Annotated in this window: 50 protein-coding genes and 1 pseudogene (2 of these 51 only partly in view); 21 read left to right on the forward strand and 30 right to left on the reverse strand. The window is 71.4% G+C overall.

All coding sequences use genetic code 11. The features are described from left to right. Positions 1-772, reverse strand: the 5' portion of a protein-coding gene (locus OG385_RS30950) for a dipeptidase (RefSeq protein WP_266859750.1). 596 nt of this gene lie to the left of the window's left edge; 772 of the gene's 1,368 nt are visible here — the first part of the coding sequence; it begins with the start codon at positions 770-772; its stop codon lies beyond the left edge, outside the window. Between the two features lie 166 nt (positions 773-938). On the opposite strand from OG385_RS30950, the gene OG385_RS30955 reads away from it, so the two are divergent. After that, the gene (locus OG385_RS30955) at positions 939-2,255 is read left to right on the forward strand and encodes a geranylgeranyl reductase family protein (RefSeq protein WP_266859752.1); all 1,317 of its coding nucleotides are present in this window, start codon (positions 939-941) and stop codon (positions 2,253-2,255) included. A gap of 123 nt (positions 2,256-2,378) precedes the next feature. Here OG385_RS30955 and OG385_RS30960 read toward each other — a convergent pair whose 3' ends face one another. Next, positions 2,379-2,828: a nitroreductase/quinone reductase family protein gene (locus OG385_RS30960; protein ID WP_266859754.1), complete on the reverse strand. Its 450-nt coding sequence runs from the start codon at positions 2,826-2,828 to the stop codon at positions 2,379-2,381. A gap of 133 nt (positions 2,829-2,961) precedes the next feature. Here OG385_RS30960 and OG385_RS30965 point away from each other — a divergent pair, with 133 nt between their 5' ends. The 3 genes from OG385_RS30965 (at position 2,962) to OG385_RS30975 (ending at position 5,836) form a co-directional block, all read left to right on the forward strand. Beyond that, complete coding sequence (locus tag OG385_RS30965; RefSeq protein ID WP_266859756.1) at positions 2,962-3,657, forward strand: TetR/AcrR family transcriptional regulator; 696 nt, start codon at positions 2,962-2,964, stop codon at positions 3,655-3,657. 308 nt (positions 3,658-3,965) lie between these two features. Next, positions 3,966-5,174 (forward strand): sensor histidine kinase, encoded by a 1,209-nt coding sequence (locus OG385_RS30970; protein ID WP_266859758.1) that lies wholly within the window; start codon positions 3,966-3,968, stop codon positions 5,172-5,174. Next, complete coding sequence (locus OG385_RS30975) at positions 5,171-5,836, forward strand: response regulator transcription factor (protein ID WP_266859760.1); 666 nt, start codon at positions 5,171-5,173, stop codon at positions 5,834-5,836. Before OG385_RS30970 ends, OG385_RS30975 begins: the two co-directional genes overlap by 4 nt. Positions 5,837-5,897: 61 nt before the next feature. On the opposite strand, the gene OG385_RS30980 is transcribed toward OG385_RS30975, so the two are convergent. Together OG385_RS30980 and OG385_RS30985 are read right to left on the reverse strand one after the other, a co-directional pair. Next, the gene (locus OG385_RS30980; protein WP_266859762.1) at positions 5,898-6,644 is read right to left on the reverse strand and encodes a maleylpyruvate isomerase family mycothiol-dependent enzyme; all 747 of its coding nucleotides are present in this window, start codon (positions 6,642-6,644) and stop codon (positions 5,898-5,900) included. 41 nt (positions 6,645-6,685) lie between these two features. Next, positions 6,686-7,909 carry an MFS transporter gene (locus OG385_RS30985; RefSeq protein WP_266859764.1) on the reverse strand — a complete coding sequence of 408 codons (1,224 nt, stop codon included), beginning with the start codon at positions 7,907-7,909 and terminating at the stop codon, positions 6,686-6,688. Between the two features lie 87 nt (positions 7,910-7,996). Here OG385_RS30985 and OG385_RS30990 point away from each other — a divergent pair, with 87 nt between their 5' ends. Continuing rightward, positions 7,997-9,211, forward strand: a complete 1,215-nt coding sequence (locus OG385_RS30990; RefSeq protein ID WP_266859766.1) for an ROK family protein — start codon at positions 7,997-7,999, stop codon at positions 9,209-9,211. A gap of 60 nt (positions 9,212-9,271) precedes the next feature. Here OG385_RS30990 and OG385_RS30995 read toward each other — a convergent pair whose 3' ends face one another. Beyond that, the gene (locus tag OG385_RS30995; RefSeq protein ID WP_266859768.1) at positions 9,272-10,057 is read right to left on the reverse strand and encodes a TetR/AcrR family transcriptional regulator; all 786 of its coding nucleotides are present in this window, start codon (positions 10,055-10,057) and stop codon (positions 9,272-9,274) included. 114 nt (positions 10,058-10,171) lie between these two features. Between OG385_RS30995 and OG385_RS31000 the strand changes: the two genes are divergently transcribed. The 3 genes from OG385_RS31000 (at position 10,172) to OG385_RS31010 (ending at position 13,923) form a co-directional block, all read left to right on the forward strand. Beyond that, a complete protein-coding gene (locus OG385_RS31000) occupies positions 10,172-11,650 on the forward strand; it encodes an APC family permease (protein ID WP_266859770.1) in 1,479 nt (492 codons plus the stop codon). A gap of 122 nt (positions 11,651-11,772) precedes the next feature. Next, positions 11,773-13,407 (forward strand): amidohydrolase, encoded by a 1,635-nt coding sequence (locus tag OG385_RS31005; RefSeq protein ID WP_266859772.1) that lies wholly within the window; start codon positions 11,773-11,775, stop codon positions 13,405-13,407. 225 nt (positions 13,408-13,632) lie between these two features. Then, entirely contained in the window at positions 13,633-13,923 is a 291-nt protein-coding gene (locus OG385_RS31010; RefSeq protein ID WP_266859773.1) for an SHOCT domain-containing protein, read from the forward strand. A 67-nt stretch (positions 13,924-13,990) separates the two neighbouring features. Here OG385_RS31010 and OG385_RS31015 read toward each other — a convergent pair whose 3' ends face one another. Together OG385_RS31015 and OG385_RS31020 are read right to left on the reverse strand one after the other, a co-directional pair. Then, complete coding sequence (locus tag OG385_RS31015) at positions 13,991-14,488, reverse strand: ATP-binding protein (RefSeq protein ID WP_266859775.1); 498 nt, start codon at positions 14,486-14,488, stop codon at positions 13,991-13,993. Between the two features lie 140 nt (positions 14,489-14,628). Further along, positions 14,629-14,940: a hypothetical protein gene (locus tag OG385_RS31020; protein WP_266859777.1), complete on the reverse strand. Its 312-nt coding sequence runs from the start codon at positions 14,938-14,940 to the stop codon at positions 14,629-14,631. A gap of 222 nt (positions 14,941-15,162) precedes the next feature. On the opposite strand from OG385_RS31020, the gene OG385_RS31025 reads away from it, so the two are divergent. Then, positions 15,163-16,296, forward strand: coding sequence for a PLP-dependent cysteine synthase family protein (locus OG385_RS31025; protein ID WP_323183914.1), 1,134 nt, complete (start codon positions 15,163-15,165; stop codon positions 16,294-16,296). Positions 16,297-16,305: 9 nt separating this feature from the next. Here the strand turns inward: OG385_RS31025 and OG385_RS31030 are convergent, their stop codons facing one another. After that, positions 16,306-16,779 carry an SRPBCC family protein gene (locus OG385_RS31030; RefSeq protein ID WP_266859779.1) on the reverse strand — a complete coding sequence of 158 codons (474 nt, stop codon included), beginning with the start codon at positions 16,777-16,779 and terminating at the stop codon, positions 16,306-16,308. 203 nt (positions 16,780-16,982) lie between these two features. Here OG385_RS31030 and OG385_RS31035 point away from each other — a divergent pair, with 203 nt between their 5' ends. Next, on the forward strand, positions 16,983-17,372 hold the full coding sequence (locus tag OG385_RS31035) for a hypothetical protein (protein ID WP_266859781.1): 390 nt from the start codon (positions 16,983-16,985) through the stop codon (positions 17,370-17,372). A 32-nt stretch (positions 17,373-17,404) separates the two neighbouring features. On the opposite strand, the gene OG385_RS31040 is transcribed toward OG385_RS31035, so the two are convergent. Together OG385_RS31040 and OG385_RS31045 are read right to left on the reverse strand one after the other, a co-directional pair. Further along, complete coding sequence (locus tag OG385_RS31040) at positions 17,405-18,106, reverse strand: dienelactone hydrolase family protein (RefSeq protein ID WP_266859783.1); 702 nt, start codon at positions 18,104-18,106, stop codon at positions 17,405-17,407. Between the two features lie 145 nt (positions 18,107-18,251). Then, positions 18,252-19,085 carry a DeoR/GlpR family DNA-binding transcription regulator gene (locus tag OG385_RS31045; RefSeq protein ID WP_266859785.1) on the reverse strand — a complete coding sequence of 278 codons (834 nt, stop codon included), beginning with the start codon at positions 19,083-19,085 and terminating at the stop codon, positions 18,252-18,254. A gap of 283 nt (positions 19,086-19,368) precedes the next feature. Here OG385_RS31045 and OG385_RS31050 point away from each other — a divergent pair, with 283 nt between their 5' ends. Next, positions 19,369-21,762: a hypothetical protein gene (locus OG385_RS31050; RefSeq protein ID WP_266859787.1), complete on the forward strand. Its 2,394-nt coding sequence runs from the start codon at positions 19,369-19,371 to the stop codon at positions 21,760-21,762. Here the strand turns inward: OG385_RS31050 and OG385_RS31055 are convergent. The 4 genes and pseudogenes from OG385_RS31055 to OG385_RS31070 all read right to left on the reverse strand — a co-directional run bounded on the left by OG385_RS31055 (position 21,722) and on the right by OG385_RS31070 (position 25,808). Next, on the reverse strand, positions 21,722-24,175 hold the full coding sequence (locus OG385_RS31055; RefSeq protein ID WP_266859789.1) for a right-handed parallel beta-helix repeat-containing protein: 2,454 nt from the start codon (positions 24,173-24,175) through the stop codon (positions 21,722-21,724). The two genes, OG385_RS31050 and OG385_RS31055, sit on opposite strands and share 41 nt — an antisense overlap. 89 nt (positions 24,176-24,264) lie before the next feature. Further along, complete coding sequence (locus tag OG385_RS31060) at positions 24,265-24,873, reverse strand: hypothetical protein (RefSeq protein ID WP_266859791.1); 609 nt, start codon at positions 24,871-24,873, stop codon at positions 24,265-24,267. Between the two features lie 128 nt (positions 24,874-25,001). After that, positions 25,002-25,136: pseudogene (locus OG385_RS31065) on the reverse strand (MOSC domain-containing protein); the annotation flags it as partial. Between the two features lie 228 nt (positions 25,137-25,364). Beyond that, positions 25,365-25,808 carry a DUF6643 family protein gene (locus OG385_RS31070; protein ID WP_266859793.1) on the reverse strand — a complete coding sequence of 148 codons (444 nt, stop codon included), beginning with the start codon at positions 25,806-25,808 and terminating at the stop codon, positions 25,365-25,367. Positions 25,809-26,091: 283 nt separating this feature from the next. Here OG385_RS31070 and OG385_RS31075 point away from each other — a divergent pair, with 283 nt between their 5' ends. Beyond that, complete coding sequence (locus OG385_RS31075; RefSeq protein ID WP_266859795.1) at positions 26,092-27,381, forward strand: TerD family protein; 1,290 nt, start codon at positions 26,092-26,094, stop codon at positions 27,379-27,381. 49 nt (positions 27,382-27,430) lie between these two features. Here the strand turns inward: OG385_RS31075 and OG385_RS31080 are convergent, their stop codons facing one another. Beyond that, a complete protein-coding gene (locus OG385_RS31080; RefSeq protein WP_266859797.1) occupies positions 27,431-28,681 on the reverse strand; it encodes a glycosyltransferase in 1,251 nt (416 codons plus the stop codon). Positions 28,682-28,739: 58 nt separating this feature from the next. Here OG385_RS31080 and OG385_RS31085 point away from each other — a divergent pair, with 58 nt between their 5' ends. From OG385_RS31085 to OG385_RS31105, 5 genes are all read left to right on the forward strand, one after another. Further along, positions 28,740-29,525 (forward strand): glutamate racemase, encoded by a 786-nt coding sequence (locus tag OG385_RS31085; RefSeq protein ID WP_266859799.1) that lies wholly within the window; start codon positions 28,740-28,742, stop codon positions 29,523-29,525. Between the two features lie 59 nt (positions 29,526-29,584). Next, on the forward strand, positions 29,585-30,106 hold the full coding sequence (locus OG385_RS31090; RefSeq protein ID WP_266859801.1) for a hypothetical protein: 522 nt from the start codon (positions 29,585-29,587) through the stop codon (positions 30,104-30,106). A gap of 118 nt (positions 30,107-30,224) precedes the next feature. Continuing rightward, complete coding sequence (gene lnt / locus OG385_RS31095; protein WP_266859803.1) at positions 30,225-31,826, forward strand: apolipoprotein N-acyltransferase; 1,602 nt, start codon at positions 30,225-30,227, stop codon at positions 31,824-31,826. A 34-nt stretch (positions 31,827-31,860) separates the two neighbouring features. After that, positions 31,861-32,355 (forward strand): NUDIX domain-containing protein, encoded by a 495-nt coding sequence (locus OG385_RS31100; RefSeq protein WP_266859805.1) that lies wholly within the window; start codon positions 31,861-31,863, stop codon positions 32,353-32,355. An 11-nt stretch (positions 32,356-32,366) separates the two neighbouring features. After that, the gene (locus tag OG385_RS31105; protein ID WP_266859807.1) at positions 32,367-33,170 is read left to right on the forward strand and encodes a 3-hydroxybutyrate dehydrogenase; all 804 of its coding nucleotides are present in this window, start codon (positions 32,367-32,369) and stop codon (positions 33,168-33,170) included. Positions 33,171-33,193: 23 nt separating this feature from the next. On the opposite strand, the gene OG385_RS31110 is transcribed toward OG385_RS31105, so the two are convergent. From OG385_RS31110 to OG385_RS31130, 5 genes are all read right to left on the reverse strand, one after another. Continuing rightward, entirely contained in the window at positions 33,194-34,231 is a 1,038-nt protein-coding gene (locus OG385_RS31110; RefSeq protein WP_323183915.1) for a beta-ketoacyl-ACP synthase III, read from the reverse strand. A gap of 165 nt (positions 34,232-34,396) precedes the next feature. Next, positions 34,397-36,022: a wax ester/triacylglycerol synthase domain-containing protein gene (locus OG385_RS31115; RefSeq protein ID WP_266859809.1), complete on the reverse strand. Its 1,626-nt coding sequence runs from the start codon at positions 36,020-36,022 to the stop codon at positions 34,397-34,399. Beyond that, the gene (locus tag OG385_RS31120) at positions 36,019-37,563 is read right to left on the reverse strand and encodes a prenyltransferase/squalene oxidase repeat-containing protein (protein WP_266859811.1); all 1,545 of its coding nucleotides are present in this window, start codon (positions 37,561-37,563) and stop codon (positions 36,019-36,021) included. The genes OG385_RS31115 and OG385_RS31120 overlap by 4 nt, the downstream gene beginning before the upstream one ends. A gap of 466 nt (positions 37,564-38,029) precedes the next feature. Next, the gene (locus tag OG385_RS31125) at positions 38,030-38,365 is read right to left on the reverse strand and encodes a hypothetical protein (protein ID WP_266859813.1); all 336 of its coding nucleotides are present in this window, start codon (positions 38,363-38,365) and stop codon (positions 38,030-38,032) included. Between the two features lie 464 nt (positions 38,366-38,829). Beyond that, the gene (locus OG385_RS31130) at positions 38,830-39,708 is read right to left on the reverse strand and encodes a PaaX family transcriptional regulator C-terminal domain-containing protein (protein WP_323183916.1); all 879 of its coding nucleotides are present in this window, start codon (positions 39,706-39,708) and stop codon (positions 38,830-38,832) included. A 146-nt stretch (positions 39,709-39,854) separates the two neighbouring features. On the opposite strand from OG385_RS31130, the gene OG385_RS31135 reads away from it, so the two are divergent. From OG385_RS31135 to OG385_RS31145, 3 genes are all read left to right on the forward strand, one after another. Next, positions 39,855-40,499: a helix-turn-helix domain-containing protein gene (locus OG385_RS31135; protein WP_266859815.1), complete on the forward strand. Its 645-nt coding sequence runs from the start codon at positions 39,855-39,857 to the stop codon at positions 40,497-40,499. 43 nt (positions 40,500-40,542) lie between these two features. Continuing rightward, on the forward strand, positions 40,543-41,802 hold the full coding sequence (locus tag OG385_RS31140; RefSeq protein WP_266859817.1) for an EfeM/EfeO family lipoprotein: 1,260 nt from the start codon (positions 40,543-40,545) through the stop codon (positions 41,800-41,802). Positions 41,803-41,998: 196 nt separating this feature from the next. Then, complete coding sequence (locus tag OG385_RS31145; protein ID WP_266859819.1) at positions 41,999-43,861, forward strand: phospholipase C; 1,863 nt, start codon at positions 41,999-42,001, stop codon at positions 43,859-43,861. A gap of 76 nt (positions 43,862-43,937) precedes the next feature. Here OG385_RS31145 and OG385_RS31150 read toward each other — a convergent pair whose 3' ends face one another. From OG385_RS31150 to OG385_RS31195, 10 genes are all read right to left on the reverse strand, one after another. Next, positions 43,938-44,690: a hypothetical protein gene (locus OG385_RS31150; protein WP_266859821.1), complete on the reverse strand. Its 753-nt coding sequence runs from the start codon at positions 44,688-44,690 to the stop codon at positions 43,938-43,940. A gap of 132 nt (positions 44,691-44,822) precedes the next feature. Then, positions 44,823-45,797 (reverse strand): acetylxylan esterase, encoded by a 975-nt coding sequence (locus tag OG385_RS31155; RefSeq protein WP_323183918.1) that lies wholly within the window; start codon positions 45,795-45,797, stop codon positions 44,823-44,825. Between the two features lie 4 nt (positions 45,798-45,801). Continuing rightward, entirely contained in the window at positions 45,802-48,255 is a 2,454-nt protein-coding gene (locus tag OG385_RS31160; protein ID WP_266859823.1) for a polysaccharide lyase 8 family protein, read from the reverse strand. Next, positions 48,249-48,884, reverse strand: coding sequence for a DUF624 domain-containing protein (locus OG385_RS31165; RefSeq protein WP_266859825.1), 636 nt, complete (start codon positions 48,882-48,884; stop codon positions 48,249-48,251). Before OG385_RS31165 ends, OG385_RS31160 begins: the two co-directional genes overlap by 7 nt. A 2-nt stretch (positions 48,885-48,886) precedes the next feature. After that, a complete protein-coding gene (locus OG385_RS31170) occupies positions 48,887-50,860 on the reverse strand; it encodes a hypothetical protein (protein ID WP_266859827.1) in 1,974 nt (657 codons plus the stop codon). Between the two features lie 2 nt (positions 50,861-50,862). After that, positions 50,863-52,650, reverse strand: coding sequence for a heparinase II/III family protein (locus tag OG385_RS31175; RefSeq protein ID WP_266859829.1), 1,788 nt, complete (start codon positions 52,648-52,650; stop codon positions 50,863-50,865). Continuing rightward, positions 52,638-53,402 (reverse strand): SDR family NAD(P)-dependent oxidoreductase, encoded by a 765-nt coding sequence (locus tag OG385_RS31180; RefSeq protein ID WP_266859831.1) that lies wholly within the window; start codon positions 53,400-53,402, stop codon positions 52,638-52,640. Before OG385_RS31180 ends, OG385_RS31175 begins: the two co-directional genes overlap by 13 nt. 24 nt (positions 53,403-53,426) lie before the next feature. Continuing rightward, positions 53,427-54,344 (reverse strand): carbohydrate ABC transporter permease, encoded by a 918-nt coding sequence (locus OG385_RS31185; RefSeq protein WP_266859833.1) that lies wholly within the window; start codon positions 54,342-54,344, stop codon positions 53,427-53,429. Beyond that, positions 54,331-55,296: a carbohydrate ABC transporter permease gene (locus OG385_RS31190; RefSeq protein WP_266859835.1), complete on the reverse strand. Its 966-nt coding sequence runs from the start codon at positions 55,294-55,296 to the stop codon at positions 54,331-54,333. The genes OG385_RS31185 and OG385_RS31190 overlap by 14 nt, the downstream gene beginning before the upstream one ends. A 12-nt stretch (positions 55,297-55,308) precedes the next feature. Beyond that, the gene (locus OG385_RS31195; protein WP_266859837.1) at positions 55,309-56,574 is read right to left on the reverse strand and encodes an extracellular solute-binding protein; all 1,266 of its coding nucleotides are present in this window, start codon (positions 56,572-56,574) and stop codon (positions 55,309-55,311) included. Positions 56,575-56,822: 248 nt separating this feature from the next. Here OG385_RS31195 and OG385_RS31200 point away from each other — a divergent pair, with 248 nt between their 5' ends. Then, positions 56,823-57,368: the 5' portion of a LacI family DNA-binding transcriptional regulator gene (locus tag OG385_RS31200; RefSeq protein WP_266859839.1), read on the forward strand. It continues 546 nt past the right edge of the window; only the first 546 of its 1,092 coding nucleotides appear in the window; it begins with the start codon at positions 56,823-56,825; its stop codon lies off the right edge, out of view.

Genomic DNA, 57,368 nt, shown 5'->3' on the forward strand with positions numbered 1-57,368 from the left:
CGTCCCACGCGGCGTCCGCGGCCAGCCCGTCGACCGTCGTCGAACCGTCCTCGGCGCGCAGCGAGTCGAGCAGCCGGATCAGTGCGGCGAGCGCGTCGGGCGCCGCACCGCCGAACTGGCCGGAGTGCAGGTTGCCTTCGAGGGTGTCCAGCTGGACCCGGAGCATCGTCATCCCGCGCAGTGTGGCGGTGACGGTCGGCAGACCGACGCGGAAGTTCCCGGTGTCGCCGATGACGACCGCGTCGGCCGTGAGCAGCTCGGGGTGTGCCTCGGCGTAGCGCTCAAGCCCGCCGGTGCCCTGTTCCTCCGAGCCCTCCGCGATCACCTTCACGGAGACCGGGACGCCCCCGTTCGCCTTGAGGGCGCGCAGCGCGAGCAGGTGCATGATGAACCCGCCCTTGCAGTCGGCGGCCCCGCGCCCGTACCAGCGGCCGTTCCGCTCGGTCAGCTCGAACGGCGGGGACAGCCAGGCGTCCTCGTCGAGCGGCGGCTGGACGTCGTAGTGCGCATAGAGCAGCACGGTCGGCGCGCCCTCGGGGCCGGGGAGGACACCGTAGACGGACTGGGAGCCGTCGGGGGTATCGAGGAGTGCGACGTCCTGGAAGCCCTCGGCGCGCAGTGCCCCGGCGACCCAGTCCGCGGCGCCCTCGCACTCGCTCCTGGGGAAGACCGCCGGATCCGCGACCGACTGGAAGGCCACCAGCTCGGTCAGCTCCGCCCGTGCGCGGGGCATCAGCGAGGCGACGGTCTCGGCAATCGGATTCGCGGTCATGGGCACGCTCCTCGTGGGTGCGACGTTGAAGTACGTGTACGTGTGTGCACACATGCGTTCGTTTGCGGGCTGACCGATCCTCCCACAGCGGGGTCGGCCGGCAGCGCGCCGTAGTATGCCGTCGACAAGCACGGGCCACTGGTCGGATCAGGAGCAGCAGCACATCGTGAGCAGCGAGAACGCAGACGCGGGCACGGAACACGACCAGCCGGTATGGGATGTGGTGGTGGTCGGCGCAGGTCCGGCCGGGGCCTCGGCGGCGTACGCCGCGGCGGTGGCGGGACGGAGAGTTCTCCTCCTGGAGAAGGCCGAGTTGCCGCGTTACAAGACGTGCGGCGGCGGCATCATCGGCCCGTCGCGCGACTCCCTGCCGCCGGGATTCGAACTGCCGCTGCGGGACCGGGTGTACGCGGTGACGTTCTCGATGAACGGCAGGCTGACCCGGACCCGAAGGTCCAAGCAGATGCTCTTCGGGCTCATCAACCGCCCCGAGTTCGACCAGGGGCTGGTCGAGGAGGCGCAGAAGGCGGGTGCCGAGATTCGCACCGGCACCGCCGTCTCCCGCGTGGAGCAGCACGGATCCGCCGTGCCCGACCGGCGCACGGTCGCAGTCGTCCTCGCCGACGGCGAGACGGTGCTGGCGCGCGCGGTCGTCGGCGCCGACGGCAGCGCCAGCCGGATAGGGGCTCATGTCGGGGTGAAGATGGACCAGGTGGACCTCGGTCTTGAGGCCGAGATCCCGGTCCCGCCGACTGTCGCCGAGGACTGGGCCGGACGGGTGCTCATCGACTGGGGCCCCATCCCGGGCAGTTACGCCTGGGTGTTCCCCAAGGGCGACACGCTCACCGTCGGCGTGATCTCGGCGCGCGGCGAGGGCGCGGCCACCAAGCGGTATCTGGAGGACTTCATCGCCCGGCAGGGGCTGGCCGGTTTCGAGCCGACCGTCTCGTCCGGCCACCTCACCCGGTGCCGCAGCGACGACTCGCCGCTGTCCCGCGGGCGGGTGCTGGTGTGCGGGGACGCGGCCGGACTGCTGGAGCCGTGGACGCGTGAGGGGATCTCGTTCGCGCTGCGTTCGGGGCGGCTGGCCGGTGAGTGGGCGGTCCGGGTCGCCGAGGCGCACGACGCGGTGGACGCCCGCCGCCAGGCGCTGAACTACGCCTTCGCGATCAAGGCCGGTCTCGGCGTGGAGATGGCGGTCGGGCGCCGGATGCTCAAGGTGTTCGAGCGCCGTCCGGTGGTGCTGCACGCGGCGATCACCGGATTCCGGCCGGCCTGGAAGGCGTTCGCCGGGATCACCCGCGGCTCGACGTCACTGGGCGAGCTGGTCCGTACGCATCCGCTGGCGCAGCGCGCACTCGGAGTGCTGGACCGCAAGGAGGCGGCCAGGACGGCGGGGAAGGCACCCGTCCCGGACGCGGAGGACGAGACCGCCGAGGGCAGCGGCGAGGACGCGGGCAGGGAAGTCAGCCCGGTCGACTAGCCCTTCGTCCGGATCAGGCCCGGATCCGCGACAAGAGGTACGGGGCGACGGCGCGGGGAACGAAGCGGCAGGAGACAACGGGGCAAGGGGCCTGGCCTCGGGGCCGGTGCCCCGGGCCGGATCTCACTCCGACGCCGTGATGCGGAAGACGGGATGGTCGGGGGCGATCCGGCTGAGTTCCTCGGCGGTCGAGTCGGCATCCACTCCGTCGAAGAAGGCCCCGACCTCCATCTTCCAGCGCTTCAGGTAGGCGCGAAGGATCTCCGGCTTCTCCTCGTCGGGCACCTCGACCGAGCGGAAGGGCTCCGATCTGCGGCCGAGCAGCAACTCACCGCCGCCGGCCGCGCGCATGTTGTGGGTCCACTGGACGTGCCCGCGCGCGGCGACCAGATACTGCCCCCCCGCCATTGTCAGCGGGTTGACCGGGGTGCGGCGCCACTGGCCGCTCTTGCGTCCGCGCACCGCCAGGACCCGCGATCCCCAGACGCTGACACCGCGCCGGGTCAGCCAGGCGACCATCCGGTTGAGCACCTTGACCGTGAACCAGCCGGGCTGCCTGACATAGGTGGTCATGGGGATCTCCTTGATTGAGTGAAGTGTGAGCAGTGCTCTCGTTCAAGAGCAGTCTGCCTCTGATTGGTGATCCAAAGCAAGAGCACTGCTCTCTTTATGGGGCGGTGATCTGGAATCTGGCAGACTGGCCACCATGAGCGCTGTCCGAGGAGCCAGAGAACGAGCCCGCACCGAGATCACCGCAGCCATCAAGGACGAGGCGCGCAGACAGCTCGCCGACCAGGGAGCCGCGAAACTCTCCCTGCGCGCTGTCGCCCGTGAACTGGGCATGGTCTCCTCCGCGCTCTACCGCTATTTCCCGAGCCGTGACGACCTCCTCACCGCTCTCATCGTCGACGCCTACGACGCGATCGGCGACACAGCGGAGACAGCCCTCGCCGGAGCCGGCGCGGTCTCCGCCCGTACCCGCTGGGTCACCGTCTGCATGGCGGTACGCGGCTGGGCCCTCGCCCGCCCGCACGAGTACGCCCTGATCTACGGCTCCCCGGTCCCCGGCTACACCGCGCCCAGCGCGACCATCGGCCCCGCGTCCAGGGTCGCCCTGGCCCTGATCGCCATCGCCGGCGACGCGTACCGCAGCGACGGCCTGGCGCTCCCGCCGGTGGCCCCCGCGCTGCGGCCCGAGGCGGAGCGCCTCGCGGCGGACATCACCCCGGACCTCCCGCCCGCCGCGGCCGTCGCGCTCGCCGCCGCCTGGGCGCAGCTCTTCGGGCTCATCTCCTTCGAGGTCTTCGGCCAGTTCAACCGGGTGGTGACGGACCGCGATGCCTTCTTCGAGCGGGCCGTGGAGAACCTCGCCGAATCCGTCGGGCTACTCCGCCGGGAGTAGACGTGACCGCCACGCCGGGCTGACGTCCCGGGTGCCCCCGCCGGTCTAGCGTTGCCTCCATGGACGAGCCCGGCACGGATGAGCGACACGGACCCCTGAGAGGCGGGGCGCCGTGGGTGCACAGCCGGTCGTCCGGCCGGGGCCGTACGGCGCGAGGCCGCGACGGGCGCGGCGGACCCGACCGCGCCGATCGCGCCAGCCGCGCCGGACGTGGCGGCCGTGGCGGGCGTGCCCGGCGGCATCCGGCCCGGGAGCGCGGCGGCCCGGGCCGGTGGCAGCCGCCATGGGAAGGGGCGCCCGCACACCGGGTGCCGTGGCGCTCCACCCTGGTCCTCACCGTGATCGTCCTGGTGGGGACCACCATCGCCGCCCACGGGCAGGCCGGCTACCGCGCCCCGCTCGACGTCTGGGCCAGGCTGCTGCTGCTGGCCGGGCAGGCGTTCCTGCTGCTCCGCCTCAAGTACCCGGTCCTCACCGCCTTCGCCACCGCGGCCTGCGCGATGGTCTACCTGGGCGCCGGATATCCGTACGGACCGGTCTTCCTCACCGTTGCCGTCGGCTGCTTCGGCGCCATCGTCGCGGGCCACCGCTACGCCGCCTGGTCCGCCGTCGCGATGCTCTGGGCCGGGCACGTCCTGGCCGCCCACTGGCTCTACCGCTGGCTCCCGCCCGCCGGTGACCATGCCGCCCCCTGGGGGCAGGAACTGGCGGTCACCGCCTGGGTGGTGGCGATCCTCGCCGCCTCCGAGCTCGCCCGGGTGCGGCGCGAGCAGTGGGCCCGCGAACGGGCCGAACGCCGGGCCGCCGAGAAGCGCCGCGCCGACGAGGAACGGCTGCGTATCGCCCGTGAACTCCACGACGTACTGGCCCACAGCATCTCCGTCATCAATGTCCAGTCCGGCGTCGGCCTCGCGCTCCTGGACTCCGACCCCGAGCAGGCGCGTACCGCACTGACCACCATCAAGGCCGCGAGCAAGGAGGCGCTGGGCGAGGTGCGCCAGGTGCTGGACACCCTGCGGGCGCCCGGTGCGGCCCCGAGGGCGCCGGCCCCCGGACTCGGCCGGCTCGCCGAACTCGTGGAACAGGCATCCGCCACGGGCCTCACGGTGGACACCGTGACCGAAGGTGTACGCAGGGACCTCCCGCCCGGCGCCGACCTCGCCGCCTTCCGCATCGTCCAGGAGGCGTTGACCAATGTGGTGCGCCACTCCGGGTCCCGTACCGCCCGGGTCACTCTCGCCTACGCCCCGCGGCAGTTGGTCCTGCGGATCGAGGACGAAGGGCCGGCCACCGGGGACGACGCCGGAGGCAGCGGCAACGGCCTGGTGGGGATGCGGGAGCGGGCGGCCGCGCTGGGTGGCACGATCGGCGCGGGCCCGCGCCCCGGCGGCGGATTCCGGGTCGAGGCAGTCATCCCGTTCACCGGCGGGGGCTCCGAGCCCCGTTCCGCGCCCCCCGCCGGCCCGTCGGCAGGTCCACCTGCCGCACCGCCCGCCGCACCGAAGGAGTCACCGTGATCCGTGTCCTGCTCGCCGACGACCAGTCCCTGGTCAGAGCCGGATTCCGGGCGCTGCTCGGGGCCCAGCCGGACATCGAGGTGACCGGCGAGGCCGCCGACGGCACCGAGGCGCTGGCACTGGTACGGGAACTGCGGCCGGACGTCGTGCTGATGGACATCCGGATGCCGTTGCTCGACGGCCTGGCCGCCACCAGGAAGATCACCGCGGACCCGGAGCTGGACGGGATCAAGGTGGTCATGCTCACCACCTTCGAGCTCGACGAGTACGTCTTCGAGGCGATCCGCTCCGGAGCCTCCGGCTTCCTGGTCAAGGACACCGAACCGGAAGAACTGCTGCGTGCGGTACGGGCGGTGGTCGACGGCGACGCGCTGCTCTCGCCGGGCGTGACGCGCAGGCTCATCGCCGAGTTCGCCGCGCGCTCCAAGGAACCGGCCACAGCCGTCGGCCTCGGCGGACTCACCGAACGCGAGCGGGAGGTGATGGCCCTGGTCGGTATCGGCCTCTCCAACGATGAGATCGCCCGCAGGCTCGTGGTCAGCCCGCTCACCGCCAAGACCCACGTCAGCCGCGCCATGGTGAAGCTCGGTGCCCGCGACCGGGCCCAGCTCGTGGTCCTGGCGTACGAGTCGGGGCTGGTGCGCCCCGGCTGGCTGGGCTGAACGCACGGGCCGCCACCGGGCACCGGTCGCGTTCCACCGCGCGGACCACCCGGCGCCCGGATCAGATCGCTGAGGTCTCCTGCCACAGCCGGGCCAGGGACGCGTCGCCCGTGACGGACACGGCGGAGAGCGGCCGGCGGTTCCACAGCGTCGCGTAGAGCAGCGCGGCGTCCCCGCTCAGCTCGCAGTCGGCGGGAGCGCCGTCGCCGGTGCGCTCGGCCCGTGGTGGTCCCGCCGAAAGCCGGACGGTCCACACGTCCCCGGTATCTGTGGCCCGTACCCGGAGCACCTTCGGCACCTCCGTGCGCACCCGGCTCCTGGACCTCGCGTGGAACGCGCACAGCAGTTCATCGATGCCGTCCGCCGCGAACTCCGGTGCCGGAGCGCCCGGTTCGGCGCCGAGCGCAGTGTCGGCGTCCATCCGGTGCACGGTGGTCTCGTGCGCCTGCCGCCGTGCCCAGAACGCCAGCGGGGACGCCGAGGGAAGAAAGGTCCAGCAGTCCAGATCCTCGGGTGCGGCAGTCAGCGCGGCCACCAGCGAACGGTGCCCTTCCCTGAACCACTCGACGAGTTCGTCCCCGTCGAGAGCGGGTCCGGCGCCGGCCCGGCGGAAGCCGGTGTGTCCCTCGGCGACGAAGGCCGTGGCCCAGCGGTGCACCGCGCCCGTGTGCCGGAGCAGGTCCCGTACGTGCCAGCCGGGGCAGGTGGGCACCGTGGCCCCGGTGCCCACCCGCGCGGCCGCCGTGGCGAGCAGCCGGCCTTCGCGGTCGAGGGCCGGGACGAGTACGTCGGTCGGCAGGGGTTCCATGCGGGCGATTGTGCCAGTGCCTCCGGGGACCTCGGGAGACCTCAGACGGCCTCAGGGGCCGAGGCGTTGCGGGTGGCGTATCCGATCAGGGCGGCGACAGCGGCGAGCAGCGCCACCGTCGTGAGGGCGATCGGCAGCGACAGCCAGTCCGCGACGAAGCCGATCACGGGCGGGCCGATGAGCATGCCCCCGTAGCCCAGGGTGGACGCCGTGGCGACCCCGCCGGGACCGGCCAGGGCGCCGGCCCGCGCCACCGCCACGGGAAAGCTGTTGGCGAGCCCCAGCCCGGCCAGCGCGAAGCCCGCGAGTGCCAGCCAGACCGTGGGTGCGAGCGCCCCCAGCAGCAGTCCTGCGGCCGCGACGGTCGCACCTCCGACGAGGGCGCGGGTCAGGCCGAGACGTTCCAGGAGCGCGGTGCCGGAGAGCCGGCCGACCGTCATGGCCAGTGCGAAGAAGGAGTACGCGGCGGCCGCGACCCCCGGATGCGCGTGGAGATCCTGTTTCAGGTGCAGGGCGCTCCAGTCGGCCATGGCCCCCTCCCCGTACGAGGTGCACAGGGCGATCGTCCCGAAGACCAGCACCAGCCGCCCGGTGTGGCTGGTGAGGCGCCGGGGCGCCGCGTCCCGTACCGCGGTCCGCGCTGTCTCCGGGACCGGGTGCCGGAGCAGCCCGGGCCCGGCGGCGCAGGTCACCAGCAGTCCGACGACGGTCAGGCCGAGCAGATGGGACGCCGGTGACAGCCGGCCCGCGACGAGTCCCCCCACCCCTGCCCCGACCATGCCGCCGAGGCTGAACGCGGCGTGGAAGCTGGACATCACCGGGCGGCGCAGCGCGGCGACCAGATCGACGGCGGCGCTGTTCATCGCGACGTTGAGCCCGCCGTACGCGGCGCCGAAGAGCAGCAGGACCAGGCCGAGAGCGAGCGCCGAGTGCGTCTGCGGCGGCAGCGCGATGCTCAGCGAGAGGAGGGCCGCGGAGGCGACGGTGACCGGGTGGTTGCCGAAGCGCCGGCACAACCGCCCCGTCAGCATCATCGTGATCACGCCCCCCGCGGACACCCCCAGCAACGCCAGGCCGAGTGCGCTCGCCGAGGCGCCGGTCTGCTGCTTGATCGCGGGAATGCGGACCACCCAGCCGGCGAACACGAAGCCGTCCAGGGCGAAGAAGACAGTGAGGATGACCCGCAGACGGAGCAGGGAGGGTACGGCGCTGTTTTCGCCGGGGCCTCCCGAGAGCGCCGTCCCGACTTTGTTTAGATTCGGCACAAAAGAAGGATAGGGGGAGCGGTGGCCGGGAACAAGGGCGGTACCGGATCGTCTTCCACCGCCCGGGATCATGGGAGACTCGCCCCCATGAACGGCAAGGTGACGACCAACCGGACCAGACTGGAGCGTGGCCGCAGCGCGCTGGGACCGGCGCTGGAGCTGGTCCACACGGGCCGCGCGCCCACCCGGGCGGTGCTCACGGCGGAGCTGGGCGTCACCCGCGCCACCGCCGGCGCGGTCGCGGCCGAACTCGAATCGCTCGGGCTGATCCAGGTCGACTCGCGCCCCGGCGCCGCCGCCGGCTCCCAGGGCAGGCCCTCGCACCGGCTGTCGGTCAACAACGGCGGGCCCGTCGTGCTGGCCGCCCAGGTGCACGCGGACGGTTTCCGCGCCGCGCTCGTCGGGCTCGGCGGCCGGGCGGTCGCCACCTCGCCCGGCTGCGTCACGGTCTCCGCCGACCCCGCGCAGGTCCTCGGCGCGGTCGTCGACGAGGGGGCCGCGCTGCTGCGCGACAGCGGTCTGCGCTGCGTCGGAGCAGGACTCGCGGTGCCGTCGGCCGTCGCCGAACCGGAGGGCACCGCGCTCAACCCGCTGCACCTGGCGTGGCCCGCGGGGGCCCCGGTCCGCGACATCTTCGCCGACCGGGTCCGCGCGGCAGGCATCACCGGGCCCGCCTTCACCGGCAACGACGTCAACCTCGCGGCGCTCGCCGAACACCGGCACGGAGCGGGCCGCAGCGCGCAGCACCTGCTCTGCGTGGCCACCGGGCACCGCGGGGTCGGCGGCGCCCTGGTACTCGACGGCCGTCTGCACACCGGGAGTTCGGGGCTGGCCCTGGAGGTCGGGCACGTCACCGTCAACCCCGAGGGCCGCGCCTGCTACTGCGGAAGCCGGGGCTGTCTCGACGTCGAGACCGACCCGCTCGCCTTCCTGACAGCGGCCGGACGTACCCCCGGCCCCGAGGGTTCGCTGCTCCAGCAGTCCCGCGACATTCTCCGTACGGAGTTCGACGACCCGGGGGTACGGATCGCCGCACAGGAGATCGTCGACCGCCTCGGGCTCGGCCTGGCCGGACTGGTCAACATCCTCAACCCGGACCGCATCATCCTCGGCGGGCTCCACCGCGAACTGCTCGACGCGGACCCGGAGCGGCTGCGCGCGGTCGTCGCCGACCGGAGCCTGTGGGGGCGCAGCGGCGGGGTGCCGATCCTGCCGTGCACGCTGGAGCACAACAGCCTGGTGGGAGCCGCCGAGTTGGCCTGGCAGCCGGTCCTCGACGACCCGCTCTCGATCATCGGCTGAGGGCGGGGGAGTCCCGGCCCGGCCCGGCTCAGGTCCCACCGCGCCTCAGGCTCGCGTGGATCACTCCGGCTTACGTGGACCACTCGGGCTGTGGGTCCTGGCCTCCGGGGCGTTCGCTCCCCGTTCCGGCTGAGCGGCTCCGCGCAGGACGACGAGCCGCGCGGACGCCGCCTCCAGCAGCAGGTCGAGGCTCTGCGTGTAGGCGGTGCGCCGCATCTCCGCGAGCAGCAGCGTCGACGTCGCCGCGATATGGGGATGGCTGCCCGCCGGCAGCGCAGCGTAGGTGCGGTGCCAGACCTGCCGCTCCGCCTCCCGTGCCTGCGGTGGCAGGGCCATGGTGCTCGCGTCCAGTGCCGCGAAGGCGAGGCTGGTGTCGACGAAGCTGTGGTAGATCCGCACCGCCTCCGGGTCCGGGAAGCCGCCACCGCGCAGCGCCCCCAGGATCGACTCGACCGCGTACACCTCGTGCGGCCGCCCCGTGACCCGGTGCGCCGCCAGCATCGCGGCCTGCGGATGCTCCTGATAGGCGGCGTGCATCCGGAGCCCCAGCTCGCGCAGGTCCTTCCGCCAGTCCCCGGTCGGCGCCCACCCGGCGAAGGACTGGCCGATCAGCTCGTCGGCGACGGCCAGCAGCAGCCCGTCGGTGTTCGGGAAGTAGCGGTACAGCGCGCTGGGGTCCGCCCCCAGTGCCGCGCCCAGCCTCCGTACGGTCAGCGCCTCCCCGCCGTGCTGCCGGATCAGCCGCAGCGCGGTCTCCACAATCAGCTTCTCCGAGAGCACTGTGCCCTGCTTGGTGCGCCGCCTCCGCGCTCCGGTCGTGACCTGCCGTCCGCTTCCGTCCGTCATGGCCGAGACCTTATGACAACAGCGTTGACTTGGTAAGAGCCGGCGCGCTTCCATGTGGCTCCGGCAGGCGAAGGCAGTGCCTGCCGAGGCGCTAGCGAGAGCAGTGGTGGTCCGATGACAGCAGACCTGAGAAAGTCCCTCGGCGTGGTGGACGGCGTGGTGATCGCCGCGTCCAGCACCGCCGCCACATCGAGTATCGGCATCGGTATGGGCCTGATCGCCGGAGTGGTCGGGCTCCATCTGCCCATCATCATGCTGCTGGGCTTCCTGCCGGTCCTGGGCATCGCGGCGGCCTTCGCCCGTCTCAACAGGGTCGAGCCCAACTGCGGCAACAGCTATGTCTGGGTGGGGCGTTCACTCAGCCCGTGGCTGGGCTTCCTGTCCGGCTGGGTGAACATCGTCGGCACCGTGGTCTTCCTCGCGTACACCACCACCGTCACCGGCTCGGTGCTGCTGCAACTGGCGGGCGAGGCCGGACTGCACTCCGCTGCCGGACTCGTCCTGGACCCCGGGAACACCCTGCAGACCACCCTGATCGGGATGGTGGTCCTGGCCTGTGTCACCGCCGCCGCGGTCACCGGCATCGATGTCGCCGCCCGCATCCAGCGCTATCTGCTGGCGTTCGAGTACCTGGTACTGCTGGGCTTCTGCGGGTACGGGCTCTTCGCGGGCACCCATGCCTTCACCCTCGACTGGTTCAACCCCCTCACCATCCCCTCCCTCTCGGGGCTCGCCCAGGGGATGGTGCTGTCGGTCTTCTGCTACTGGGGATTCGACGCCGCGTTCAGCGTCTCGGAGGAGGTCCGCGACCCGCGCGACGCCTCCCGGGGCGGGATGATCGCACTGGTCACCATGCTGGTCCTGTTCCTGCTCGGCGGGACGGCCTTCCAACGGGTGCTCTCGCCCCGGCAGTTGGCCGACCACGGCGCCGAGGGGCTGACCTTCTTCGGCAACCAGCTGGCCCACCAGCCGCTGGCGGCGCTCCCTCTGGTCGCGCTGATGTTCTCCGCCGTGGCCTCACTGCAGTCCGGCGTCATCCCGACCGTGCGCGGGATGTTCGCCATGGGCCGCGACCGCACTCTGGGCCGGGTCTGGACCCGGATCGACCCGAAGTACGGCACTCCCGCCGCGGGTACCCTCCTGGTCGGTGCGATCGCCGCGCTGGTCGCCGTGCTGTCGCTGGTCATCCCCAGGGTCAGTGATCTGATCAGCGCGGCGGTCAACGCCATAGGCATCGTCGTCGCCCTGTACTACGGTCTCACCGCACTCGCGGCAGCCGTACGCTTCCGCGGTCTGCTGCGCAGCGCCCGCCGGGAGGCGCTGGGCTCCGTCGTCGTCCCCACGCTGAGCGCGACCGTGCTGTTCGCGCTGGGCGGCTATATGTGCTGGGGGTACGCCACATCCACCGACCACTTCGCGCTCCGCGCCGACAACGGCTGGTTCGCCCTGATGGTGCCGGTCCTGATGGTCGCGTCCGGTGTGCTGGCGGCCGCCTGGGCCAAGTGGGGCCGCAAGTCCGCGTACTTCAGCACCGGCCTGGCCACCGATGCCGACGCCCTCGACCTGCTCGGCCCCGGACCCACCACCGTCTGACCTCACCGCGTCCGGCCGCACGGCGTCCGGCCTCACCGTCCGCCCGCGCTTCAGCCGTATCAGTCGCATTACTGCACCTGGCGCACCAACTGCATCAGCCGTACCAGTCCAAGGAGTACCGCATGACCACCCACGCCGATCTCGTCTTCACCGGCGGCCCCGCCTTCACCACTGACCCGGCCCACCGTGGTGCCGACACGGTGGCTGTCCGCGGCGAACGGATCGTCGCCGTCGGAGGAAGCGAGGTGCGCGAGCTGGTCGGACCCCGTACGGAGGTGGTCGACCTGGCCGGGCGGCTGCTGGTCCCCGGCTTCACCGACGCCCATGTCCATGCCGTCTTCGCGGGCGTCGAGCTGGGCGAGTGCGACCTCACCGGCACCACCGATCTCAAGGAGTACCTGAGCCGGATCGCCGCCTATGCCGCGGCCCACCCCGAGCGGGAGTGGATCACGGGCAGCGGCTGGTCGATGGAGTCCTTCGCCGGCGGTGTGCCCACCCGGCAGCTCATCGACGCCGTCGTCGCCGACCGCCCGGTACTGCTGTTCAACCGGGACCACCACGGCGCCTGGGCCAACACCCGCGCCCTGGAACTCGCCGGCCTCACCGCAGGATCCGCCGACCCGGCCGACGGCCGGATCGAGCGCGAGCCCGACGGCACGCCCGGCGGAATGCTCCAGGAGGGCGCCACCGGCCTGGTCGCACGCCTCGTCCCGCAGACGACCACCGCCGATCGCGTCGCCGGGCTGCTGCGCGCCCAGGCCGTACTGCACTCGCTGGGGATCACCGGCTGGCAGGACGCCATCCTCGGCGTCTTCAACGGCGGCCCCGATGTCTCGGACGCCTACCTCACCGCCGCCCGCGACGGACGCCTCACCGCCCGCGTCAACGGGGCGCTGTGGTGGGACCGTTCGCGGGGCGCCGAGCAGATCCCCGAACTCGTGGAACGACGTACGAAGCTGCGCGCCGGGCGCTTCCGGGCCGACTCCGTCAAGATCATGCAGGACGGCATCACGGAGAACTTCACCGCCGCCATGACCACCCCCTACCTGGACTCCTGCGGCTGCGCCACCGCCAACAGCGGTCTGAGCTTCGTCGACCCGGCCGCGCTGCGGGACCATGTCACCGCACTGGACGCACTGGACTTCCAGGTCCATTTCCACGCGCTCGGCGACCGCGCCGTCCGCGAGGCGCTGGACGCCGTCGAAGCCGCTCTGACCGCCAACGGCCCCCGCGGCAACCGGCACCACCTCGCCCACCTCCAGGTCGTCCACCCGGACGACGTGCCGCGCTTCGCCCAACTGGACGCGATCGCCAACCTGCAGCCGCTGTGGGCGACCCACGAGCCGCAGATGGACGACCTCACCATCCCGTTCCTGGGCGGCGAACTCGCCTCCCGGCAGTACCCGTTCGCCGATCTGCTGCGTGCCGGGACCACGTTGGCGGCGGGCAGCGACTGGCCGGTGAGCAGTCCCGACCCGCTCCAGGGCATCCATGTCGCGGTCAACCGGACCGCTCACGGTGAGGACCGGCCGCCGTTCCTGCCCGAGCAGCGCCTCGACCTGGGCACCGCGCTGGCCGCCTACACGGCGGGCTCGGCGTATGTGAACGGCCTCGACGACGGCGGCACGATCCGCGTCGGAGCCCTCGCCGACCTGGCCGTGCTCGACCGCGACCCGTTCGCCGGACCGCCGGAGGAGATCGGCGGCACGGGCGTGGCGCTGACGTACGTCGGCGGCGAGCGCGTCCACGAGAGCTGAGCCCGGACAGGCTCACCGGCCGGTCGCGCGCAGCCACCTCGTAATCCCGCGGAGCCGTCCTGTACTCCCGCGGAGCCTTCTCGTACGCCCGTCGGGTCCCCTCGTACTCCCGTCGGCGCAGACGCACAGCCGCTGGCCGTACGACGCCGTGGGCCGCTCGTCGCGAGAGGCTCGAAGGCAGTAGGGAACCAGTAGGGAACCTTCCCACCGAGGAGCTGAACCGACATGAACACGCTGGCCTTCGCGGGACCCGGGCCGTGGATCCTGCTCTTCCCGTTCCTCTGGGCGGCGGTCATTTTCACGGTCGTCACCGTTCTGCGCCGTACCGTGTGGCGCGGCAGGCGGGGCCCGTGGCAGGGCCCCGGCCGGATGAGCTCCGCCCAGGGCGAGCACGCGCCGATCGCGATTCTCGGCCGCAGGTTCGCCTCCGGAGAGATCGACGAGGAGGAGTACTGGCGCCGGCTGTCCGTCCTGGACGAGCAGTTCGGTCCCCTGTCCAAGGGCGGGTCCCGCTGACCCGTCGCCTCGTCCCGCCGTGGGGCCCGCAGCGACGCTGCGGGCCCCACGGCCGTGCGGTCTCCGGTCAGCTCACCAGGGCCGGCCGGGTTGCCGGGCAGCCGTCGGCGAACGGCCCGGATGTCGTCGCTCCGTACACCGCAGTGCGGCGCGCGAGCGGTGTGGCGGGCGGCGCGGCCGGCAGCGTGAACCACACGACCTTCCCCGTCGCCCCGTGCGGCCGTACGCCCCAGCACTCGCTGACAGCGGCGATCATCGAAAGCCCGCGCCCGCAGGTCGCGAACTGCTCGGCGTCGCGCACCATGGGCATCCGGGGGTCGTGGTCGTGGACGGAGACCGTGAGCCGGTCGAGGAGCAGATCCATCTCGACGGTGCACAGCTTGTCCGGCTGGGCGTGCCGGTGGACGTTGGTCAGTAACTCGGTGACGCCCAGCGCTGCTTGGTCGATCAGAGGATCGAGATGCCAGTAGCGCAGCTGCGCCGATACGATTCTGCGGACTTGCCCGATGCGGGACGGCAGCGCTTGAAGTTCCACCGCGCAATGCCTGGTTGGCTGGGTGATCACGGCAGCGACTCCCCGAATGAGGTCCGGAAGAAGACGAAGTGGCCCGGCGGAGAGCTGCTCCCAGCGTGACTGCCGGTAAACCGTTAGTGATGTGACACCAGAGTCACCCAGGGGGTGCGGCTTCGCAACTCGCGCCGGGCTCAGCGCCTGCTGCCCCTGTGCACCGCGTCGAGGAACGTGGAGACCGACCTGGAGCTGTCGAGCGGCATGTTCCGCTGGCCCATGGTGAGCCGGTAGCGGGTGCCGTTGACGGTCGCCACCATCCGTCCGACCTTGGCGAACCACGGCTTTGCCGCGCTGACAGTGGTCAGCGGGGCGCTGTCGATCTCGCGTCCGCTGCTCGTGAGCAGAGCCAGCCTGCCGTCCTTGATCAGTACCTGCCCGGCCCGGGTGAGCGAACGGGTCCACCGCTCGATCCGTACACCCGTCGCAGTGAATTCGGCCTCCGACATCGCGCTCCCCGCCCTCTTCCGTTCGTCTCCCTCCGGGAAGTGTGCCGGGGCGCGGGCCCGCGCACCAGTGCACCGGGGGTAACCGGCCGGCTTTGGCATGTGCCGGTATGTCCCGCAGTTCCGCAAGTCAGCCCTATGGGTGGTCAAAGTGAACGTTTGTGCAGGTGGGGCGGGTATGGTCACGGATGGAGACCGGAGCGGACACCATGAGGGGCGGCACGCGTGACGACGAGCGCACAGGGACCGGAGGGCGGGGCTGCGGCGACCGCCGATGTGGACCGCAGCGACCCGGAGTACCGGGCCTGGCTCAAGGAGGCCGTCCGCAAGGTCCAGGCCGATGCCAACCGGTCGGCCGACACTCATCTGCTGCGGTTTCCGCTGCCGGAGGAGTGGGGCATCGACCTCTATCTCAAGGACGAGTCCACCCACCCCACGGGCAGCCTGAAGCACCGGCTCGCCCGTTCGCTCTTCCTGTACGGGCTCTGCAACGGGTGGATCCGTCCCGGGAAGCCGGTCATCGAGGCGTCCAGCGGTTCGACGGCGGTCTCCGAGGCGTATTTCGCCAAGCTCATCGGCGTCCCCTTCATCGCCGTCATGCCGCGCACGACCAGCCAGGAGAAGTGCCGGCTGATCGAATTCCACGGCGGGCAGTGCCACTTCGTGGACGACTCCCGGAAGATGTACGAGGAAGCCGCCTCGCTCGCCACGTCGACCGGCGGCCACTACATCGACCAGTTCACGTACGCGGAACGGGCCACCGACTGGCGCGGCAACAACAACATCGCCGAGTCCATCTACCAGCAGCTGAGGCTGGAGCGGTACCCCGAGCCCGCGTGGATCGTGGCGACCGCGGGGACGGGCGGCACATCCGCGACGATCGCCCGCTATGTGCACTACATGCAGCACGACACCCGGATCTGCGTCCCCGATCCGGAGAACTCCTGTTTCTTCGACGGCTGGACCCGGAACGACCCGACCGCGACCAGTGACTGCGGCTCACGCATCGAGGGCATCGGCAGGCCCCGGATGGAGCCGAGCTTCGTGCCCGGTGCCATCGACCGGATGATGAAGGTGCCGGACGCGGCCAGCGTCGCCGCGGTCCGCGCACTCGACCGGGTCATGGGACGCAAGGCGGGCGGATCGACCGGTACGGGGCTGTGGAGCGCGCTGAAGATCGTCGCCGAGATGGTGGCCGACGGGCGTAAGGGCAGCGTGGTCACCCTGCTCTGCGACCCGGGCGACCGCTACCTGGACAAGTACTACTCCGACAGCTGGCTCGAAGAGCAGGGCCTCGACATCACGCCGTACGCCACGGCCATCGAACGGCTGCTGGTCACCGGCGTCTGGGCGGGCTGAGGGCCAGGTCTACGGGGCGGCCGCGGCGATCCGGCCGTCCAGCTTGCGCGTCGCGTCGCGGAAGGCCCGCCCCAGGCCGGACCTGCCGAACCGGATCCCGGCGAGCAGCGGTGCGGGCCCGTCCACCGCGAACGTCCACTGGACGCGGGTCCCGGAGTCCGTCGGGGTGAGCCGCCACTCCTCCAGCAGGGCCCGCAGGCCCGGGGTGTTGGTCTCGTCGACGCGGTAGACGTACCGGCTGGAGGGGTCGGCGGCGAGCACCGACTCCCGGAGGCGGGCGCCGCCCTTGAGCCGCACCTCGCGGCCGCCCTGGGTGGCGCGGGCCATGGTGACCGCCGTGAACCAGCACGGCCAGTCCGCGACGTCCTCGGCCAGCGCCCGGTAGACGGCCCCGGGGGCGGCGGACACCCCTGCGGCGAAGACCAGGCGCAGCGGGGCGGTCTCGACGAAGTCGAGGCCGACGGGGTGGAGTCGGCGAGCCATCGGGCCGCACCTCCGGAGGTCGGTGGGGACAGGCCCGCACACCATAGCTGACGGCTTATCAGCTGTCTGTACCGGGGGAAGCGGTCGTCCGCGCGGACGAGGCGACGCCGGGCTTCCCAAGGAAGCTACCGGCAAGTAAGAATCACTCCGTACGCGTACCTGTGCGATGTGTACGCCGCAGCGCACCGAACTCTGGAGGCCCCATGCCGGCCGCTGACCGTCCGACGAAGTATCTGGTCGCCCTCCTGGCCGGTGCGGGAGCGGCCCACTTCCTGGCTCCGCGCCCGTTCGACACCACGGTGCCGCCCTGGCTGCCCGGCAGGGCCCGGACCTACACCCAGGTCAGCGGAGTGGTCGAGCTGCTGCTCGCGGCGGGTGTGGCGGTGCCCGCCACCCGGAGGGTCAGCGCTCGCGCCGCCGCCGGCTTCTTCGTGGCGGTCTTCCCCGCGAACGTGCAGATGGCGTACGACTGGCGGCACCGGCCCGCGCCGCTCAAAGCGGCGGCGCTCGCCCGGCTGCCGCTCCAACTGCCGCTGCTCGCCTGGGCGTCGAAGGTGAGCCGGACCGCGCGCCGCGACGGCGCCGCGCGCTGACACCGTCGCGGCGCGCGGTCCGGCGGCCGGTCTCACTCCGTCCGGGCCGCCCCGGATTCCAGCGCCCGGTCCACCATCCGGGGCAGCGGCGCCAGTTCCAGCAGGCCCGTGACCGTACCGGCCGTGAGGGCGTGCCAGAGCCCCGGCCTGCGGAGCATCGCGTGATCCCCGCCGGTGACCGTCAGCGCGCACGCCCGGGCACCGGATTCCCGGGCCCGGTGCACGAACGCGGCGCTTTCCCCGGGATCGGTCGTACGGTCCCGGTCCCCGTGCAGCAGCACGACCGTGCGGCCGCGCAGATGACCGGTCGCCTCGTCCGGCGGGCACCAGGGGGCCAGGCCGACCACCGCGCGTACCGACGGGTGCGCGGCGGCGCTCAGCGCCGCACGGCCGCCCATGGAGTGCCCGACGAGCACCACCGGGATGTCGCCTGCGGTTGCGGCGAGTTCACCGAGGGCGCGCCGCGCGTCCTGCGCGGCGTCCGCGCGGGTGCCGTTCCAGCCGCGGTACCGGTAGCGGACCCGCCCCAGCAGCACCGAGTGCCCCGCCGTGGCCCCGGCGATCCGCGAGGCGATGGGCCGCATCCGGACCTCCGGCAGATTCCACGGCGGCGGCGGACGCAGACCGTCGGCCCGGCCGCCGTGCAGCAGCAGCACCGCGGCCTTCGGGGCCGTGCAGGGCCTGGTGAGTATCAGGGCGGGCTGCTGCACGCCGTCATTGCGCCGTTCGGACACGCGCGGGACTTCCTTTCCTGGCCGGTGGGTTCGCGGGCCCGTACGGCTGCGCCGTCCGCCCCCCCCCCCCGCAGGGTTCTTCGTGGCCGCCGGGGGTTCGGATTGCCCCACCGCGGAGCGTGGAGCGCGTGGCCGGGTCCGGCTGTCAGCCGGTGTCCTCGCGGTCACCCGCCACGACAAGCCCCGGCAGATACTCGGTGATCTCCTCACGTGCCCCTTCGGACAGCCCGGAGTCGGTGACGAACGCGTCCACATCCTCCAGCGTCGCGAACGAACTCAGCCCGACGGTGCCCCACTTGGTGTGGTCGGCGACCACCACCACCCGCCGCGCGGACTGCACGAACCTGCGGTTCGTCTCCGCCTCCGCGAGATTGGGCGTGGAGAGCCCCGCCTCGGCCGATATGCCGTGCACACCGAGGAACAGCACATCGAAGTGGAGCGACCTGATCGCCTGGTCGGCCACCGGGCCCACCAGCGAGTCCGACGGCGTACGCACCCCGCCGGTCAGCACCACCGTCGCGGCGCCCGGCCGCTGCCCGCCCCCGCCCATGACCCGCTGGGCGGCGTGGAAGACATCGGCGACGCGCACCGAGTTCGTCACCACGGTCAGATCCGGCACGTCCAGCAGGTGCTGGGCGAGGGCGTAGGTCGTGGTCCCGCCGGACAGGGCGATGGCACTGCCCGGCGCGGCCATCGCCGCCGCGGCCCGCGCGATGTCCTCCTTGGCGCTCAGTTCGAGACCGGACTTGGCCTCGAACCCCGGCTCGTGCGTGGACGCCTCGACCACCGGCACCGCGCCGCCGTGCACCTTCTCGATCACACCCTGGCGCGCCAGCGCGTCCAGGTCCCGGCGGACCGTCATGTCCGAGACGTTGAGTTTGCGGGTGAGCTCGTTGACGCGGACACCGCCCCGTCGCCGTACCTCGTCGAGGATCAGGGCGCGACGCTGCTCCGCGAGCAGATTCTGATTGTCGCTCACCGCAGGGTCCGGTCCTTCCACGCGCCGATGCGGTGGCCGGAAGCCAGGGCCTCGTGTTCGGACCGTGCCGGGCTCGCGGGGGTACCGCACGGTCGAACGAAGACCCTCACCCCCTGGCCACCGGGGGATCCCTCATCCTCGCACGCAGAGTTCCCCGCCGCGCCACTGGTTGCCGGTCCTCTTCCGGGGGGAGATTCAGTGAGAGCCGTGCGGCGGGCCGCAGCCGTCCAGGATTCTGGACACACACCGCCGACCGTCCCCTCCACGAGAGCGAGCCACCGCAGTGTCCCCACCCCCGTCGCCCGCCGAGAGCGGTGCCCCCACGCTCGAACTCCTCGTTCACGGCGTCGGCGGAGCCACCCCGCAGGGGATGCTCGGTGACGCGCGCACCGTCCGGATCACCGGCGACGAGACCGCGGCCGTCTACCGCCGGGCCGCCGACCTCCACGCCGAGGCGCACCCGCAGGACGCCAGGGACCGGCCGGTCCCGGAGGCGTACGTCTGGTCCAACCTCACCTCCGGCAACAGCGCCCGCGCCCTGTGGCTGCTGTTGCTCCCCTTCATGGTCGTCAATCTCGCCCACTGGATGCTGCCGTCCGGCCGCGGCGGGGGCCGGGCAGTGCGGGTGTACGGCGTGCTGGTGCGGCTCGTCGCGCTCAGCCTCACCGTGCTGCTGGTCGCGGCGGCCTGCGAAGTGGCACTCGATCTGACGGCCTGGCAGTGCGCCGGATCGTCCGGCTGCTCCGACGGCAAGTCCTGGCTCGGATTCCTGGCCGCCGACCACGGCGGCTGGTGGGCGCAGCCCGGCCGGAGGCTGGCCGTGGCAGCGCTCGTCCCCTCGGCTCTGACGGCGCTGCTCTGGTACCTCTCCAACCGCACCTGGAGCGCGTACGAGTCCCAGCAGCCGCTGGGCGACGACGCGCGTGCGGCGGATGCCGGAGACCCCGCGGAAGGCGACGGAGAGGACGGCGCGGGGGCCGACCCCCGGCCGGCGCTCGGCAGGCCCGGGTTCTGGTACGGGCGCAGGCTCGTGGCCCGGCTCCGCGCGGCGCACACCGCCGCCGGATTCCTGACCGTCGCCGCCGCGCTCACCGTCGCGGCCGCCGCCTTCGACCGCCGCTCGTCGGGGACACTTCTGGAGGCCATCGGCTGGCTCCTGGAAGCAACAATCCTCGTGTCGGCCTCAGTTGTGGTCTGGGTGGTCTGCCGCAGAGGCCGTACCGAGACCCGGCTCGACGAGGAGCTCGACCGGGCCGTCGTCACCCTGCTGCCCGGCGGCGCGCTGACCCTGCTCGGACTCTCCGCCCTCTACGCCGCCTGGTCGCGGCCCGGCTGGCGGTCGAGCGGCACCCTTCCGGGCGACCGCAGCTTCGGCATCCTGACCCTCGCCCAACTCGCCCTCGTCGTCGTGCTGGCCGCTGTCGCCATGGCGATGTACCGCCGGGCTCCCCACATCCGTACCGCACTGCGCGGACTCGCCGGCCCCGCGGTCGCCCTGCTCGCCTGCGCGCTCGGCGGCGTGATGACCGGTGGCGTCGCCCAGCGCGTGGCCGACTGGCTCGACGGGCCGGGTACGCCCGGGATGGGCAGCAAGAGCTCCATCGCCGGACCACCGGTGCTGCTCAGCTGGCAGGCGTCCGTCATCCCGGTGCTGCTGCTCTTGCTGCTGCTCCCGGTCGCCTACTACGCCCTGCGCACCCTGCGCAGGGAACGCCGTATCGCAGCGACCCTCATGACGGACTACCCGCACGAGAGGCCGGACACCGTGCGTACCCGGCAGATCGCCGGGGTCCGCGCCCGCGCCCAGCTCACCGACGCCGCACCGCCGTTCGTCGGTATCGTCTCGGCGGCCACCCTGCTGCTCGGAGGGGGCGCGCTGATCGGCTCCTGGCTCAGCGACCAGGTGCCGGGCCGGGCGGCCGACGCGGCGCCCTCCGTCATCGCGTCCGCCACCGACGCCGCGCAGGCGGCAGGGTCCTGGCTGGTGGGCCTCGGCTTCATACTGTTCGTCACCCTGGGCAGGCGCGCGTACCGCGACGCGTCGGCCCGGCGCAGCATCGGCATCCTCTGGGACGTGGGCACCTTCTGGCCGCGCGCCGCGCACCCGTTCGCGCCGCCCTGTTACGCCGAGCGCGCGGTCCCCGACCTGACCTGGCGCATGTTCACCTGGACCGACCGCACCGGCGGCAGGCTGGTCATCTCGGGCCACTCACAGGGCAGCGTGCTGGCCGCGGCCGCCGTCTGGCAGCTGCCCGCCCGTACCCGCCGCAGGGTCGCGCTGCTCACCTACGGCTCACCGCTGGAGCGGCTGTACGGGCGGTGGTTCCCGGCGTACTTCGGGCCCGACTGCCTGGACGGGCTGCACCTGGAAGTGCCCTGCTGGCGCAATCTGTGGCGGGCCACGGACCCCATCGGGGGCTGGGTGCTGCGCGACGGGGACGTCGACCGGGGGCCGCTGCTCGATCCGGCCGCCTACGGCAGAACCCGCGAACACCCGCTGCCGGACCCGATCCTGGGCCACTCCGACTACCAGGCCGACCCGGCGTTCGCCGAGGAGCGCGCGGCACTGCTGGACCGGCTGGCGACGAAACTGCCACGCCAGGCCGGTCCGTCCGGAGAGGCCGATTCCGGTCAGGTCACGGCAGTTCCGGCAGATCCTCCGGGAACAGCAGACTGAGATCGTCGGTCGACATCTCGGAGAACTGGGCCACCCGGCCCGCGTGCCGCTCCACCATGGACTCGAACGTCTGCCGGGCGGTCCTGCCGTTGCCGAAGGCGGGGCCCTTGGGCAGCACCGTGAAGTACTTCAGCAGGGCTTCCGGCGCGCCGTCACCGAGCCGGTACTCGTGCTCGTCCGCCTGCTGCTCGACGATCCGCAGCAGCTCGTCGGGCGCGTAGTCGCCGAAGGTGATGGTCCGTGAGAAACGGGACGCGACACCGGGGTTGACGCCCAGGAAGCGCTCCATCTCCGCGGTGTAGCCGGCGACGATCACCACCACCGCGTCCCGGTGGTCCTCCATCAGCTTGACCAGCGTGTCGATGGCTTCCTTGCCGAAGTCCCGCCCCGAATCCTCGGGGGAGAGCGCATACGCCTCATCGATGAAGAGCACCCCGCCCCTGGCCCGGTCGAACGCCTCCTGGGTGCGGATGGCGGTCGAGCCGATGTGCTCGCCCACCAGGTCGACCCGGGAGACCTCGACGAGATGCCCGCGCTCCAGCACTCCGAGCGAGGCGAGGATCTCGCCGTACAGCCGGGCCACCGTGGTCTTGCCCGTGCCGGGGGAGCCGGTGAACACCAGATGGCGCCGGGCCGAGGCTGCCTTGAGGCCCGCGGCGGCGCGCCGCCTGCCGATCTCGATCATGTCGGTGAGGGCGCGCACCTCGCGCTTGACGCTCTCCAGGCCCACCAGGGTGTCGAGTTCACCCAGGACGTCCACCGAGGAGCGTATGGGCTCGTCCACGGGGGCGGGCGCGGCCGGCTGCGCGGGGGCCCCGGCCGGCCGCGGGCCGGGCAGTGCGCCGAGCAGACCCGCCGTCTGCGTCGCGGTCGCCACGGCGGGAGCGCCCACAGCAGGCGCCCCGTGCGGATCGGTCAGCAGGCCGCTCTCGTCGCTGGTGCAGTCCTCCACCACGGGGCCGCCTGCGCCGCCCTCACCCAGGGCGCCGTCGGCGAACTCGTAACCGCTGCGTGCGCACCGCTCGGTACGGCAGCGGGTCAAGGTGGTGCGGCAGCCGTCTATGACATGGAAGCCGTACCCGGCGCTGCCCGTCACCCGGCAGTTGTGGAACGTGCCGCGTCCCTCGGCCGAGACATAGAAGCCCGCCTCCGCGGGCGAGGTCACGGTGCACCGCTCGATCCTCGGGTCGGCGCCCTTGGTGACGATGACGCCGGTCTGCGCCGCGTCGATGGTGCAGCCGCTGAGCGTGCCGCCGCTGCCGTGGTCGCGGAACCAGGCGCCGGTGGACGCCTCCCGGATGCGGCAGTCGTCCAGCTGCGCGGTGGCGCCGTCGCTCACCGAGACCGCCGTGTTCCGCACCTGCGAGAGATCGCTGTCGACCACGTCGGCCCGTGAGCCTCGGTCCAGTACGAAGATCGCGTCCGGTACGTCGTGCACCCGGCAGGAGTCCAGCACCACCGTCGCCCCGTCGCTGACCCAGACGGCCGGGTAGTCGCCCGTACTGTCGTGGATCTCGCACTGGTTGGCATCCACCCGGGTGCCCGGATCCCAGACCGAAAGACCGTTGCGCCCGAAGCGCCGGACGGTCGAGCGCGTCAGCGTGAGCACCGAACGGGACCGGAGGTCGACCGCGTTCTCCGGGATGTCATGGATGTCGCAGTCCGACAGCGTCAGTACCGCGTCCGTGTCGAGCGTGACGCCGTCGGCCGATGTGCGGTGGACGGTGCAGTCGGTGAGATGGGCCGACGCGCGCGCGGCGACCTGCACACCGGTGCCCTTGACCTCGTAGATCTCGCAGCCGAAGGCCTCAAGGCCGCTGCCGTCGCCGGAGACGCTCAGTCCGGCGCCCGACGCGTGGTGGACCCGGCAGCCCTCGATCCTGGGGTGCGCACCGCCGTGCACCGAGATGCCCGACTGGCCGGCCGCGACCACCTCGCACTCCTCGAACACCCCGCCCGCGCCGTCCAGTACACCGATTCCGACGCCCGCCGGATTGTCGACCGTGCAGCGGCGCACGGTCGGCCGGGCCGCCCCGCGCACCTCGATGCCGACGGCCGAGCGGGTGACGATCCGCAGCCCCAGCAGCTCGGGGGTGCCCTCCTCGACGAGCAGCGCGGGCGCGGACGAGTCCTGCCCCTCGACCTGGAGGTCCTGGACGACCGCGGACGCCCGCACGGTGAGCGGGATGCCGTCGGCGGGCGCGATCCGCACCGAGCCGACCGCGCCGTCGGCGCCGCGCAGCGTGATCGCGTGCTGGACGACGAGATTCTCGCGGTACGTGCCGGGAGCGACCGTGAGGATGTCACCGTCGCCTGCGGCCTCCAGGGCTGCGGCGAGGGAGACGTACTCGCCTGTGCGGCGCCGCCACCTCGATGTTCCGGTGTACGTCACCTGGACCGTGCCCTGTGCCATGGCGCTGTTGTGCCCCCACCTCGTGTGCCCGACGGATGTGGCCCCACCGTAGCGCGCGCGGGAGGCGGGAGTTGACGCGAGAGCCGGTCTCAGCTGCCTGTGCCCGTGCGTCCCCAGTCAGGACCGGCTTTGCTCCAGGCGCGGTCGAGTCTCACATACCGCCGCTGCACCAGACGCCATACGACGAGACGCCGCCCGACCACGATGAGCCCCGCCATGCCGGCGGCCGCCCCGAACCCCGCGAGCACCGCGCGGGCCCGCACCGTGCGGGGCTTCATGGGGCTGTTGACGAAGTGTCCGCGGTCGTCGGTCCAGATGCGCAAGCGGACGCCTGGCCGGCTGTCGCTCTTGAATGTGGAGAGTGCCCCGCGGTGTCTGCTCCCGTCCACACCGGTCCAGACGACGGCGGCCCGGCCCCGCGGCACGGCGTCCGAGATCCCGTCGGGGTTGGCGGCCATCACCGACCGGTCGGGCAGCGCACGCACGACAGTGGCGGTCGTCGCGTGCCGGTGCCGGCGCTGGACCCGGGCGGTGTCCTGGAGGGCGCTGCCGGTGAGAGAGCCGCAGAGCCATCCCGCGAGCGGCGCCGCGACCGCGATGAGCAGCAGCGCGACGAGCGCCACCCATGCTTCGGCGAGATCCGTCCCACGGCGCAGGGGATTGTGACGCCAGCGCCACACACCGGCTGCTGCTCGCACCGTCCCGCACCCCCTTCCGCTTCCGTCCTGACCTCACTGGCACGGACTGCCCACGACGGGACGCAGCGAGATCAATCTCACTCCGTACAACGAGCGTGCCGTATCTGTGAGTTCCCTGGGAAACGGTCTCATCCGAGGATGTGCACAGGATCACCGACGTGCGGGACGCCGGTCGTCCCGGGGACGAGATTCTGGCCGAACAGCAGGTCATTGTCCACGCGGCGGTGCCGGGCGAGGGCACGCGGTGGCTGCCAACGCCGGCCGTGGATACCGACGTTGGGTGACGGTGTTGCGTGACGGTCTTCCCGTTCTCGTCCCCGGGTATCCACCGCCGGTCTCCGGCCGCCTCCCAGGGTTCGACCGCGGCCGAACCCGACGCACACCCCCGTGAAGGACGTGGCCGGATGGATGTGGAACCTGTGCAGAACTGCGGGAACCGGTTGCGACACGGCAGTCGACCTGCCACCGGTCCTGATGTGCCGGAAGGGCCGTCAGTATCCGCGGCCCTGGTAGGGGCGGTTGTACGGATCCTCGTACGGCGAGGGCGCGGGCCGCTGGGCCGCGGGACGCATCGCCTCGTAACCGGCGCCGCCGACGGGCCGCTGCGGCTGTTGCTGCGGTCCCGGGTACCCGCGCGGCGCCGTGGCCTGCTGCGGAATGTACGGCGCCGGCGCGTGCTGCATCGGCGCGGGCTGTCCCATGGGCTGCGGATAGCCGTAGGACGGCGCCTGCTGCGAAGGACCGGCCGGCAGCGCGGGAAGCGCCGACGGCAGTGCCGGCAGGTAGCTGTTGCCGGTGTCGTAAGCCGAAGGGACTCTGATCGGAGCGATCTGAGGGGTGCCCCGCTCTGCGACAAGAGAATCGTAGATAGGGGTGTCCGGGAAGGACGGCGCGGAGTAGTAACCGCCACCGTAGGTCGCACGGGGGGACGTCATGGCACATAAGTAAAGCCCACGATGTGCTGATTGGGGAGCCCGATAAGAGGGTTGTTTTGCGCGTTCCGGGTGACTGTGGATCCCCAATGCGAGCGAACTTGCCAAAAACGGTCGTCAGGCCCGACGCTGATCGGGTAGAGGCCTGCTCGCGGGCCGGTTACCGACGGGTTGCCGTCAGATGGCGCAACGATCTTCCCGTGCTCGTCGGGCGCGCTCACCGGTGGCTGGGATTAGGTTGGCCGTACGGAAATCTACGGCTTCACGACGCCAGTTGGGGGCGAGCATGTCAATGCTTAAGGGAACCAATGTTCCGGTGTCGGCTCAGGCCGTGCGGGTCGAATTGGGATGGCGGCCGGGTCCGGGGGTGCCGGATGTCGATGCCTCGGCGCTGTTGCTGGCATCGGGAAAGGTCCGTACGGACGCCGACTTCGTCTTTTACAACCAGCCGCAGCACGCGTCGGGCGCGGTCCGCCACGAGGGCAAGACGACCACACCGGGCACCGCGACCGACACGCTCTCGGTCGACCTCTCGCTGGTGGAGCCCGCCATCGAACGGGTGGTCCTCGCGGCCTCCGCCGACGGGGGCAGTTTCGGACGGGTGCCCGGACTGTACATCCGGGTGCTCGACGCGGCGGACGGTACGGAGATCGCCAGGTTCGACAGCCAGGACGCGACAGTGGAGACGGCCTTCCTCCTCGGCGAGCTCTACCGGCGGCAGGGCGCCTGGAAGTTCCGTGCGGTCGGGCAGGGGTACGGCAGCGGCCTCGAAGGGCTGGCCACGGACTTCGGGATCAGCGTGGACGACGGACGCAAGCCCGCCCCGCAGAGCCCGGCCGCCCCACCGGCACCGCCGGCCCCACCCGCGGCACCGCAGACCGCTCCCGCCGCGCCCGGCGCTCCCGTTCCCCCGCCGCCCGCCGCGCCGCCCGCCCCGGTACGGCTGAGCAAGGTCACCCTGACGAAGGAGGCGCCGGCCGTCTCCCTCACGAAGCAGGGCGGGACATCGGGGGCCATGCGGGTCAACCTCAACTGGGTGACCCGCCAGCAGCCCAAGGGCTGGGCGGCCAAGCTCGGCAAGGCCGTCGCCGGGAACTCCGGTGTCGACCTCGATCTCTGCGCGCTCTACGAGCTGACCGACGGCCGCAAGGGTGTCGTACAGGCCCTGGGCAACGCGTTCGGATCGCTGAGCCGGCCGCCGTACCTGCATCTCGACGGCGACGACCGCACCGGCTCGGTCTCGGCCGGGGAGAACCTCACCATCAACCTCGACCAGAAGAACAACATCAGACGGATCCTCATCTTCGTGACGATCTACGAAGGCGCGAAGAGCTTCGCCGATCTCCACGCGACGGTCACGCTCCAGCCGCAGAACGGCGCGGCCGTCGACTTCTCGCTCGACGAATGCACCGTGCCCTCCACGGTCTGCGCGCTGGCGCTCATCACCAACAACGCCGGGGACCTCGTCGTCCAGCGCGAGGCCCGCTACCTGGTGCCCGACCGCGGCGTCAGCCCGCAGCGCACCATCGACCAGGCGTACGGCTGGGGCATGAACTGGACGCCCGGCAGGAAGTGAGCACCCGGGCCCGCCCCGGAACGACCGTCGCGGAGCCCGGGAACGGCGCTCAGAGGTCCTGCGCCGCTCCGGGCGGGAGGCCGGGCCCGGTCCCGGCGTCCGCGGCGCCGGCTGCACCCGGTCCCTGCTCCGGTCCTGGCTCCGGTGCCGGCTTGGAATAGGTCCGCCCCTTCCAGGCGGCGCCGCGCCCGCGGTAGTGCTGCACCGCCGAGTCGACCGTCATCAGCAGATACAGCAGCGCCGTGAACGGCAGGGCCGGGGCGAGCAGGGGCGACTGGCGGTAGTAGCGCAGCATCGGCAGATAGCTGCCCGCCATCACCAGCCAGGCGAGCCCGCCCGCCCACGCGGCGGGGGCATCACGCCACAGCAGACCGGCAACCAGCGTGAGCGGCGGCGCGAGATAGATGAGCGCGAGGCCGAGCACCGTGCCGGTGAGCAGCAGGAGGCTGTGCCGGAGCTGGGCGTACGCGCTGCGCGAGACCATCCGCCACAGGTCACCGAGCCCCGGATAGGGGCGCACGCTGTCCACCCGCTCGGCGAGCCCCAGCCAGATGCGGCCGCCGCTGCGCTGCACCGCACGGGCCAGCGACACGTCGTCGATCACCGCCTGCCTGATGGAATCGGGGACACCGGCCCGCTCCGCCGCATCGGCCCGCAGCAGCACGCAGCCCCCGGCGGCGGCCGCTGTACGGGCCCCCGGCCGGTTGATCCAGCGGAACGGGTACAGCTGGGCGAAGAAGTACACGAACGCGGGCACGACCTGCCGCTCCCAGAAACTCGCGACGCGCAGCCGCGCCATCTGGGACACCAGATCGAGCCCGGCCGAACTCGCGGCGGCCACCAACTCGCGCAGGCTGTCCGGCTCATGGGCGATGTCGGCGTCCGTCAGCAGCAGATATTCGGGCTGCCGCGCACGCGCGATCCCGATCCCGTACCGCAGCGCCCACAGCTTCCCCGTCCAGCCGGGCTCCGGCTCACCGGGGGAGACGACGGTCAGCGGGAGGCCGCCGTGGCGTGCCGACAGCCGTGCGGCCAGCTCTCCGGTGCCGTCGGAGCTCCCGTCGTCGACCAGGAAGATCTCGGCTTCGCCGGGATAGTCCTGGGCCAGCAGCGAGGGAAGGCTCAGCGGCAGGACCCCGGCCTCGTCCCTGGCCGGCACGATCACCGCCACGGACGGCCAGACGGCAGGGGCGGCGCGCGGTGGCAGGCGCTGGTCCGTCCGCCAGAAGAACCCCTGGCCCAGCAGCAGCCACATCCACACGGCCAGCGAACACACGGCGATCCAGGCAATGGCGCTCATCCGCCGAAGTCTGCCCCACCGGGGCGGGCCAGGACGAGCCGTCGACTAGGGTGACCGGGTGAAGATCGCGCTCATGGACTCCGGAATCGGCCTGCTCGCGGCCGCCGCCGCGGTACGCCGTCAGCACCCCGACGCCGATCTGGTGCTGTCCAGCGACCCCGGCAGCATGCCGTGGGGCCCGCAGACGCCCGAGAACATCACCGCCCTCGCCATGGCGGTGGCGCGCGCGGCCGCCGCTCACCGGCCGGACGCACTGATCGTCGCCTGCAACACCGCGAGTGTGCACGCCCTGCAGGCCATCCGCGCCGCGCTCGAACCGGACATCCCGGTCATCGGTACGGTGCCCGCCATCAAGCCGGCCGCCGCCGACGGCGGATCCGTCGCGATCTGGGCGACCCCGGCGACCACCGGCAGCGACTACCAGCGCGCGCTGATCCGTGAGTTCGCCACCGGCGCCGACGTCACCGAGGTGCCCTGTCCCGGCCTCGCCGACGCCGTCGAGCACGCCGACGAGGCGGCGATCGACGCGGCCGTGGCCGCGGCAGCGGCGCTCACCCCGTCCGGCGTAAGGGCCGTCGTCCTTGGCTGCACCCATTACGAACTGGTCGGTGAGCGGATCGCCGACGCCGTCCGGCAGCACGGCAGCCCGGCCGCCGAGCTGTACGGCTCGGCCGGGGCCGTTGCCGCCCAGGCCCTGCGCCGCATCGGGGCCGGGTCCGCATCCGACAGCCCTCCCGGCTCCCGGCTGACGGTGCTCCTCAGCGGTCGCGAGGGACCGCTTCCCACCGCCGCACTGACCTACGCGGAAGGGCGTCTGCTCCAGGCCGTCAGCCCCGCTCACTGAGCGCCGCTCCCTCCGCCGGACCACCGCCGCCCTCGCGGAAGGTGAGTAGGCTGCTACGCATGAGGGACCACACCGAGCCCGGCTCCCGGGTCTGGACCGGCCATGCGACCAACCGTGTGCAGTGGCTGCTCTCGTTCGCCGGGGCCGCGTGCCTGGCGCTCGGGATCGAACTTGCTGTGGACTCCACCTGGACCGCGGACAGCGTGCCGCTGCTGATGGCCGTGATCGGCTGTGTGCTGGCCGGCCTGATGATGCTCTACGGCACGCTCGCCTTCGTGCATGTCTCGGTGAAGGTCGACGACCAGTCCTTCGAAGTCCGCTGCGGCTACATCGGTCTGCCGCGCCGCCGCATCCTGCTCGACCATGTGGTGGGCGCCGACTTCGATCCGGCCGTGACCCCGCGCCAGTGGGGCGGCTGGGGATACCGGTGGCGCCCCGAGAAGGGGACCGCCGTGGTGGTGCGCCGCGGGGAGGGCCTGGTCCTCACCCTGGGGGACGGCCGGAGTTTCACCGTCACGGTCGACGACGCGGAGGCGGCCGTCCGGGTCATCCGCGACCGGCTGCGGCTCTCGCCGGGCTGACCGGCCGCCGCCGGACGCCGGGCACCCGGCGCCGCTCCGGTCCGCCCGCGCCGTCCGCCGCCGCTGCCCGCGGGCCGCGCTTGCCCGACGCACAGCCCGCCACCGTAGACTCCGCCTGGTGAGCGCCCCCACCACACCCACGGCCGAGTCCGAGCGGCTCGCCCCGCAGCCCGCCGACGAGCCGCGCGGACGACGGCTGGCCCGCCGCCTCGTACGGCCCGCCGCCGCTGCCGCGTCCGGCCTGCTGCTGTACGCCAGCTTTCCGCCGCGGCCCTTGTGGTGGCTGGCCCCCGTCGCCTTCGCCGTACTGGGGCTCGCCCTGCACGGGCGCCGGGCCCGGACGGGACTCGGCCTCGGCTACCTCGCGGGCCTCGGGTACCTCCTGCCGCTCCTTGTCTGGACGGGCGTCGAGGTCGGACCAGGCCCCTGGCTGGGCCTGGCGGCGGTCGAAGCGCTCTTCATCGCTGTCGCGGGCGCGGGCATCGCGTACGTCTCCCGGCTGCCGCTCGGGCCGCTCTGGGCCGCCGCGGTGTGGATCGCCGTCGAGGCGGCCCGTGCCCGGGTGCCGTTCGGCGGGTTCCCCTGGGGGAAGGTGGCCTTCGGGCAGCCCGAGGGCGTCTTCCTGCCGCTGGCCGCCGTCGGAGGGACGCCGCTGCTCGGCTTCGCCGTCGTCCTCTGCGGCTTCGGCCTGGGTGAGCTGGTACGCCGCTGGGCCACTCTGCGGCACTTCGCGGACCGCCGGATCGTCACCGCCGCCGTCCTCGCCGTCGCGCCGGTCGCCGCCGGGTTCGCCGCGCTGCCGCTGGTCAGTACCAGCGCCCAGGACGGCACGGCCACGGTCGCCCTCATCCAGGGGGACGTGCCCCGGATGGGCCTCGACTTCGCCACCCAGCGCCGCGCGGTGCTCGACCACCATGTGAAGGAGACGCTGAAGCTGGCTGCCGAGGTGAAGGCGGGCCGGGCCAAGCAGCCGGATCTGGTGCTGTGGCCGGAGAACTCGTCGGACATCGACCCGTACCTCAACGCCGACGCGTACGACGAGATCGACGAGGCGGCCAAGGCGATCAAGGCGCCCATCTCGGTCGGTGCCGTCGTCACCCCGGACAACGGGGCGGGTTCGCCGCTCAACCAGCAGATCCTCTGGGACCCCAAGAAGGGCCCCGTCGACACGTACAACAAGCGCCAGCTCCAGCCGTTCGGCGAGTACATGCCTTACCGGTCGTTCTTCCGGCTGTTCAGCTCCGACGTGGATCTGGTCCGCAAGGACTTCGTGCCCGGGCACAAGGCGGCCGACTTCGACATGGCGGGCACCAGGGTGGGCCCTGTCACTTGTTACGAGGCCGCGTTCGACTGGGCCGTACGGGATCAGGTGAAGGCGGGGGCGCAGATCATCTCCGTACCGAGCAACAACGCCACCTTCGACCGCAGCGAGATGACCTACCAGCAGCTCGCGATGTCGCGGGTACGGGCCGTCGAGCACAGCAGGGCCGTGATGGTCCCCGTCACCACCGGGGTGAGCGCGGTCATCCGGCCGGACGGATCGGTCGCTCAGAAGACCAAGATGTTCACCGCCGACGCGCTGGTGGCCGATGTGCCGAAGCGCTCGTCGCAGACCCCGGCCACCCGGATGGGAACGCTTCCCGAGTGGCTGCTCGTCGCGCTCGGCGCGGGCGGCGTCGGCTGGGCGGCCGCCCGCTCGGTGCGGCGGCGCAAGGCGTGAGGGAGCCCGGCCGGGCGGCGGTTAGGGTCGGGGCATGGCTACTCCTGACTTCATCCGAGAGATCCGGGCCACCGCCGGCCACCAGCTGCTCCTGTTGCCCGGTGTGAGTGCCATCGTCTTCGACGACGAGGGGCGGGTGCTGCTCAACCGGCGCGCCGACACCGGCAAGTGGTCGATCATCGGCGGCATCCCGGAGCCGGGTGAGCAGCCCGCCGACACGGCCGTCCGGGAGGTCCACGAGGAGACGGCCGTACGGTGTGTGGTGGAGCGGGTGGTCCTCGTCCAGGCGCTCAAGAAGATCCAGTACCCGAACGGCGACCACTGCCAGTTCATGGACATCAGCCTGCTCTGCCGGGCGACCGGGGGAGTGCCCCGGGTCAATGACGACGAGTCCCTGGACGTCGGCTGGTTCGCCGTCGACGCTCTCCCGGAGCTGGCCGATTTCGCGCTGACACGGATCAAGCGGGCCCTCGCCGACGGCCCCACCTGGTTCGAACCGGCCACTTTCGCTCCCGGACCCGCTGTCTAGGCTGTGGCCCCATGACCATCCATACCGCTCCCGCGTCCGCGCCTGCCCCGCTCGGTCTCGATCTCGCGGGCCGTACCGCGCTCGTCACCGGGGCCGCGGGCGGCATCGGCGCCGCCTGTGCGCTCCGCCTCGCCGCCGCCGGTGCCTCGGTGCGGGCCGTCGACCGCGACGAGGCCGGGCTCGAAACGCTCGCCGGCCGGGCCACCGGGCTGCCCGGAGCCGTCGAGCCGTACGTGCTCGACCTGACCGATCTCGACGCCGCCGAGCGGGCCGCCGCCGGTACGGACGTCCTCGTCAACAACGCGGGCCTGCAACTGGTGCGGCCCATCGAGGACTTCCCGCCAGAGGTCTTCCACACCATCCTCACCGTGATGCTGGAAGCACCCTTCCGGCTGATCAGGGGCGCCCTCCCGCACATGTACGGACAGGGCTGGGGCCGGATCGTCAACCTCTCGTCCGTGCACGGGCTGCGGGCCTCCGCGTACAAGTCCGCGTACGTGTCGGCCAAGCACGGGCTCGAAGGGCTCTCCAAGACGGCAGCGCTCGAAGGCGCCCCGCACGGTGTGACGTCGAACTGCGTGAACCCCGGCTATGTGCGCACCCCGCTGGTCGAGCAGCAGATCGCCGACCAGGCCGCCACCCACGGGATCCCGCGTGAGCGGGTGGTCAGCGAGGTGATGCTGAAGGAATCAGCGCTCAAACGGCTTGTCGAGCCGGACGAGGTCGCCGAGGCCGTGGCTTATCTCTGCACACCTCAGGCCGCGTTCATCACCGGCACCTCACTCTCGCTCGACGGCGGATGGACCGCGCGTTAGCTGCCGGTTCCCGGAGCCGATGCTCAGGCGAGAGCCTGAAGGCCGACCGGCCACAGCAGAGTGGTGGCCGCCCAGGTGAAGCCTGCTCCGAAAGAGGTCACGAGGACTCGCTGCCCGGCTTTCAGCTGCCCGTCGAGCGCGGAGTGGCTCAGCAGCAGGGGGATGGAGGCCGCAGAGGTGTTGCCGACGTGGGTGATATTGGACGGAACGCGCTCCGGCGGGATTTCCAGCTTGCCGGCCACGGCTGCGCTGATGCGTGCGTTCGCCTGGTGGACGATCAGTCTGTCGATGTCCTGGACGGCCCATCCCGCTGCCGTGGCTGATTCTTGAGTCACCTGGGCGATACGGCGCACCGCGTGACGGAACACTTCGTTGCCTTTCATGTGTACGTACTGATTTTTCAGGTCGCCGGTGGTGTGTGAGGGGCGGCGGGAGCCCCTGTCGGGGATGTGGATGGCGTCCGCGTGTTCGCCGTCGCTGCCCCATGCGGCCGGCCCCAGGGCTCCTGGTTCGTCGGCGCGTCCGGTGGTGAGTACGACTGCGCCTGCCCCGTCCCCGAAGATCGGCGCGGTGGACCGGTCGGCGGGGTCGATGACGGCCGACATCTTCTCCGCTCCGATGACCAGAACGGTGCCGGCGGTTCCCGCGTGGATGAGGCCCGCTGCGACGGTTGTTGCGTAGACGAATCCCGAGCAGCCGGCGCCGATGTCGAAGGCGGGGACCTGACGCAGGCCGAGTCGATGGGCCACCAGAGGCGCGGTGCCGGGCACGTGATGGTCCGGAGTGGCGGTGGCCAGGACGACGGCGTCGACGTGTTCGGCCTTCGCCGATTTCATCGCCCGTAGCCCTGCCTCTACCGCCAGATCACTGGTGGCCGTCGCTGGACCGGCGATGCGTCGCTCGGCGATGCCGATACGGGTGCGGATCCATTCGTCCGTGGTGTCCAGGCGTGACATCAAGTCGGCGTTGCTCACCTTGCGCGGCGGCAGGTAGGACCCCAGGCCGATCAGCCGTGCAATACGTTCCGGCGACGGTGCCGTGGTTCTGCGTGCGAAGATCAACGGATTCGTCTCTTCTGTGCTTGCTGGTTGGCGTCGCCGGAGGCGGAGGTACTGCCTTCGGGCCCGGATGACACCGGTCGCTCCGGTGATCCCGCTCTCGCCGCTGTGCGGCCGCTGATGTCCGCGGGCCACTGGCCGGAGCTTCTGGCAGACGGCTGGGCGCGGCTACGCCTCAGGTACGGCGTGTGTGCGGTCCGATCGTGGGTGAGGGCCCTGTTCTCCCGGGCTCTCGTGGTCGGAGCGTGACGCTGCCTGTCGCGCCACCAGGCTGACCAGGTCGGCCACGGTGGGTGCCTGAGCCAGCTCGGTTTCGGTGATCACGACGCCCATCCGGTCCTCAAGTGTCATCGACAGCACGGCAATGGCCAGGGAGTCGATGCCGGCTTGTGCCTGCGTGGCCCGGAGAGCGATCGGTGCAGCCGGCAGACTTCCCTGTTGGACCAGAATGTCTTTGATGAGCCTGAAATCGATGACAGGTGCGGCATCACGGTCAGCGGCGGGTGCCGGGAACGTCACGCCGGTGCGGGGAGGTCGGCCCGGCTCCTTGTCCGCCTGCGGATCGTCCTGAGGCTGCGGAAGTTCGTCCACAGCGTCGTGGAAGAGACCGGGCAGCTCGTCCAGTCCGGGGAGAGCGGCGTCGGTGACAAAGCAGACGCTGGTGACGTCGTTGTAGCTGCAGGCCACGATCGAGGCCGGCTGGTGCCGTGGGAGCCAGTTGAAGGGCTGGATACGGGTGACGGGGTCCAGCCGGTAGCGAAGGGGCCGGGAGACGGCGAGGTAGGAAGTGGTGATGGCGGACCGGTCGGGTGTGGTCATCCGGGTCGCCAGAGCCTGGAAGGCGCGTACGGGGACGGCATCCATCAGGGAGCGCATGGCCCTGTGGCGGCCCGGGTCCTTCACGGTGCGGGTGGCGGCGATGACTTGGTCGAGTCGGCCGTCAGCTGTCGGCTCCTGGCAGGGGAGGAGCGCGGGGGCGAAGGCGATGTGGTTTCCGGGCCGGTCCTGTTCCCCGGCGCGGCGCGTATTGACCATCGTGATGGCGGGCAGCGGCCTGTCGGCTCCCCGGGGCCAGGATTGTGATGTCCATGTGCGCAGGGCTCCGCTGAGGGCTGCCAGGAATCCGTCGTTCGTGTCGCCGCCGCGGGCCGTGGCGGCGTTCCGCAACCGGTGGCTGGGTACATGCGCCCAGCTGATGTCACGGTTGCCGGTGAGGGGCAGTGCGGTGTCGTTCCAGACGTTGTGGGTGGCGCTTGCGGAGAGCATGTCGCGCACGGTGCCCAGGTAGGCTCTGGCGCCTGCCCGGGGCGCGCGCTGCTCGGTCGGCGCGGGCGCGGTGCCGAACAGAGTGGTCAGGGTACCGACCATGCCCATGCCGTCCTGGGTGCTGTGGTGCGCTCGCAGGCAGATGGAATACCGGCCGGGGGCGTATCCGGCGAGCAGCCAGATGTCCCACAGCGGGCCCGTGCCGGGCAAGGGGCGCGCGACGAGGTCGGTCAGGGCCGTTTCGAGGTGCTGCTCGCCCGATGGGCAGTGCTGTTCGCGGACGCGGTTGTTCAGGTCGGGGGAAGGGTCGTGGTGCCAGCGGGCTTTGAGTCCGGGGCCGCGGAGGTAGTGGGTCAGGCGTGGCACGTGCTCCAGATGGGAGGCGACATGCCGGCGGAGTTCGCCGAGGGGAGGAGCGTCTCCGTTCAGGTGGAGGATCACTCCGATCGTCTGGGAGATCGAGGGATGGGCCTGAGCCATGGTGTGCATGGTCAAGTCCATGGAGGTGGGACGAAGGGGCACGGTCACGGGGTTCTCCACTGTGGTGGGTTCGACGGGCAGACAGGGTCGGGCCGGTGAGCAGGAACATCCGCGAGCTGCGTCCTGGACGTGGAGCGGAGGAGACGCCGGCGGCCCGGCACGAGGACGCCTGACGGCCGGATGCGTCGGGTGAGGTGGCCCAGGGCGAGAAGGGCGAACGCGTCGGTCAGCAGAGGGACGTGGTACGGGAAGGGGCGCGGGCCGAGCATGTCGGGAACGGACACGATGCCGCCGTCGGAACGCTGGTGGGTGAGCAGGTGGCGGGCGGCGCGCGCAGCGGGAGCAGGGTCGGGCTGCCCGGCCAGGATGATCAGGGCGTAGGCGGTGCTGATGGCATCGCTCGGGGCGTCGTTCTGCTGTCCGAAGCCGCCGTCCGCGTTCTGCGTGGTCTGCACCAGGCCGGCGATCCGGCTGCTCATGCCATGGACGGCCGGCGGGGACTGCCGGTGATGGGAGCGAGTGGCGAGGTACGCCCTGAAGAGGGTGTGCAGGCGGCTGCCGCTCCAGCCCGGGGGAAAGGACCCGTCAGGCATCTGGCGGTCGGCGAGAAAGCGCAGAGCGGCCTGGATGACGTGATGGTGGCGGCCTTGAGCGCTGAGCGCGTTGATCGCGGCGGCGGTCATGCACGCCTCGGAGGGAGTGCCTGATCCGTAGGTGGGGAATCCGCCGTCGGCGCCGCGGACCGCGATCAGTGCGTCCACAGCGCGCCGAATCGGGTCGCGGTAGACGTCCGCATCCAGCTGGTGCAGGAATTCGACAGCGACGGTGGTGCAGTCCGTGTCGGAGAGCTGAGCGCGGTCGGTGTAGGACCAGCCGCCGTTCGCGTGCTGGACGCGCACGAGGTGCCCGGCGATACGGTGCAGTACCTCACGTGGCGCGCCGGCGCTGCACAGGGCAAGGCCCGCGATGACGGTGCACCATGTATCGGTGTCCGTGACGAAGGGCAGGCCGCCGTCCTCCCGCTGGTGCGTGAAAGCGGTACGCAGTCCGTCGTCGACGACGCTCTCCATGCCGGGCACGTCGACCAGAGCATGCAGCACCGACAGGTGGATGAAGAGGTTTCCCTCCCACACAGTTCCCGGGCACTGGGTGGACACCAGCAGGGTGACATCGTCCCGGTCGACGGGGGCTTCGCCTGTCGCCAGGATCGCTTTCACGGCAACGGCCTGCACAGCAGCCCACGGATGCAGCGCGCCCGTATCGACGGCACGTGAGTCACCGTCATCGCCGGCGTTGGCCACGCCGAGCATCGTGAAGATGGCGTGTACCAGGGCACGTTTGCGAGTTCGTGCGAAGTCCGGCACACGGCTGACGATGCCCTCAAGGGCCTGCTGAGGCGACGGATGCCCAGTGCCCCGGCCCAGAGCGGCAGCGGCCACGGCCGCGTCCATCAGACCTCCACTGCCCCGGTGGCGCTCCAGGTAGCGCACCATGCGGTCACGTGCGCCGACGTGGCCGGATCCGCGCCGATCCAGCAGCGCCAGGGCCAGTGCGGATTCAAGGACCCGGCTTCGACAGGTGTCACGCACGGCACCGTCCGCTCCCACCCGGTTCAGCACATACGCCAACAGACGACTACGTCCGGCAGGCAGCGCTGCCGGGAAATACGACGACGGCCAGGCCGGGGAAAGCTGCTCGGCGGCAGGGGGTCTCATCGGGAGCACAGTCCTTGAGGGCACGGCGAACACGGTGACGTGCGAACCGGAGGGGCGAGGGCGAACGAGAGCAATCACATGGACCGGCGGCCGAGCGACCAACGGGCGTCGAAGCGATCAGTGACACCAAGCCAATACAGCGTTGCGGCCACGAACGACCCGAGGGCTGCCACAAAGCTCCGTACCCTGTCCGACCGAGACCAGGTCACTGGTCCAGCCGGCCACATCAGCCGCAGCCAGCCGCAACGCACTCATGAGGTCCTCCCCGCCGGGAAGCCCGGGCATCACCCGGCAGGCCAGGACCGGCAACGCCGACGCCCGATTCCCCCAGCATCGAGACTCAGCCCAGCGCCGGGACCACATCGACACGGGCCGCGACCGTGGCCAGACTGCTCCCCGTGGGAACCGGCGACGCACCGTACGCCCGGGAGAACACCGCCGCACCGTCCTGCGTCAGCATCGTGTCGAACGGCTTGGCCACGACCGAGCCGGGCGAGCTCAAGGACGGCATGGTGACCGTCATCTTCGTCATGTCGAGTTCGTACGTGGAGAGATCAACGGGCTGCGGGGCTTCATCTCCGACAGCGGCATCTGCCGACAGGGTCCGCCGGGCCAAGTCACCGTGCGCCCCGGTGAAGCTCAGGCTGCGCCCGTCCGTGGCCCTGGTGAAGGTCATGCGACCGTCGGCAGCCCAGGACCCCTCTGCCAAGTCCAGACTGATCTTCCCCTTGATCGGCCACTGCACGCACGGGGCCGGCCCCGAAGAATCGAGCACAGCCGGAGCGGCGGCCGACACCACGACCTTGTCAGCCGCCAGGTGTTGAGCAGCCGCAGAGGACAAGCACCAGGTGACCGTCCCGGCAACAGGCATCACAGGCCCCGCAGCCACAGCGGCAGACACGGCAATGGTGGACAGGGAAACCAGAGCAGTGGCGATCACAGCACGACGCCGCATGGGCAAGCCTTCCGTTGCAGAGGCGCCAGAATCGCCCACAATCCTTCCAGGGCTGGACGAATAAAGGTTTTGGCTCTCGAAGTTCACCTGAAGGCGTGAAGCGGCGGATTCACCGCAGCGCGTACCTGCCCGGTTCTCGGAGGCCGGCCCGGAAGCACCCGGTGCGCAGGTCGTTGAGGTGGGGCTCAGGGCCTGCTTGCGACATAGGCGCGCGCGTCGTTCTCCAGCCGGGACTGGAGCGTGAAGAACAGCTCGGCGGCCCGGATCCCGACCCAGTCGTCCGGAAGCAGCTCCGCCGGGAGTCCCGGATCGAGGTACGGGAGCTGCCGCCAGTCGGTCAGCACGCGGACGTAGTCCACGAACGCGTCACGCTCGGCAGCTCCGGAGCCGGTTCCATCGTGGCCCTCGCCCCCGGCCGGCAGGCGGTCCGGCACCCCGGCGTGCTTACGGACGAACTCGCCGTACAGCAGCTCCAGTTGGTCGAGATCCCACCATTCCCGGACCTTCTCGTCCAGCGGGCCGAACGCCAGATGGTCGGCGCGGAAGAGGTCGGCGTAGCCGTCCAGTTCCAGGCGGCGCAGCATCTCGGCCGTGGCGTCGTACAGATGCGCCGGAGCGATGTAGACCCCGGCGGAGGCCGTGCCGAAACCGAGCCGGGTCAGCCGGGAGCGCATCAGATGCCGCTTGCTGCGCTCGGACTCCGGTACCGAGAAGACCGCGAGCAGCCACCCGTCGGCCGGTGTCGCGCGGTCCCGGCGGAAGATCCGGCGGTCGCCCTCCCGCAGGACCGAAAGGCCCTCGTCGGAGAGTGCGTACCCCGCCGAGCCGTTGCGCCGTTCGGCCCGAAGGAGGCCCCGGCGCTTCAGCCGGGAGATCGACGACCGTACGGCGGGAGCCTCGATGCCCAGTTCCGCGAGCAGCCCGATCAGGGTCGCCACCGAGAGCCAGCCGCCCTCGGTCCTGGAGTACAGGCCGTACACCGTCACGATGAACTGCCGTGGCTGCGCGGAACCGGCTGCTGGCTCCCCCTTCGCGGGTTCATCCGCTTCTGCTGCGATCGTCACCCGGGGAGGCTATCAACGGGGCCGGTCACGGGCCGCGCCGGCGAAGGGCCGGGAGGGGCAGTTCGTACGGCTACGATTGACAAATCCTCTTGCCGGGATGGCAAATAGGGAGAGCGGCGGACCGGGCGACAGTGAAGGGGCAGGGCATGGCCGGAGTGACGACAGGGGCGACGGGCGACGACTTCGCAGGCGTGCTGACCGCTGTGGGCCCCAGGCTGCGCGCGCTGCGCCGGGACCGCGACATCACCCTCGCCCAGCTGGCCGAGGAGACCGGGATCTCCGTCAGTACCCTGTCGCGGCTGGAGTCCGGGCGGCGCAAGCCCACGCTGGAGCTGTTGCTGCCGCTGGCCAAGGCGTACGGCGTGCAGCTGGACGAGCTGGTGGACGCCCCGCCGACCGGTGACCCGCGTATCCACCCCCGTCCGGTCAAGCGACACGGGATGACCTTCATCCCGCTGACCCGCCACCTCGGCGGGCTGCACGCCTACAAGCAGATCATCCCGGCCGGAGAGCGGCGGCCGGAGCAGCTGGAAACGCGGGTGCACGAAGGCTACGAGTGGCTCTACGTCCTGTCCGGGAGGCTGCGGCTCGTCCTGGGTGAGCACGAACTCGTCCTCGGCGCGGGTGAGGTGGCCGAGTTCGACACCCGTACCCCGCACGCGTGGACCGGCGCGGGCCCGGAAGCCGTGGAGTTCCTCAGCCTGTTCGGGAAACAGGGGGAGCGGATGCACGTACGCGCCCGTCCGGCCGGAGAGCGGCGGACGGCGGACGAGGAGACCGGCGACCGGTGAATCCCGCCTGCGCCCGGGGCCGTTGATCCACCACGGGTCTACGATGTCGTTCTTCCGCGTGCTGCTGCGTCAGGAGGCCGGTGTGCCGGACAGGAGGACCGCACGTCGTTCGCGCCGTGCGCTGATCGCGGGCGGTGCGGCGCTGGCCGCCGTACTGGCGCTCGCGGGAGCCGGGGCCGCCGGGCTGCTGAGCGGCCACGGCCACTCCACCGCCGGGCCGTCCGACGGTCTGCCGCACACCCGGGTCGACGCGTCGGCGGGCAGCTGCGGAACGGGCTGGCACGACCCGCGCCCCGGCACCCAGGTCTTCGATGTGCACAACACGTCGGCCACGCCGGTCGAGGTGTATCTGAAGGACACGTCGAGCGGCGCCGTGTACGGCGAGCTGGAAGGGCTCGGGCCCGGCACCACCCGGGCGCTCCGGGCGACCATCGCGGGCGGTTCCTACGCCTTCGCCTGCTTCCCCGACGACGCCGCTTCGGTCACGGGGCCCACCGTTCGGGTACCGGGCGGCAGTGGCGGTGGCGGCGGTCCGGCGGCGGTGCCCGTCAGCCAGCACGATCTGATCCCGCCGACGCTGAGCTATCAGAAGTGGGTCACCGGCCGGATGGGCTCACTCGTCGGCGCCGCGCGGAAGCTCGACGCCTCGGTCCGCGCGGGCGACCGGGCGCGGGCCCGGAATGCCTGGCTCACCGCGCACCTCGACTACGAACGGCTGGGTGCCGCCTACGGCACGTTCGGCGACGCCGACGCGGCGATCAACGGAACGACCGCGGGCCTGGCCGGCGGCGTCCACGACAAGGACTTCACCGGCTTCCACCGCATCGAGTACGGGCTGTGGCACGACGAGTCCGCCACCGCTCTGCGCCCGTTCGCGGACCGGCTGGTCAAGGACGTACTGGCCCTGCGTACGGACTGGCGGCAGGCCCGGATGGACCCCCTGGACCTCGGGCTGCGGGCGCACGAAATCCTGGAGAACACCGTGCAGTTCGAGCTGACGGGCCGCACCGACTACGGCAGCGGCAGCAATCTCGCGACGGCGCGCGCCAATCTCGACGGCACCCGGGTGGTCCTCTCGCGGCTGCGCCCGGTACTGACGGGCAGGTACCCGCGGCTGAAGCAGCTGGACGGTGAGCTCGACCGGACCGGGGCGGTGCTCGACCGTCAGGAGCACGGCGGGCACTGGACTCCGCCCGCCCGGCTCGGCCGCGCACAGCGCGAGCAGGTGAACGCGGCCGTGAGCGGGCTGGTGGAGCGGCTGGCGGACATCGCGGCCCTCTGCGACGTGCGCCGGTCATCCTGATCCGGCTTCCTGCCCCACCGTCCTGACGGGCCGTCCGACCGGTGTGGTCCAAGCGGTCGACTCAACAGTTTGTTTGCTCAATTTTGTTTTTCCACCGGATGCCAGATGTTCACTCCCGTGTCATGGTGATGCATCGTGTCAGCATATTGAGCAGTGCATGACAGGGTGCACGGCCGGAAGCGGAAGGCGGAAACGCATGGGCAGCAAGGGCAGAGGAGTGGGCGCGCGCCGCTGGGGAGCGCTGGCCGGTGCCGCCGCGCTGACCGTACTCGGCGGCGCCGCACCCGTCTGGGCCACGGCGCCCGCCGCAGTGCACCACGGGAATCACGGGAGTCCTACGGCGACGCCCGTCAAACACCTGGTCGTGCTCTTCGACGAGAACATCTCCTTCGACCACTACTTCGCGACCTATCCGCACGCCGCGAACACCGACGGTACGAAGTTCACCCCGTCCCCGCGAACGCCCCGCGACATCGACAATCTCCGTACGGCCGGTCTGCTCGACAAGAACCCCAACCAGTACCTGCCCAAGCGGCTCACCCCCGACCAGGCCATGACCTGCGACCAGAACCACTCGTACGGTCCCGAGCAGTACGCGTACAACGGCGGCAAGGCCGACAAGTTCGTGGAGAACACCGACTCGGGCAAGTGCTCGGGCAACCTCTTCGGCGAACCCGGCCTGGCGATGGACTACTTCGACGGCAACACCGTCACCGCGATGTGGAACTACGCCCAGCACTACGCCCTCAACGACAACTCCTTCGGCTCCGCGTACGGCCCTTCGACACCCGGCGCCATCGAACTGGTCTCGGGCCAGACGCACGGGGTGGTGTCCACCGACCCCACGTCATCCACCGAGAATCCGAAGCGGACCGACAAGCCCGATCCCGCAGCGGTCGCATCGCCGGACGCGCACGGCGTCGGCACCATGATCACCGACCCGGATCCGGCCTACGACGACTGCTCCGGCAACGACCACACCAGCAAGTCGTCCCTCGCCGAGTTGGGCGGCAAGAACATCGGCGACCGCCTCAACGAGAAGAACGTCAGCTGGGGCTGGTTCCAGGGCGGCTTCCGGCCGAGCACCCCGTGGGACGGCACAGAGGACCATCTCGCCAAGTGTGGCGGCACCACGCACGCCAACGTCGGCGGCGAGCAGGTCGTGGACTACAGCCCGCACCACGACCCCTTCCAGTACTACAGGTCGACCGCCAACCCGCACCACGTGGCCCCGAAGTCGGTCGCCGAGATCGGTCACGCCGGACAGGCCAACCACAACTACGACCTGACGGACTTCGACGCCGCCCTCAAGTCGGGCAACCTGCCGTCGGTGAGCTTCCTCAAGGCCCCCTCCTACCAGGACGGGCACGCCGGATACTCCGACCCCACCGACGAACAGGACTTCCTGATCGGCCAGATCAACAAGATCCAGCAGGCCCCGCAGTGGAAGGACACGGCGGTCGTCCTCGCCTACGACGACTCGGACGGCTGGTACGACCACGTGTACGCGAAGCCGGCCAACGGCTCGCAGGACACCAGCAAGCAGACGAACGGCAGGACGGTGGACTCACCGGCCTGCCAGAACGGGCCCAAGGCGGCCGGAGGTTACGCCGACCGGTGCGGTCCCGGCGCCCGGCAGCCGCTGATGGTCATCTCCCCGTACGGCAAGGTCAACAAGATCGACCACACCAGGACCGAGCAGACCTCCATCATCAAGTTCGTCGAGGAGAACTGGCACACCGGCGGCATCGGGGACCACTCCTTCGACACCCGGGCCGGATCGCTGGCCGGGATGCTCGACTTCCGCCACCCCAACGGCCGGCAGGTGCTGCTGAACAAGGACGGCTCCGTCAAGTCGGCCGGCCCGATCAGGCCCGTGGCACCGGTCGCCGCGCAGATCACCGACCCACAGCGGCAGCGGGTCGCCATGCAGGAACTCTCCGGGAGCGGAAGTTCCCAGCCGGGGCTGCTGACCGCCGGTGTACTGGGGGCCGTGGTGGTCGGTGGCGCCGGTATCGTCCTGGCGGTCCGCCGCCGACCCGGCCGGGGCGGCGCCTGAGCCGTACGGCATGACGTGGGGGACCGGGCCGCCGGCCCGGTCCCCCACGCGCTGCGCCGCCCTGCTCCGGCCGCTCTCAGGTCGAGTTGGCCGGGCCGACCGGGGTCCGCAGCTTCGAGATGTCCACCGACTGGTCGGGCGACGGAGTGCTCGAAGGCACGGGTTGGTCGAACGCGGAGAACCCCACGGTCGCCAGGGTGGTCTTGTCCATGGCCTTCACCGTGACCTGGACGGGGTAGGGCCTGCCGTGCGTCGCCACGTACAGGGTCTCCCGATGACCGCCGCGCACCCCGCTGACCGGGACGACGTCGATTCCGTGGAGCTTCGTCACCTTGCCCTTGGTGAGGTGACCGCCGCCCGAAGTGTCCGGTGTCGTACTCGTCTTGAGGAACGAGTCCAGATCACAGACCTGCGCGATGCCCTGCAGCGGCAAGTTGCTCGATGAACCCTGGAGGTAGCGCCCGTTGAGGGCCGCCTCGGCGGCGCTGCCTCCCGGCACCTGGTTCTTCCAGAACGCGGCGTCCGGCTTGATCCAGATCTTGCCGCCCCGCTTGACGATCTGGACGGAGCCCTGTCCGCCCAGGCTCACCGAGCCCCGGCAGTTGGCCTGCCGGTCGAGGGTGAGCTCCATGGAGGTGGGGGTGCCTCTCGAACCGAATCTCCCGTGGACGCTGATATGCAGCGACGAGGTCCCGAAGAGGGCGTCGTGTGCCTTGTTGGCGATCTCCTGGGCCGGCAGCGATGCTGTCCCGCCGTCCGCCACGGCTGAGCTGCCCGCGGCGATCGTCAGAACGACTGCTGCCGCACCCGCTGCCAGTGGCTTGGCCATGCGGTGTCCTGTCAACGTCGCCTCCTGAGATGTGCCTGGTCAAGGCCTGTGAGACGTACACGACGAGGCTACGCCCGCCATGCGTGTGCCGCACGGCGGGCGGTTCGCCGAGGCCCGGTGGCCCCCGGGCGCCTACCGGGCGAACACTCCGCGCAGTGCCGCGATCTTGCGCGGCACGTCGTACTCGGCGCCGCCCTCGTGCCCGTTGTACGGGAACACCTCGATCTCGGCGGGACCCGCATAGCGGTGATAGGCGGCGAAGACCGTGGACGACGGACAGATCCTGTCCATCAGCCCCACCGAGAACCACGCGGGCGCGGTGGCACGCGCGGCGAAGTTGACCCCGTCGAAGTAGGAGAGCGTCTCCATCGCCTCCTCGATCCGGAACCGGTGACCGGAGAGCCAGCGGGCTATCTCCGCGTACGGACCCGAGTCGGTGATCTGCGAGGCACGGCGGTAGTGGCAGAGGAACGGCACATCGGCCACCGCCGCCGCCACGTCGTCGCGCAGCCCCGCGACCGCGAGTGCCAGGCCGCCGCCCTGGCTCCCGCCGACGACGGCGACCCGGGCGGCGTCCACCGCCGGATGGGAGCGCACCGCGTCGACCGCCCGCACCGCGTCGGTGATCAGCCGCCGGTAGTAGTGAAGGTGCGGGTCCTCGATGCCGCGGGTGAGGAAGCCGGGCGACGACGAACCGTGCCCGCCGGGACCGATGTCCGGGGTGTCGGCCGTCTGCTTGCCGCCACCGCCCTGGCCGCGGTTGTCCATCACCAGATGGGCGTGGCCCAGCGCGCTCCAGGTCAGCCAGGAGTACGGGACGCCCCGGCCGCCGTTGTAGCCGATGTACTGCACCACGGCGGGCAGCGGCTCCGCCCGGTCGCGGGGCAGCAGCAGCCAGGCCTTCACCGGCTGCCCGCGCCAGCCGCTGAACGTCACGTCGAACACGTCGACCGTCGCGAACCCGGCGTCGTACGGGACGAATTCGGCGGCAATCTCATGCCGGGCGCTCTCGCCCAGCGTCTTCTCCCAGAACGCGTCGAAGTCCGCTGGTTCCTGCGGCTCCGGCCGGTACTCGCGCAGCCGATCGAGCTCCATGTCGAACAGCAAGGGGCTAGCTCCTCTTCAGGGTGAGGCCGAGGGTCGCGCCGTGGCGGCCCGAGGTGTCGGCGGTGATCCGGATGCCGTCCGGTACGGGGGCCGTGCTCACCCCGGGGTCGGCCGACGCGACGGTGAGGCCGCGCTGCGCCAGCGTGACGGTGACCGAGGCCCGCAGCTGGGTCGGGTCGGAGAGCGCCACGGCGACCGTCTTCCCGTCCGGCCGCACCAGCACCGACGCCGGCCCGTCCGACGCGAGCTCCTGCGCGGTGCCCGCGGTCCAGAAGTTCGCCGCGAGCAGACCGTCCGCGACGCGCCGCACCGCGTGGACCGCGGAGGTGGCCGCGGTCAGTTCGACGGGCGGGGCCTGCGACCAGAGCCGGGTGCGTTCGGCCGACGCGGCGGGGGCCTGGAGCCAGAAGTACCCGGCGCCGTCCGGCGCCTCGCCGTGGTCCTGCCACAGCGTCAGATAGGGGCGCGTCACCGGAGTGTCCGTGCCGTACTTGGTGTTGATCTCACGCCAGGTCGCCGTACGCTCCTCACGCAGGCCGCGCAGCGCGGCGGGCGCCGGGAAGACATAGCCGCCGGTGCCTTCCAGATGCAGCCAGCGGACCTCGTCGAGCCCGGCCGACCATCCGGTGTCCGTGGAAGCCGGAACCCCGTCGACCAGCAGCGCCGCCTTCGCGTCGCGCAGCTTGCGGTTCTCGACGACGGTCTCGGCCCGGCCCGCGGACGCGGTGATCCCGGAGCCGGTGCAGACGATCACGTCATCCAGGCAGAACCAGCTCTTGAGCCCGGTCAGGGTGGAACCGTACGCCCGCAGCTCCATGCCGTACGCCCCCAGCGTCGTCCCCGCCAGCGCGGTCCCGCCCGCCCAGTCCGCCGTACTGGTGGTGCGCTGCCCGGCGGCGTCCTCCGGACGGCCGGCCACGACGGTGGTCCCGGGCAGCCGTGCCGGGTCGACGGTCGGCCAGTAGTCCTCGCTGTAGTGCCCGAGATCATCGGTGTACAGCAGCACCATCCCGTCCGAGAGGTGCCAGCCGTGCAGGTTCTCGTTCTGGATCGACTCGTAGTTGTAGATCCGCGTCGAGTACGCGGAGACACCGAGCGCGAACGACGGCCGGTGGTGCGCCGCCTTGTCCATCCGCGGGTACTGCTGATGCGCGACCAGCCGGCCGCGAGCCGGGACGGCGGACGCGACGACCTGCTGCGCGGCGACCAGTGACGCCAGATCGGTCACGCCGAGGAAGTCCCGGTAGGTGTCCTCGGCGATCCACTGTTTGACCAGCGCGGTGAAACGCTCGGCGGTCTCGCCGGGGAAGCCGGGGATCAGCCGCACCACCGCCTCGATGACCGTCTGCGCCGACACATGGCCCTGCTTGCTGGGCCGGGCGATCTCGCGGCCGCATACCGAGGCCATCACGTCGCCGCGCGCGATCAGCGGGTCGAACCCCTCGTCGACCCAGCGGCGGACGTTGTCGAGGTCGGGATCGGTGACGGCCCAGCCGGTCCCGGCGAGCAGATGCAGGAGCCGGGAGAGATTGTTGAGCAGCTCCTTGCCGTACCCGCCGTTGTACGGGTGCTTGTAGTGCTGGAGGAACGACCCGTCGGAGTAGAAGCCCTCACCGGTGCTCTCCGCCGCCGCGCTCACGTCATTGAAGGCGAGCACGCTGTTGGCGCCCGAACCCTCGACGTCCGACAGGGCGTCGCGCACCCGCGCCAGGTCGTCGCCGTCGTCCCGCAGCACGGCGTTGACGGCGACCACGGTGGAGATCCAGACCCGGTTGGCGCCGGTCGCGATCTGCCGGTCGGCCCGCCAGAGGTTCGGATCCGGGGTGTAGTGCCGCACCGCTTCGGTGATCCGGGCCAGCCGGTCGGCGCCGAGCGCGTCGTGCAGGAGCACCGACGCGTCGTTGAGGGCGAGCGCCGAGCCGATCTCCCAGTCCCAGTCGTTGTCGTACCGGGGGTGGGCGGCTCCGTACCGGTTCGTCAGCATCCAGTCGACCCCGGCCAGCAGCAGATCGCGGAGCGCGGCGTCGCCGTACTGCGGGGTGCCGGGGACCGCCCAGGCGGTCGCGGCCGTGGCGAGCCGCTTGAACGCCGTCGTGACCTGGTTGGAGAGCGTCGTGCCGGTCAGATCGGGGAAGAGGCCGTCGGTCCGGGTGGGGTCGAGCCCCTTCGCCGCGGTGGCCCCCGCCTGCCCGGCCCGTTCGACGGCCGCCGCGATCCGCTGGTCACCCTGGTCCAGGCCGGGGCCGCCGGTGAGCAGGGTGTGCCAGCGCTCCCGCAGCGCGGCGGCGCCGTCCGTCGCGGCCCGCGCCGGGCCCGCGCCCAGGGCGACGGGCAGCACCGCGGCCGCGCCGACCGCCGCCGCTCCGGCCAGGACGGTACGACGGCTGGTCGCTCCGGGCGGAGCGTCGGCACGTCGCCCGGGATCTCTGTGGTCTGAGTGGTCTCTGCGGTTCAGCACGCTGGCCCCTTACTCCGGGTGAAGGCGGTGTGGATCGGGGACGGACTGTCGCCGAAGGAGAGGGCGAGCAGTACCGGAATGCTGGGACCGAGCAGCAGCGGTCCCAGCGGTACGACGAGAGAGAGGAGCGCCGCCGAGACCACCGCGCCGAGCAGCGCGGTGCCACGGCCCGCCGAGCCGAAGCCGAGCGCGAGCGCGTTCCGGGTCCAGGCGCCGGCCGAACCGTCCGGGTCCCGGCCCGCCTCGGCGGCGAGTGCCACATGGTGGATGACCGCGGCGGCCGCGATACCCACCTGCGCGGCCAGCACCACGAACGTCCAGGGCTCCGAACGGCCCACCAGATGAACGATGTTGGCGGCGAGCACACCGGCGGCAGCGGTGGACACCAGCCCGTGCCGCCACAGGGACCGCCAGTACCGGGGAAACGCGGTGAATGTGTGGACGAAGCACCGGCTGTCGCCGTCCACCCGCCACCGCTGGAGTGCGTGTGCCATCGCGGCCAGCGCGGGCAGCCAGGTCACCACACCGAGCGAGAGCACCGCGAACGCCGCCCCGGCCGCCGCCGGGTACGCGACGAACTCCAGCCGGCGCAGCAGCGTCGGCCAGCTGGGTGAGAGGGTCCGATCCATGGTCAGCCGACCTTCCCGGTGTACGGCTCGGCCGCGTCGAGCAGCACCCGGCCGTCCAGTTCGAGCCGCCGGGCCGCCACCACGTACGGCGCCGCACCGTCGGCGAGCAGCACGGCCGCCGCGTCGGCGGTGACCCCGGCCGTCCGGATCCGGTGAGCGGCAGGGGAGAGGAGCACCCGCTCACCGTCGAAGGCCATGCCCTCGCCTGCCGCGCACTCCAGGGCGCGGGCCGTGCCCACCGCACCGGGCTCGACCGCGGTGAGGAACAGTGCCGACGCGGTACGCGCGGTGGTGGAGCGCAGCGTGTGCAGGGTGCGGGTGAGTTTCAGGTCCGGGGTACTGGACGTCGGGTTCGCCTCGACCTCCGTCACCTCCGAGGCCCACGCGGCGCCCTCCGGCACGAACTGCCGTACGTGGGCAGTCGCTTCACCCGACCGGATCAGCCGGGTGCCGTCCGGCAGCTCCTCGGTGGGCGCATCGGTCTGGAGCAGGAACGACCACTCCCGGCCGGTGTCCGCCTCGGCCAGGTCGAGCAGCACCAGCCGGCCCGCCGGCGTGAACACCAGAGTGCGGTCGAGCCTGCGCACCCCGAGCGCCGGACCGTACATCGCGGCGATCTCCGCCGTGACGTGCGCCCAGCCCCCGGCCAGCAGCACATCGCGCTGCCTGGCCTGCCGTTCATGGGGGATGCCCGCGTAGACGTGGTAGCGGTCCTCGTCCGCGTACCCCTGGCCGTCGACCAGCAGCAGATTGTGGTGCGCGGCCCGCTTGCGGTTGCTGTAGCCCTCGTCGACCGCGAGGAAAGCGCCCTGCGAGACCAGCACGAAAGAGCCCGAATCGGGGTGGTGGTGACCCTGGTTCAGCGTCTCCCAGCCCTGTTCGGCCCGGTGCTTCTCCGAGGTCTCCCACGCCTTGTGGCCACCGCCGGGACTTGCCTTGAACGACACCAGGGTGTCGTTGGCGTCCCAGCCGGTACGGGCGGTGAGCAGCCCCAGATCCGGGAAGAACGCCCGCGTCCCGGTGGGCCTGCGGGCCGGGACCGACGGGTCGTACCAGAGGTACTCCAGATACGCCTCCGGGAGGATGCCGGGCCGGACTCCGCTCTCCGCGGCCTCCGCGCGCAGCAGCTCGCCCGAAGCCAGATTCCCCATCCACTGCGCCTCGGCGATGCCGTACTGCGCGGCGAGCCGGTAGTAGAGCCCGGCGCTGTGCCCGCTGCGCCGGTCGTGGCAGTCGCCGTGGTCCACGTTGAGTGCGAACCCCGGCGCGGTCTGGTGCAGCCGGTAGTGGAAGGTGCGGGGGAGGAATCCGCCGCGGTCCCACCAGTCGGTGCCTTCTGCCTCCTGGAGCAGGTCCAGATGCATGGCGAGCCAGGGCACCCCGTAGCGCCAGTAGACGACGCCCTCGGCGTGCGAACCGTCATCGGGCAGCAGGTCGAGAACCCGGCCGAGATTGTCCCTGGCCCGGTCGGTCCACTCCTGCTTGCCCAGCACATACCCCGCGGTGGCGAGCCCCGCGTAGCAGATCCAGTTGTGGTTCTGCCAGTACGACGACGACCACCAGCGGCCCTCGGACGCCACCGCGAACTCGTACAGCCGGCGCCCCTGGAGGAGCAGTTTGTACCGCAGCAGCGCGCTCGTGGCGCCGGGCAGCTCGTCCCCGATCCAGTGGTACGCCAGGGAGAGATGGTGCAGCAGCCAGCCCGCGTCCAGATCGTGGTCCGGCATATGGGCCCTGCCCCAGTGCGGCAGCCGTACCGCGGCCTCGATCCAGCGGCGGCTCTCCGCGAGGTGCGCGGAGTCACCGCCCGTCCGGTACGCCAGCGCCGGGTTGGAGGCGGCGGGACCGAGCCAGGTGATGCTGGCCGCCGGATGGCCGGCGGGCGGGGTCAGCCCACGGAGGCGGGCGGCCTCCTCGTACAGCCGGAGCTCCTGAGCGGGACGCGGGCCCGGAGGCGGGGTCGCGGAGAGCAGCACGGTCAGTCCTCCGTCCGGAACAGCGCGGTCGAGCCGTCGGCCAGCCCGACCGTCAGCACGTCACCGTCCAGCCGTACGACGGTGACGGCCGGGCCCGCGCCGGCCGCTTGATACACCGACGCGAAGGTGACGTGCGGCGCCGCGGCCGTGAAGTCGACCCGGGTGCGCACGCGCTGCGGATCGTCGGCAGGACCCGGTCCCGGCACGGTCAGCGGGCGTACCGGGACCCCCGCGGTGTGGGTGTGCAGGCCGTGCAGCGTCTCGTCGCCGTGCCAGGTGGTCCGCACCGGGCCGGTGGCCCGGACCAGGACGTCCAGTCCGGTCCCGGGACGCAGCTGCGCGGTGAACCGGTGGGCGCTGTCGGCGTCCACCGTCAGCAGGTCCACCAGATAGCAGCTGCCGAGGACGATCCGCCGGACCGCGCGCACTCCTTCGTACGCCCCGCTCACCCCGGCCGTGACCGATGAGCTGTCCGAGCCGAGCAGGAATCCCGCGCACTCGGCCTGTTCCGCGCCGTCCGCGCGGAACGCCGGGTGTGCGTCGGACGACGTGTACAGATCCCGGAACTCCGCGTGTGCGTAGGGGACTTGGCCGGGATCCGGCTGCCACGGCGTGGTGTCGCCGTACAGATAGAGCGACAGCTTGTCGCGGTGGCCGTGCGAGCCTCCGTGCGGGCCGAAGTCCAGTACGGCGTGGATCCCCGCCCCGCGCAGCACCGCGTACCCGGTCGTCGGGAACACGGTGACCGCGCCGGGTGCCGGGCGCCGTGGCAGTGCGGGTCCCGCGAACCAGCCGGCCAGCTCCCGGTCGAGCCCGTCGTCGCCGTCCTCCAGCTCCTGCCTGGCCCGGTCCGCGACCGCGTCGAGCCCGGTGGACGGCACCAACTGCTGTGCCAGCGCGACCAGTTCCAGCCACTCCAGGGCGAGCGGGCCGCGCAGATACGGACCGTCGTGCAGGGCGGGCAGGATCCCGCCCGGTGTCGCGACGGCCGCCAGCACATCCGCCATCCCGGCCAGTACGTCCAGGACATCGGCCGGGACCGCCGCAGGATCGGCCGAACGCAGGGCGAGCAGCGCGGCCCGCAGCACGAAGCCGTGGTAGTAGGTGCTGCCCTCCCACTCCCAGCCGTCGTCGGCGACCGCGGCCCGCAGATGCTCGTACAGGCCGTGCTCGCCCTCCAGCCACTGCTTCGCACCGTCCCACTCCTGGCCGCGCACCGCGGCCGACGCGCGGCCGGCCGCCGAGCCCGCCGCGTTCAGCCAGGCGGTGTAGTTGGACGCCAGGAGCCCCTGCCCGGTCAGCACCCCACGGGCGTCGAGAGCGGCCTGCTCCAGGGCGTCCAGCAGCGGCAGCAGCGGGGCCAGGTCACCGGTGCCGCGCTCGGCGAGCGTGCTCACCGCGTGGCCGATGTTCACCGCCCAGATGGCGTCGGTGAGCGCCTGGTGGAAGAGCCGGCCGCGCAGCATCCAGTCCTGCGCCTCCCCGTGCCGGCGGTCCGCGAGCTCCGCGTAGAGCTGCGCGTACTCGGTCAGCCGGGCGACGGCCTCGGCGCGCTCGCCCCGGTGCGCGAGCAGCCGCAGCCGCCTGGCCCATGACTGGTGCGAGAGCACCAGCCAGGCCCCGCGTACGTTCTCGTCGTCCACCCGGCAGCCGTGCGCGCAGCGCGCGCCCTGGTCGGGGAACACCCCGGTGAGCAGATCACCGTGGTCGAGCTCCACCCCGTGGGCCGGGCAGACGTACGCGTGCCACCAGCCGCCGCGCTCGCGGGGGATCCGCTTCAGCGGGGCCATACGCCACCGTCGATGTCCACCGTGGTGGCGGTGAGGAAGCCGGATGCGGGGGACGCCAGATGCACCACGGCCGCACCGACGTCCTCGGGGGTACCGGCCCGGCCGACCGGGATGCCCGCCTCCATGGCCTGCTGCGCGGCGGGTGCGGTGAACGTGCCGTGGAAGGCGGTGCCCTTGATGAAGCCGGGTGCGACGGCGTTCACCGTGATCCCGTCCGCCGCGACCTCCTTCGCCAGCCCCTTGGTGAAGCCGCGTACGCCCGCCTTCGCCGCCGCGTACGCCACCGAGCCGGGGCCGCCGCCGTTGTGCGCGGCGAGCGACGACATCGTGATGATGCGGCCGGCGGACGACCGCGCGAGGTACGGCAGCGCGGCGCGGCAGGTGCGGAACATCGACGTGAGATTGGCGGAGATGACCTGCTCGAAGTGGGCGTCGGTCATCTCGGAGATCTTCGCGCGGCCGATCAGATGGCCCGCGTTGCAGACCAGGATGTCGAGGCCGCCGAGGAACCCGGTGGCCTCCTCCACCAGCCGGTCAACGTCCCGGCTGACGGTCACGTCGGCGTGGAACGCCTTGGCCCGGCGGCCCAGCGCCTCGACCGCGGAGACGGTCTGCGCGGCCTCGTCGGCGGACGAGCGGTAGTGCACGGCGACATCGGCGCCCGCGTCGGCCAGGGCGACGGCGATGGCCCGGCCGATGCCGTGGCCGGCTCCCGTCACCAGTGCGCGGGAGCCGTTGAGATCAGCAGACATGGGTGAAGCCCTTTCTGGAGCCGGTCACTTGAGACCGGCGGTTGCGAAGCCCTGCACGAAATAGCGCTGGCCGATGAGGAAGAGGACGACCATGGGGAGAGTGGCCAGGGTGGTGCCGGCCATCAGGTACTGCCACTGGGTGCCGTTCTCGGTCTTGAAGACGGAGAGACCCACCTGGATCACCCGCAGGTTGTCGCTGCGGGTCACCAGCAGCGGCCAGAGGAAGTTGTTCCACGAAGCCTCGAAGGTGAGCAGCGCGACGGTGGTGAGCGCGGGCTTGACCTGCGGTGTCATGATGCGGGCGTAGATCCGGAACTCGCCCAGCCCGTCGAGTCTGGCCGCCTCCTCCAGCTCGACCGGCAGATCCAGATAGAACTGCCGGAAGAGGAAGACCGCGAACGGGGTGACGGCGCCGGGCACGATCAGCGCCCACCAGGTGTCCAGCCAGCCGCTGCCGCCCTGGCCGAAGAGGTTGTTCCCGCCGGCCAGCGGCATGAAGCGGACGATCAGGAACTCGGGCAGCACCTTGGTGTACGTCGGGATCATCAGCGCGGCGACGAAGAGGTAGAAGATGGCCTCGCTTCCGCGGAACCTGATGCGGGCCAGCGAGTACCCGGCCATCGAGGCCACCACCACGTTGATCAGCGTATGGCTGATGGCGATGACGAAGCTGTTCCGGGCGTACGTGGCGAACGGCGCGGCCTTCAGCGCCTCCGCGTAGTTGCTGAACCGCCAGTGCTGCGGCAGGAGTTCGGTGTGGGTCGAGGCGATTTCCACCGGGGTCTTCAGGGAGGTGAGCACCATCCAGACGAACGGCACCACCATCAGCAGGGAGACCACGGCCAGCGTCACATGGAGGGCCACCCGGCCGGGGGCCACCGGCGCGCGGTCGGGCCTCGACTTGCGGCCGGGCCCCTGCTTGCGGAGTTCAGCTGTGGCCACGGGTGCCTCCCATGATCCGCCGGTTGACCAGGGTGAAGCCCATCAGCAGGACGAAGAGCACCAGCGACTGCGCGCAGGCGTATCCGACGCGGAACTCCCGGAAGGCGGACTTGTAGATCTCGTACGTCATCATCGTGGTGCTGTTGGCGGGGCCGCCGTCGGTGAGGATGTAGATCTGGTCGAAGGACTGGAACGCGTTGATCATCGAGGTGATGAGGACGAAGAACGTCGCGGGTTTGAGCAGCGGCAGGGTGATCGAGAAGAACTGCCGCGTCCTGGAGGCGCCGTCCACCGAAGCCGCCTCGTACAGCTCCTTCGGCAGGGTCTGCAGCGCGGCCAGATAGATCAGCATCTTCATGCCGATGCCCTGCCAGATGCCGACGAGGATGACCGAGGGCATCGCCCAGGACGTCGACGACAGCCAGGCCGGGCCGCTGATCCCGGCGAACGAGAGCAGCGTGTTGAACAGGCCGTTTCCCGGGTTGTAGATCCACAGCCAGACCAGGGCGATGGCGACGGTCGCCGTCACCTGCGGCAGGAAGACCGCGGTGCGGAACAGACCGCGCGCCTTGAGCCCGGTGTGCAGGGCCAGGGCCAGCAGCAGCCCCAGCACCATGCCGAACGGCACGGTGAAGAAGGTGTAGACGACCGTGTTGGCAATGGACTTGCGGAAGACCTCGTCGCCCAGCATCTCCCGGAAGTTGTCCAGGCCCACGAAGCGCGGCGCGGTCAGCACGTCGTACTTGGTGAAGGCCAGCACCACCGAGGCGAGTACCGGCAGACCGATCCAGAGCGAGGCGTGCAGCAGCGCGGGCGCCACCATCAGCATTCCGGCGCGGCGGCGTCTGCGGCCGGGGCCCGCCGGGGTGCGACGGGTACGTACGGGGGTGGTGTTGCCGGGAGGGGAGGGCGGCCGGGCGGGCCGGGCCTTGAGTACGGATGGTGCTCCCACAGTGACGGGTCCTCACATCCGGCCGATGGCGGCTTCGGCGAGCCGGCCGAGTTCCGCGATGGCGTCCTTCGCGGACTGGCCGCCCACGATGGCGGGTTCCAGCGTCGGCTTGATCTTTTCGCGGATCTCCATCCAGGCCGCGGTGCCGCCCTCGGAGCAGGCGGCGCTCATGTTCCGGAGGGAGATGTCGACGAACTTGTTCTGCTTGACGTAGCCGGTGTTGTTGAGATCGCTGAGTCCGGGCACCGAGCCGCGCTGTTCGGCGGCGCCGAGGATGGACGCGGGCGTGGCGAGGTACTCGACCAGGGCACGGGCCGCGGCGGGCTGCTTGGAGCTCGCCGACTGGGTGACGAGGGTGCCACCCTGGAGCATCGCGGGTTTCCGGTTGGCGAGGACGAACGCGCCGACCTTGTCGTCCTTGATGAGCTCGGGGTTCTGCGTTTCGAGCTGCTTCCAGAGGGCGCTGCTCGTCATCATCATCGACGCCTTGCCGGTCTGGACGTTCGACGGGGAGCCCTCGGCGGTCTTCTTCGTGTAGTCCACCGAACCGTCGGCGATCAGGTCCTTGAAGAACTGGAGGGCCCCGACCCCGCGTGCGTCGGTGAACCGTGGCTCCTTGCCGTCGGCGCTGAACAGCGAGCCGCCGTTGGCGTAGAGGAAGGTCTCCCAGCACTGCCGCAGCTCGATGGAGAACGGGTCGAAGCCGATCCGGCCCTGCTTCGTCAACTGCTTGGCCACCGCCCGCAGTTCCGCCCAGTTCGCGGGTGTCTTCCTGATGCCTGCCGCGGCGAAGTGATCCTTGCGGTAGACGACGATCCGGGTGTCGAGGACGACCGGCAGCGCGTACAGCTTCCCGTCGTAGCGGGACGGCTCAAGCACCCGCTTCTCGTAGTCGTGTGCGGTGGCCAGCTTCTCGGGCAGCGGGGCGATCGCCTTCTTGGCGGCGAACGGCGGGATCCAGCCGACGCCCATCATCAGGACGTCCGCCAGCAGTCCGCCCGCGAGGCCGGTGGTGATCTTCTCGTTGAGCTGGGTGTACGTGGTGTAGTCCACGTTGACCTTGACGTGCGGGTACTTCTTGCGGAACCCGCCCAGGATCTTCTGCTCCAGCAGCTGTTTGCCGTCGGAGCCTTCGTAGATCGGGGTGAGGAGAGTGATCTCGCCCTCGGCGGGACCGTTGGCCGAGCCCGCCGCTGTGGTGCCGGCGCCGCAACCGGTGAGGGCGACGGCGGTCCCCGCGCCGATGGCTGTGAGCATCGACCGTCTGCTGAGTTCCATGGGGCACCCCTTTTGAGGTGAAGGTGGTGGATCGATCCAGTGCGTGGCACCAAGCGGATGTGCGTAGCACCCAAGCGGATGGCTGAGATGTGCTTGTAAATCGATGCACTGAGACTAGGAACGCCTCTGGAACGACGTCAACAGCTGGTACGCAAGAATTTTTCGGAGAAGTTAACGGATGTATCGGTGAAGAGAGTTCAGTAAATCGGTACACTAATCTCGCTAGTGCGGTCCGAACCGGAGGTGGCATGAGCCAGGTAACGATCCATCAGGTCGCGGAGGCCGCGGGGGTCTCCGCAAGTACGGTCTCCAACGTCCTCAATGGGCGTACGGACCGGATGCAGGCGGCCACGCTCGCCCGGGTCGAGCAGGCGATCGAGCAGCTCAGCTACCGGCCCAACAGGGCGGCCCGGATGCTGCGCACCGGCCGGATCAAGGTCATCGGCCTCATCGTGCCGTCCGTGGCCAACCCCTTCTGGGGGTCGCTCGCCCGGGAGTTGGAGGCCATCGCGCTCGCCGACGGCTACCACGTGCTGCTCTGCAACAGCGAGCGCGATCCGGCCCGCGAGCTGAAGTACGGCGAGGAACTGCTGGCCGACGGGGTGAGCGGGGTCGTCCTCTGCTCCTCGCTGCCCACGCTCGACCATGTCACCCCGCTGCTCAGCCGCGGGCTGAAGATGGTCGCCTTCGACCGTACCGCGCAGGCCGGCGACCCGCCGTCGCTGGCCAGCATCAGCGTGGACAACGCCATGGGTGCCGAGCTGGCCACCCGTCATCTGATCGAACTCGGCCAC

Source organism: Streptomyces sp. NBC_01306, from assembly GCF_026340465.1.
Taxonomy (GTDB): Bacteria; Actinomycetota; Actinomycetes; order Streptomycetales; family Streptomycetaceae; genus Streptomyces.

Excerpts from the sequence above, each read along its gene's own strand:
- OG385_RS30965 (WP_266859756.1), top strand. The coding sequence starts at position 2,962 with ATGAGCGCTGTCCGAGGAGCCAGAGAACGAGCCCGCACCGAGATCACC.
- OG385_RS31000 (WP_266859770.1), top strand. The coding sequence starts at position 10,172 with ATGACAGCAGACCTGAGAAAGTCCCTCGGCGTGGTGGACGGCGTGGTG.
- OG385_RS31030 (WP_266859779.1), bottom strand. The coding sequence starts at position 16,779 with ATGGCTCGCCGACTCCACCCCGTCGGCCTCGACTTCGTCGAGACCGCC.
- OG385_RS31180 (WP_266859831.1), bottom strand. The coding sequence starts at position 53,402 with ATGTCTGCTGATCTCAACGGCTCCCGCGCACTGGTGACGGGAGCCGGC.
- OG385_RS31100 (WP_266859805.1), top strand. The coding sequence starts at position 31,861 with ATGGCTACTCCTGACTTCATCCGAGAGATCCGGGCCACCGCCGGCCAC.
- OG385_RS31195 (WP_266859837.1), bottom strand. The coding sequence starts at position 56,574 with ATGGAACTCAGCAGACGGTCGATGCTCACAGCCATCGGCGCGGGGACC.
- OG385_RS31175 (WP_266859829.1), bottom strand. The coding sequence starts at position 52,650 with ATGGCCCCGCTGAAGCGGATCCCCCGCGAGCGCGGCGGCTGGTGGCAC.
- OG385_RS31105 (WP_266859807.1), top strand. The coding sequence starts at position 32,367 with ATGACCATCCATACCGCTCCCGCGTCCGCGCCTGCCCCGCTCGGTCTC.
- OG385_RS31135 (WP_266859815.1), top strand. The coding sequence starts at position 39,855 with ATGGCCGGAGTGACGACAGGGGCGACGGGCGACGACTTCGCAGGCGTG.
- OG385_RS31140 (WP_266859817.1), top strand. The coding sequence starts at position 40,543 with ATGTCGTTCTTCCGCGTGCTGCTGCGTCAGGAGGCCGGTGTGCCGGAC.
- OG385_RS30995 (WP_266859768.1), bottom strand. The coding sequence starts at position 10,057 with ATGACGGACGGAAGCGGACGGCAGGTCACGACCGGAGCGCGGAGGCGG.
- OG385_RS30990 (WP_266859766.1), top strand. The coding sequence starts at position 7,997 with ATGAACGGCAAGGTGACGACCAACCGGACCAGACTGGAGCGTGGCCGC.
- OG385_RS31090 (WP_266859801.1), top strand. The coding sequence starts at position 29,585 with ATGAGGGACCACACCGAGCCCGGCTCCCGGGTCTGGACCGGCCATGCG.
- OG385_RS31010 (WP_266859773.1), top strand. The coding sequence starts at position 13,633 with ATGAACACGCTGGCCTTCGCGGGACCCGGGCCGTGGATCCTGCTCTTC.
- OG385_RS31055 (WP_266859789.1), bottom strand. The coding sequence starts at position 24,175 with ATGGCACAGGGCACGGTCCAGGTGACGTACACCGGAACATCGAGGTGG.
- OG385_RS31035 (WP_266859781.1), top strand. The coding sequence starts at position 16,983 with ATGCCGGCCGCTGACCGTCCGACGAAGTATCTGGTCGCCCTCCTGGCC.
- OG385_RS31020 (WP_266859777.1), bottom strand. The coding sequence starts at position 14,940 with ATGTCGGAGGCCGAATTCACTGCGACGGGTGTACGGATCGAGCGGTGG.
- OG385_RS31145 (WP_266859819.1), top strand. The coding sequence starts at position 41,999 with ATGGGCAGCAAGGGCAGAGGAGTGGGCGCGCGCCGCTGGGGAGCGCTG.
- OG385_RS31125 (WP_266859813.1), bottom strand. The coding sequence starts at position 38,365 with ATGACCTTCACCAGGGCCACGGACGGGCGCAGCCTGAGCTTCACCGGG.
- OG385_RS30960 (WP_266859754.1), bottom strand. The coding sequence starts at position 2,828 with ATGACCACCTATGTCAGGCAGCCCGGCTGGTTCACGGTCAAGGTGCTC.
- OG385_RS31070 (WP_266859793.1), bottom strand. The coding sequence starts at position 25,808 with ATGACGTCCCCCCGTGCGACCTACGGTGGCGGTTACTACTCCGCGCCG.
- OG385_RS31080 (WP_266859797.1), bottom strand. The coding sequence starts at position 28,681 with ATGAGCGCCATTGCCTGGATCGCCGTGTGTTCGCTGGCCGTGTGGATG.
- OG385_RS31165 (WP_266859825.1), bottom strand. The coding sequence starts at position 48,884 with ATGGATCGGACCCTCTCACCCAGCTGGCCGACGCTGCTGCGCCGGCTG.
- OG385_RS30980 (WP_266859762.1), bottom strand. The coding sequence starts at position 6,644 with ATGGAACCCCTGCCGACCGACGTACTCGTCCCGGCCCTCGACCGCGAA.
- OG385_RS31075 (WP_266859795.1), top strand. The coding sequence starts at position 26,092 with ATGTCAATGCTTAAGGGAACCAATGTTCCGGTGTCGGCTCAGGCCGTG.
- OG385_RS31150 (WP_266859821.1), bottom strand. The coding sequence starts at position 44,690 with ATGGCCAAGCCACTGGCAGCGGGTGCGGCAGCAGTCGTTCTGACGATC.
- OG385_RS31005 (WP_266859772.1), top strand. The coding sequence starts at position 11,773 with ATGACCACCCACGCCGATCTCGTCTTCACCGGCGGCCCCGCCTTCACC.